This window comes from Marinobacterium ramblicola, assembly GCF_019084545.1.
In the GTDB taxonomy this organism is placed as follows: Bacteria; Pseudomonadota; Gammaproteobacteria; order Pseudomonadales; family Balneatricaceae; genus Marinobacterium_D; species Marinobacterium_D ramblicola.
Window position 1 is genome coordinate 201,056 of record NZ_JAHREP010000001.1, and the last position, 56,673, is coordinate 257,728.

Consider the following 56,673-nt stretch of genomic DNA (forward strand, 5'->3'; position numbering starts at 1 on the left):
GATGTAGCTCAGTTGGCAGAGCTCCGGATTGTGATTCCGGCGGTCGTGGGTTCAAGCCCCATCATCCACCCCATTCCCTACCTTGTTTTCTTCCTTGATTGATCAGTGCCTTGGCGCTGTTTTGTCGTGTCTGCAGCTTGTTATTGCGCTTAAGCGGAATGGGGCTTTGGCTTGACTAATCCCCTTGATTGCCGGACAATTTTGCGCTTTACGATTTTAGGCTCTGTGGGTCGGATCTCTGGTTCCATTGTGATTTGATCGGCGTATTCGTAACGTCGATCAAAGGGGAATCGCAGGCGCGATCGCAGGTCGCTATAAACGCTGCAATGTATTTGTGAGGAATTTCATGCAAGTTTCTGTCGAAACGACTTCCGGCCTTGAGCGTCAGATGACCATTACGGTCCCCGCCGAACGAATTGACCAGGACGTGGATAAACAGGTGATGCAGCAGGCCCGGACTCGCCGCATGGATGGTTTCCGCCCGGGTAAAGTACCGCCGAAAGTTATCAAGCGCATGTACGGTGATGCGATCCGTTACGATGTGCTGAACCGTGTGGTTCAGGAGAGCTTCTACAAGGCTGTCCAGCAGGAAGAGCTCAAGCCGGCTGGCGGCCCGAGTATCGACCTGAAGAACGACAAGGAAGGTGAAGATCTGCAGTTTGTAGCGACATTTGAAGTTTACCCGCAGATCGAGCTGGCGGATTTCTCCTCTGTCGAGATCAGCAAGCAGAGCGCTGAGATCAAGGACGCGGATCTGGATCAGATGATCGAGACCCTGCGCAAGCAGCAGTCTAGCTGGGCGGTCGTTGAGCGCGCCGCTGAAGATGGCGATCGCGTCAAGATCGACTTCGAAGGCTTTATCGATGGTGAGGCATTCGAAGGCGGCAAGGCAGAAGGTCATGACCTGGTGCTGGGCTCCAACTCCATGATTCCGGGCTTCGAGTCGGGTCTTGTGGGCGTCAAAGCCGGTGACGAAGTCGAGCTGGATGTAACCTTCCCGGAACAGTACCACGCCGAAAACCTGAAGGGTAAACCCGCCAAGTTCAAGGTGAAGGTGCAGAACGTTTCAGCTTCCGAGCTGCCGGAGCTGAATGCCGAGTTCTTTGCCAAGTTCGGTATTGAAGAGACCGAGCTGGATGGCTTCCGTGCCGAAGTGCGTAAAAACATGGAGCGCGAGCTCAAGCATTCGCTGAAAACCAAGCTGAAGGAGCAGGTGTTCAACAAGCTGGTTGAGCTGAACGCCATCGATGTTCCGGCTGCGCTGGTCGACGACGAGATCGACAACCTGCGTCGCCAGGCGGTACAGCAGTTCGGCGGCCCGAACTCACAGATCGACCCGAACACCCTGCCGAAAGAGATGTTCCAGGAGCAGGCCAAGCGTCGAGTGACCGTAGGCTTGCTGGTGCAGGAAGTGATCAAAGCCAACGAGATCAAGGTTGACGACGCACGCGTGCAGGAAACCATCGCAGAAATGGCTGAAACCTACCAGGAGCCGCAGCAGGTTATCGAGTGGTACAACGGTAACGAGCAGATCCTGAATCAGATCAAAAGCATGGTTCTCGAAGATCAAGTAGTTGATCAGCTGGTCGCATCTGCTAAAGTCTCCGAGACAGAAGTCAGCTACGAAGAGGCGATCAAACCGGCACAGCAGGCAGCAGAGACTGCCGAAGCTGAAGCCGGCGAGTAAGCCATCGCGAAAAAAGCGCTCAAACGTCCACCCCGGTGGGGCGCCGAAATCTCGAAAACGACAGTTGGCTGCGGCTAACTGTCGTTTTTGCTTTCAAAGGCTCTAAGGAGAAGTGTATATGACGGACATCTTGAATGGGCGTTCCAGTGGTATCACCAACAGCGGCCTGGTGCCGATGGTGGTTGAGCAGAGTTCACGCGGCGAGCGTGCCTACGATATTTACTCCCGCCTGCTGAAGGAGCGGGTTATCTTCATGGTCGGCCAAGTCGAAGATCACATGGCCAATCTGATCGTAGCGCAGCTGCTATTCCTGGAAGCTGAGAATCCGGACAAGGATATTCACCTTTACATCAATTCGCCCGGCGGGTCGGTAACGGCGGGTCTGGCTATCTACGATACCATGCAGTTCATCAAGCCGGATGTCAGCACCATGTGTATCGGCCAGGCGGCCTCCATGGGCGCGTTGCTGCTGGCAGGTGGCGCGGCGGGTAAGCGTTATGCGCTGCCGAACTCGCGCATGATGATACACCAGCCTCTGGGTGGTTATCAGGGACAGGCGACGGACATTGAGATCCACACCCGTGAAATTCTGACCATCCGTAATAAACTGAATAATATATTGGCTCAGCATACCGGTCAGGATGTTGAGACTATCGCCCGTGATACCGACCGTGATAACTTCATGGACCCGGCCGCGGCTGTGGAGTATGGGCTGATCGACGCAGTGCTCGATCGCCGCACAATGGCAGAGTAAGGATCGCTCTGCTTGCCCTCTGCTCAGCTTGAAATCTGGGTAGGGGGCCGAATATTGCAAATGGAGATCAAAGGTTTTTGAGGTATCAGAATGTCGGATGAGATCAGCGGTAAAGGCGGAAATGGCAGCAAGCTATTCTGCTCTTTCTGTGGCAAAAGCCAGGATGAAGTGAGAAAGCTGATCGCGGGCCCGTCTGTTTTTATCTGCGATGAGTGTGTCGATCTCTGTAATGATATTATCAGTGAAGAGATTCAGGATAACGAAGAACAGGCGCCCAGCGAGCAGTTGCCGACGCCGGCCGAGATCAAGCATACGCTTGATGAGTACGTGATTGGCCAGGAGCGGGCCAAAAAAGTGCTCGCGGTTGCCGTATACAACCACTACAAGCGTCTGCGCTTCCAGGGCAAGGGCAAGGGTGATGTCGAGCTGGGCAAGAGCAACATCCTGCTGATCGGGCCTACCGGTAGCGGTAAGACGTTGCTGGCGCAGACACTGGCGCGCCTGTTGAATGTGCCTTTTACTATTGCCGATGCCACCACGCTGACCGAAGCGGGTTATGTCGGTGAGGATGTTGAAAATATCATCCAGAAGCTGCTGCAGAAGTGCGACTACGACGTGGAGAAGGCGCAGCTGGGTATCGTCTATATCGATGAGATCGATAAGGTGTCCCGCAAGTCCGATAACCCGTCGATTACACGTGACGTGTCAGGCGAGGGGGTTCAGCAGGCCCTGCTCAAACTGATCGAGGGTACGGTCGCATCGGTACCGCCTCAGGGTGGCCGTAAGCATCCGCAGCAGGAGTTCCTGCAGGTCGATACCTCCAACATCCTGTTCATCTGCGGCGGCGCGTTTTCCGGGCTTGAGAAGATCATCCGCGATCGCAGTGAGCGCAGCTCGATCGGTTTCAATGCTACCGTGAAGAGCAAGGATGAGAGCCGTCTGTCCGAGGTGCTGCACGATGTCGAGGCTGAGGATCTGGTCAAATACGGCCTGATTCCCGAATTCGTCGGCCGTCTGCCGATGGTCGCGACACTGTCCGAGCTTGATGAAGAGGCGTTGATCCAGATCCTGACCGAACCGAAAAACAGCTTGGTGCGTCAGTATCAGGCGCTGTTCGATATGGAGGGGGTCGAGGTCGACTTTCGGGCGGATGCGCTCAAGGCTGTGGCGCGTCATGCGCTCGAGCGTCGCACCGGCGCCCGTGGTCTGCGCTCCATTCTGGAGGCGACACTGCTGGAGACCATGTACCAGCTTCCGTCGATGGATGGCGTCGGCAAGGTCGTGATCGACGAGGGTGTTATCGAGGGTACCTCAGAGCCGATCCTGATCTACGAGCAGCAGGAGCATTCCAAGGCGGCGACGCAGGACTGATCTCCTGGACCAAGAACCAAAAAAGCGACCCGCGGGTCGCTTTTTTCATGTCTCGACGATACTTATTCGTACATCGCTTGCATGGACTCTTTGGCCCAGTGCAGGCTGTTGCGATACGCGCTTTCGAATAGGGTCACGTTGAAATCGGCCGGCAGTTCTTCCCAATCTCCGTTTTCGTAGGCGGTCGCCTGTTCGAGTATCCGCCCCATGTCACCCTCATGATTGGCGATAGCTGACTTGATATCGTCGCCAAGCGGCACCTGCTCGAGCATCGTTTGCTGATCGATATCGAGCATCACATGCAAGCCTGACATCATGCCGGTCATGAAATAGGAAGCGGCGTTGGGGCGTTTTTCCCCTTCAGCAATCAATTCGCACATGCGGCCGCGAATGAGCAGGGCGCGCGACAGCTCTTCGGGCTTGTTGTCCTGATTGGTCATCGCGATCAGCGTGGCCCACTTGCGTACCTGGTCCATTCCGAGGAGAACCACTGCTTCGGCGATCGATTCGACCTTGCGAACCAGCGAATAGGCTGCGGAGTTAACGATGCGCAGCAGCTTGTAGGTCAATACCGGGTCGCGAATGATCAGCTCTTCCAGCACCTCCGGCTTGGTATTCGGCTTCTGCAGCTCCTGAATCAACTGCATCAGGGTAACCTGGTTGGCGCTGACGCGGCGGCCCTTGATCACTTTCGGTCGACTAAGGAAGGAGCCCTCGAACAGCTTGAAGCCGGCCTCGATACAGTGTTCGAGCTGCTCAATGGACTGGATGTTGGAGGCAAGCAGGGTGACCTTGTGGGGCAGCAGCTCGCGAACCCTGGCCTTGAGCTCATCCTCCTGCATCAGGCTCACATCCAATTTCACAATATTGGCCATCTTCAGCAGAGGCGCCAGATCCGGTGTATAGTTGCCGATCTCGAGCGTGACTCGATAACCATCCTTGAGTATCTGCCGCAGTGCACTGGCACACTCGGAATGGCGGCCCGTGGGGGCGCTGATCATCAACACCACCTGCTTGGTCGGCAGCTTGGGCATGGTACTGCTGTTGATCATCTCCAGCGGCACGGGGAGGAAGGCCGGGACGCGTTTGACTTCGCCCTGGTCGCTGATACTGGTGTAAGTGCTGAGGATCACCTCCGAGCTCGAGCTGGCATCGGGATCCATCGCCATCATATCACCCAGATTGGTATCCCGATGGTAGTTCAGCTCGTAGGCGATCACGCGCTGTTGGCTATCGAAAATCGGGTGGCGGGCGATCAGTGCCTGACCCGGGTCGAGTTCGTGAGACATGGGTGATTGGTCCTTCCCTTGGTATAGGCGATGAATTTTAGCGCGCGATTGCCCCTATGGCACCCGTTGAACGGCTGATTGCGATGATTATGCAGAGTATACTATGCGGCCGATCTAAAAAATTTAGTCAATATGACACGTATTAACTGGTTTCCCGGCCACATGCATAAGGCTCGCAAAGAGATTGCCGAGTTGATGGATGAGGTCGATGTGGTGATCGAGGTGCTGGATGCCCGGCTCCCTCGCTCAAGCGAAAATCCTCTGGTCGATAAGCTTCGGCGCGGTAAGCCTGTGATCAAACTGCTGAACAAGCAGGATCTGGCCGATCCCGCGCGCACGCGCGAATGGCTGGCCTACTTCAACGCCCAGGACGGCATCACAGCGATAGCGATGGATACGGCGCAGAAAAAACTGGTGCAGAAGATTCCCGTGCTCTGCAAGGAGGCGGTACCGGCGCGGGTTCGAGCCGACCGTCCGGTGCGCGCGATGATCATGGGGATCCCTAATGTGGGTAAATCCACGCTGATCAACGCATTGCTTGGTCGGAGGATCGCCAAGGTGGGCAACGAGCCGGCGGTGACCAAGGGGCAGAAGCGCTATAGCGTGCATAACGGTATGGCGCTATCCGATACCCCGGGAATCTTGTGGCCGAAGATCGAAGACCATGACTCGGCTTATCGTCTGGCGGCCAGTGGTGCGATCAAGGATACGGCCATTGAGTACGAGGCGGTTGCGACCTATGCGGCAGCCTTTCTGCTCGCCGAATACCCGGCACTGCTCTCTGAGCGGTACCGGTTGCAGGCGTTGCCGGAGGGGCCGGAGGCGTTGCTGGACCAGATTGGGCGTAAAAGGGGCTGCCTGAAACCGGGCGGAGTGGTGGATCTTTACAAGGCAGCGGATATTCTGCTCACGGAGTTAAGGGCAGGCAAGCTCGGCGCGATCACGTTTGAAACCGTGGCCGAGTGGGAGCAGAAGCGTATTGAGGCTGAACAGGCGGCGGCTGAAGCAGCGGCCGAGGAGAGCAGAGAAAGTGAGTCGTAATAAGAAGCAGCGTCGTAGCGGCAGTTTCATGGCCGTGCTTGAGCAGAAGCCGAGAAAGCAGGAGCGTCTGGCTGATCCCGACAGTAAGGAGAGTCGTAAGCAGCGCGCACTGCGTAATAGCAAGAAGCACAAGTCTGTTTACGAGAAGGCGCAGGCGACCCAGTCGCGTATGGAGCGAGATGCGGAAGCCGGCCGAAAGGGAACTCGACACGGCGGACCGTTGGCGGAAAAGATTCGTCGACTGAACAGCGAAAAGCAGGAGTCGGAAGACTCCTGAGTTTGACCGTCCCTCCGGTGTCGCCTAATTTTAGCGACAGAGCGGGAGGATCGGTCATGAGCCATTCACCAGTTCACCGCGCAGGGAGCGCGCCGGTGAAAGTTGAAGTCAAGAAGGATGAGATCTACGCTTGGTGCGCCTGTGGACGCTCCTTGAATCAACCTTTCTGCGATGGCAGTCATGTGGGTACAGGGTTGGATCCTCTGGTGTTCGAAGCGGAAGAGGATGCCGAGCTATACCTCTGTACCTGTAAGCAGACCCGGACACCGCCAGTCTGCGACAAGAGCCATTGTAAAGAGGGTGAGGGCGAAGCGTGAGTCCGCATGACCCGACGGCTAAACGGATGCCGATGCCCAAGGGGCTGCTGCTGGATCTGGATGGCGTCCTCTATGTGGACGATAAGCTTATCCAGGGGGCGGTTACCACCATCGACTGGCTGAACGCCCAACGCCTGCCTTTTCGTTACATCACCAATACATCGACCAAAACCCGCGACCAGCTGTTGGCCAAGCTGGAAAGGCTGGGCCTCCCCGTGCGTGAAGAGCAGGTATTCAGCGCGGTACAGGCAAGCGAGGCCTGGCTTGAAGCGCAATCGATCAGTCGAATAGCGGCTCTGGTCTGTGACAGCGTGCGGCTATCGTTGCAGGAGCGGTTCGAGTTTGATGAATCGACGCCGGAGGCGGTACTGATCGGGGATATAGGTCAGGCTTGGGACTATGACCGGCTAAACCAGGCGTTCCATTGGTTATTGGCAGGTGCAAAGCTGGTCTGTGTGCACCGCAATCGGTACTGGCGTACCGGCGACGGCTTGTCGCTGGATATAGGGGCGTTTGTGGCGGCGCTCGAATATGCTGCCGATGTGCAAGCTGTCGTTATAGGCAAACCCTCGGTCAGCTTCTTTCGGGCGGCCTGCGATAGCATGGGGCTGTCCCCTGAGCAGGTGTTGGTGGTCGGGGATGATGTGGAAACAGATGTAGGGGGTGGTCAGTCCTGTGGCTGTCAGGGTGTATTGGTCGAAACCGGGAAATATCACCCCGATCTGGTGGCGCGTAGTGCCGTGGTCCCTGACTGCCTGCTGCGATCGATAGCCGACCTCCCGGCACTGCTGGGTGGCTGTGCCGGGAACGGCGGCTGATCGACTCAGCCGGTTTTCTTGGTACAGATCCCCAGCATGCTGTAGAGCGGACAGAAGCTGAACAGACCGGTCGCCAGCGGGATAATACCAATCCAGCCCCATACCGGCAGCGCGCCCAGCAGGGTGGCTGCAATCAGTGCCAAACCAACCAGGATTCGAAGAATCCGGTCAATACCGCCAACATTCGCTTTCATTTGAGCTCTCCTCTTCGGTTATCCCTTTGAACTCACTGTAGATCAAGCTTGGCTGCAGTTCAGTGACTTAGTTACACAGAAGGTTACATAGCTCGTTATATAAGCCAGATTATTACAACAGGCTGAGCCGGTTTAACTGTTCGGGCTCGAGCAGCTCGATCGATGCGCGTGACAGCCGAAGCCAGCCTCTGCGCTCGAACTCCTTCAGCGTGCGACTGACCACTTCGCGTGCGGTGCCGAGCTCGCGGGCGATCTGCTGGTGGGTGGTCTTCAGCGGACCAGGGCCCTGATTGAGCAGGTAGGCGGCCAGGCGGCAGTCGAGCCTGCCGAAAGCTATCGCTTCGATCAACATCAACAGCTCCGTGAGCCGTTGACCGTAGCCGGCAAAGACAAACTCGCGCAGTGCGGCACTATCATCCATCGCTCGTCGAAAGGCGGCTGAGGGAATCACGACCGCCTTGACGGTCGATTCGGTGAACGCTTCCGCTTGATAGTGCTTGCTACCTAACAGACATGCCGTGGTCAAAATGCAGGACTGACCGGCTTCAACGCGATAGAGCAGGATTTCGCGGCCGCTGTCCGAGAGCTTCTGCACCCGCACCGAACCCTCCAGTACAAGCAGAAACTGGCGGCAACTGTCACCGGTTTGGAATACCGGCTTTTCCGCCGGCAGTTCCACTACACGAGCCTGATCGCAGGCCTGCTGCCAGCCGCTAGTCTTGATCGTTTGCAGAGCGGGAAAGTGGTCCAGCCAATTGCTGCTCATCCTTCGCGATATCCTTTTGACTCTAACGATGAGATGAAGTGTATCCGGATTGACCAGCGGTGGTAATGGGGGAGACGGGTAGGAGGAGGGGATAAAAAACCCGCGGCGCTCATCACTGGGGAGAGATGAGCTGCCGCGGGTAATCAATGGTGCAGCAGTTTTGAACTAATCAGTAATCAGTGCCTTGTGGGCTCGATTAGAACTGGTTCATGGTGTTGTCTTTACCGGACGCCTTGAGTGCAGCGTCACCGGAGAAGTACTCTTTGTGGTCGTCGCCCATATCAGAGCCGGCCATGTTCTGGTGCTTGACGCAGGCGATACCCTGACGGATCTCCTTGCGCTGCACGCCGGCCACGTAGCCCAGCATGCCGGCTTCGCCGAAGTACTCTTTTGCCAGGTTGTCGGTAGACAGGGCGGCAGTGTGGTAAGTCGGCAGCGTGATCAGGTGATGGAAGATACCTGCTTCACGGGATGCGTCACGCTGGAAGCTCTGGATACGGCGGTCAGCTTCAACAGCCAGCTCGGTTTCGTCGTACTCAACGCTCATCAGGTTGGCGCGATCGTAGGCCGACAGGTCCTTGCCCTCTTCGGTCCAGGCATCGAATACCTGCTGACGGAAGTTCAGGGTCCAGTTGAAGGAGGGGCTGTTGTTGTATACCAGTTTGGCATTCGGAATCACTTCACGGATGCGGTTAACCATGCCACCGATCTGGCCCACGTGCGGCTTCTCGGTTTCGATCCACAGCAGGTCGGCGCCGTTCTGCAAAGAGGTGATGCAGTCCAGTACGCAGCGATCTTCGCCAGAGCCTTTCTTGAACTGGAACAGGCCGGATGCCAGGCGCTTGGGCTTGAGCAGCTTGCCGTTGGCTTTGACCACCACGTCGCCGTTGGCGATGTCGTCTGCGCTCTCAACGTAGTCGCCGTCGAGGAAAGCGTTGTACTTGTCACCCAGGTCGCCCGGCTCGTTGGTCACGGCGATCTGCTTGGTCAAACCGGCGCCCAGGGAGTCGGTACGTGCCACGATAACACCGTCGTCGACACCCAGTTCAAGGAAGGCGTAGCGAACGGCGCGGATCTTGGCCAGGAAGTCGGCGTGAGGAACGGTAACCTTGCCGTCCTGGTGACCGCACTGCTTCTCGTCGGATACCTGGTTTTCGATCTGGATCGCACAGGCACCGGCTTCGATCATCCGCTTGGCCAGCAGGTAAGTGGCCTCTTCGTTACCGAAACCGGCGTCGATGTCGGCGATGATCGGCACAACGTGAGTCTGGAAGTTGTCGATCTTGTCCTGAACGGCAGCTTCTTTCGCGCTGTCACCGGCTTCGCGAGCCGCGTCCAGTTCGCGGAACAGGCCGCCCAGTTCGCGGGCGTCGGCCTGGCGCAGGAAGGTGTACAGCTCTTCGATCAGCGCCGGTACAGATGTCTTTTCGTGCATGGACTGGTCGGGCAGCGGACCGAACTCGGAGCGCAGTGCGGCGATCATCCAGCCAGACAGGTACAGGTAGCGCTTGTTGGTGGTGCCGAAGTGCTTCTTGATTGCGATCAGCTTCTGCTGACCGATAAAGCCGTGCCAGCAGCCCAGGGACTGGGTGTACTGAGAGGAGTCCGCGTCGTATTCAGCCATATCCTGGCGCATGATCTTGGCAGTGTAGCGTGCGATGTCCAGACCGGTCTTGAAGCGGTTCTGTACTTTCATACGTGCAGCGTATTCCGGGTTGATAGCTTCCCAGGGAGCACCATTGACCGCCTTCAGGCTGGCAACTGCATCGATCGCTTTTTTGTATTCTGACATGGCTTTTCCTCTACAGATTGACTGTTGGGTTAATCAAAAGCTTCGCGTTTTATGCTGCATCCTGTTGGGGTTGGTGCAGCGCTATGGGACGAATGATGTGTTGTCGTGGAGGGGGTGTCAAAGCGACTTTGTGCATAGCAGCAAAGTATGTATTAGGACTACAAGGCGGTTTTTGCGGGGGGTGTAGTATTACTACCTTGAGTATTTCGTGCTGCAGCGCAAAAAATCCCGTCGCAGCAGGGCTTGGAGTATCTATTCCCTTGGTATGAAATACTTTGGTCGTAGGGGTAAAAAGCGCTATTTACATAAACTAATTGTTATATAAAAAGTAATTCATATGCGATTAAAGTCTATTAAATATTGACTACAAAAAGTGTGAAATTGTTGATTTTTACTGAACTGGAGATCTCGCGTTTAACTAAAGTCTAAGATTTTGCAGGGAATGGGTGTTGTTGGGTGTGAGGCTATGGAGCGGCTTTTGGATGAACCCGCTCTTGGAGGGCGGGTTCGGCGCATCATGAGTTCGGCTATCAGCCTTCTGTCAGGTAGCAGCAGCCGTTTTGCAGCAGCGTCTTGAGCAGCGAAAGGGCCGTCGAGCTCTGGGTCGGTACCTGTGCCGCGTCGAGTCCGCGCTCCCGGCAGATATGGCGGGCAAGTGCGGCGGCCTCGCCTTCGGCCTCATGCTGCTGCCCATCGGCAAACAGCAGTACGCTATCGGCATCGCGATCGATGTAAGCGAAGCGTGAGCCTTCGGCACGCCTGATCGAGCAGCCCTCGGCCAGCGCTTCGGCGATGTCGGACTCCTCCAGCTGTTCACCCTCTTCGACTAGCTCGGGATATTTCGGCTCGGTCATATACTGGCCGAACCAGGATGCAAGCTGCTCACGGTTGCCGAGGTAGCTGGCCAGGATGTCGGCCACTCTGCTCAGGGCGGCGGCGGAGATCTGGCCAGGATTATCCTGCAGCGTCAGATCAGCGTCGGCGTAACGCTGTTCGCGGCCAAGCTGCTCACCGATAAAATCGCTGAAGCTACGCAGAATCTCATTATGCGCGGGGGCGCGAAAGCCGATCGAATAGGTGACGCAGCCATCACCGATCGCGACGCCGTTATGTGCCACCTGGGGCGGTAAGTAGAGCATGTCTCCGGGGTTCAGCTCGAAGCTCTGCTCAGCCTCCCACTGGGGCAGGATCATCACCGGCGCATCCTCGCGTCTGGGTGAGTGTTCGTCGCAGATGCCGCCGATTTCCCAGCGCCGGGTACCCTCGGCCTGCAGCAGAAAGACATCGTAGTTGTCGTAGTGCGGTCCGACGCCGCCACCATCTACCGCGTAGCTGATCATCAGGTCATCGACCCGCCAGTTCGGGATGAAGTTGAATTTATCCACCAACTCAGTGGCTTCCGGTAGCCAATGGTCGACCGCCTGTACCAGCAGCGTCCAGCATCGCTGGGGCAGGTTGGCAAAGTGGGACTCATCGAAGGGGCCTTTATCCAGCGTCCAGGTGTCGCCCTGGGCATCGAAGCGGATAAGGCGGGATTCTACATCCTGTTCGCACGCAAGCCCGGCCAGTTCGTCGGCACTGAGTAGCGGTTCGAAATCGGGGATGGCGTTGCGGATCAGCAGGGGTTTTTTCTGCCAATAATCTCGCAGAAACTGTTCCGGCGTCATCTCGCCCAGCGGTACCTGTTTTTTCACTTGGCCAGTAGCTCCATCAATTCATTGGTTGCAGCTTCGAGCTGATCCATTACCTTGCGGGTATCCCGTGCCGAGAGGGCGGCGGTGCGGTTGTTGCCCACCATCTTCACGCATCTCGAGATCTGTTCGGCGCAGCGTTGGATGCCCTGCAGATTGTATTCGTACTGCTCCATGCTGTCGGCAGCGCCCGCTAATGCGTGCTGCAGCTGTGCGGCTTGAGCAGCGAGTTCGTGCAGTGTCTGGCTCATGGCTGTCTCCCCGGTCGGTTGTAGTGGCTACTTTAGCAGTGCCGCGGGAGCGATGTAATGCCGGGGCTCAATCCTTGGTCAGGCGTGCTACTGTCTCCTCAACCGAGTTCAGTATGCCCCTGAGCATCCCCAGTTCCGTCTTTTCCGGTCGAGAGCGGTTGAAGTAGCGCTTGAGTTTGTCCAGTACGCGCCCTTCATGCTGGGGGATAATAAAGTTGGTTAAGCGCAGCACACGTTCCAGATGCTCGTAGAACAGCACCATCTCCTGTTGCCGGGGGTAGGGGGCCGGCTCCACCGTGGCGGCTTCTGCTTTGTTGGCTGCTCGGCGCAGCTCATAGCAGACCAGTTGAATCGCCTGGGCTACGTTCAGTACCGGGTAGTCCGGATTGGCATCGATATACAGGTGGCGGTTGCAGAGCAGCATCTCGGTGTTGTTCAGGCCCATGGTTTCGCGGCCAAAGAGTATGGCGATCTGGCCGCTGTGCGCTTCCTGGACGGCGACTCCCGCCGTGGTTTCGAGATCGAGCAGGGGCAGATCGTAGCTGCGCTCTCGGGCGCTGGTCCCGATCACCAGTTGGCAATCAGCGATCGCTTCCTCGACGCTGCCGACTACCACGGCGTCGGCCAGCAGGTCCTTGGCACCGGCGGCGCGGGATTCCGCCTCCGGGTCGGGGAAGGCGCGGGGATCTACCAGATAGAGCTGGGATAGCCCCATGTTCTTCATGGCGCGGGCAGCGGCGCCGATATTGCCGGGATGAAAGGTCTGGACCAGTACGATACGGATATTGCTTAGCATGGCCGGGTTGCCGCTTGTTGGTGAATTGAACTGATCCCGCTGCTACCTATCCATGCGCTTGCGGGATGTTGTGCTGCTGGTAATAAAAGAGCCGGCATTTTGCCGGCTCTTTTGCGGGGCAGCGGTCGATCAGATCCGCTTGGCCTGCTCGACCGCATTACCGATATAGGTTGCCGGGCTCAGCGCCTTGAGTTCGGCTTTCGCCTGCTCCGGGATCTCCAGGGTGTCGATGAACTCCATCAGTGTCTCTTTGGTCATCGCCTTGCCGCGGGTCAGCGCCTTGAGTTTCTCGTACGGCTCTTCGATGGCGTAGCGACGCATCACGGTCTGGATCGGCTCGGCCAGTACTTCCCAGGCGTTATCCAGATCGGCATTCAGGCGCTCGGCGTTCATCTCCAGCTTGCTGATCCCCTTCAGACTGGCCTGATAGGCGATCAGACTGTAGCCGAAACCGACGCCCATGTTGCGCAGCACGGTAGAGTCGGTCAGGTCGCGCTGCCAGCGGGAGATCGGCAGTTTGACCGCCAGGTGCTGCATGATCGCGTTGGCGATGCCAAGGTTACCTTCCGAGTTTTCGAAGTCGATCGGGTTGACCTTGTGCGGCATGGTAGAGGAGCCCACTTCGCCGGCGATGGTCCGCTGCTTGAAGTAGCCCAGAGAGATGTAACCCCAAACGTCGCGGTCGAAGTCGATCAGGATGGTGTTGAAGCGGCATACGCAGTCGAACAGTTCGGCGATGTAGTCGTGCGGCTCGATCTGGGTGGTGTAGGGGTTCCAGTTCAGCCCCAGCTTCTCGATGAAGGACTGGGCATTGGCTTCCCAGTCGATCTCCGGATAGGCGGACAGGTGGGCGTTGTAGTTGCCCACGGCGCCGTTGATTTTGCCGAGGTATTCGATGGTGTCGAGCTGCTTGAGCTGGCGCCGCAGACGGTAGGCGACGTTGGCCATCTCCTTGCCCAGGGTGGTCGGGGAGGCGGTCTGGCCATGGGTGCGTGACAGCATCGGCTGCTCGGCGTGCTTGCGTGCCAGCGCGGCGATCTCGTCGGCGACCTGCTGCATCTGCGGGCGAAGAACGGCAACTCCGTTTTTCAGCATCAGCGCGTGGGAGAGGTTGTTGATATCCTCGGAGGTGCAGGCGAAATGCACGAATTCACTGACTGCGGCCAGTTCCGGCAGCTCGGCAATACGCTCCTTGATGAAGTACTCGACCGCCTTGACGTCGTGATTGGTGGTGCGCTCGATCTCTTTGATGCGTGCGGCATCCTGCTCACCGAACTGGTCCACGATGGCGTTCAGACGGGCGTCGGCTTCCGCGCTCAGCGCCGGTACTTCGGCGATCTGCGGGTGGGCGGCAAGCTGCTGCAGCCAGCGGACCTCGACCTCGACGCGAAAACGGATCAGGCCGTATTCGCTGAATACATTGCGCAGGTCGGCAGTCTTGCTACCGTAACGTCCATCGACCGGGGAAATAGCGGTGAGGGCAGAAAGCTCCATGTCACACAGTCTCACTAGTTGGCGGTTGTTCGAATAAGGGCGAAAAGGGCGCACATTATAGCGGAAATCGGCGCTAATGTTTAACCGAGATCCGCCAGGTTTGGTGTTAACCGTTGCTGTTGATCTTCTTCAGCGAGGGGCGTACCCGTGACTTGAAGAAGAACAGGTGCCAGCGCTTGCCGCCGACCTGGCGCCACAGGATCACGGCACGAATCCCGGCCAGCAACAGCGCGCGTATTCTGGCCGCATTCTCGCTGTTCTGCAGATGGCGGGGATCGCCGCCGACCTGGATCCGGGTGGAGAAGGTGCTCAGCGTGTCCTGGTAGAGTGCCGCTATGCCCGCGATGACGTTGGCGTGGGTATAGATCGAAGGATCGGAAGCGGTTTCCGTTTCTGCCTGGGATTCGCCGTTACCGGAAAAGTAGCGGGCTTTCACGGCGAGCTGGTCAAGACGCTTGCCGATCTCCTCCAGCATATCGGGCCTGGCACTGAGCTTGCGCTCGAGCTGAATCATCGACAGTGCGTAGCGCATGACATCCTGGTTGAGCCCGCCGGCCCGTTTGTCGACCAGCTCCTGCATCTGTTTCAGCCCGAGACTCAGGTTGAACGGCAGGTCCCTGACCCCGCCGTAGACATCCTCAGTGACCTTGGGGTCGGAGACAAACAGACTGGCAATCGAAGCTTCATAACTGTTTTGTGCCACCATGCCGCGTCGGGCGATCTGTTCAACCAGGCTGGCGGCCTGAAACACGCCGGCCAGCGCGATTGCTTGTTCGTCGTGGGCTCGTGACATCAGCAGGCCTCCTCGGGATGGATACGAGACGTGGTTTCGATAACACCGCCGCCCAGACAGAGGTCATCGAGGTAGAGCACCGCCGACTGCCCCGGGGTGACAGCACGCTGCGGCTGGTCGAACCGGATCATATAGCCGGCATCGGAGCGCTCGATGACACAGGCCTGGTCGCTCTGGCGGTAGCGTACTTTGGCCTTGCAGCGTAGTGGCAGTGCAGGCTCTGCGCCATTGATCCAGAAAATCTCCGAGCAGGTCAGCCACTCTGCGAACAGCAGTGGATGGTTGGTGCCCTGAACCGCGATCAGCACGTTGCGCGCCAGGTCCTTGTCGGCAACGAACCAGGGCTCTTCTGGATAGTCGGCGAGACCGCCAATCCCTAAGCCCTGGCGTTGACCGATGGTGTAATACATCAAGCCCTGATGCTCGCCGATGATATCGCCATCGGGTGTTTCGATCCTGCCGGGCTGCGCGGGCAGATACTGCTTGAGGAAGTCGCTGAAGCGACGCTCGCCGATAAAGCAGATGCCGGTGCTGTCCTTCTTGTCATGGGTGACCAGATCGTGCTCTTCCGCCAGCGCGCGGACGGCGGGTTTCTCCAGTTCGCCGACCGGGAACAGCGTCAATGCCAGCTCGGCTTCGCCTACCTGGTGCAGGAAATAACTCTGATCCTTGTTGGCGTCCAGGCCTTTGAGCAGCACGGCGTGGCCATCCCGCGTGCCCCTGCGGACATAATGCCCGGTGGCGATCAGGTCGGCGCCCAGCATCCGGGCGTACTCCAGGAAGGCTTTGAACTTGATCTCCCGATTGCACAGGATGTCGGGGTTGGGTGTGCGCCCGGCTTTGTATTCGGCGAGGAAGTGCTCGAACACGTTATCCCAGTATTCCGCGGCAAAGTTGGCCGTATGCAGATGGATGCCCAGTTTGTCGCAGACTGCCTGGGCGTCGGCCAGATCCTCTTTCGCGGTGCAGTACTCGGTGCCGTCATCCTCCTCCCAGTTCTTCATGAACAGTCCTTCAACCTGATACCCCTGCTGCTGCAGCAACAGAGCAGATACCGAGGAGTCGACACCGCCGGACATGCCGACGATCACTTTTTTAGCTGAGTTTTCGCTCATTGGATCGAGTAGTTCCGTTCAGGGTTCATGAATCAGTGAAAGCGGATAACGGGTTCCGGCCAGATAGTCATCGATGCACTTGAGCACCAACTGGCTTCTGAGCCTGTCGGCACTGGCGGCGATTTCGTCCCGCGTCATCCATACCGCGCGTACTATACCCTCATCGAGTTGGCGATGGGGTTCCTGTTCAACCGCCCTGGCGATAAAACAGGCTCGGTGATAGGTGATGCCGTTGGCCGGTGCCTTGTAAACGTACAGGCCGAGCAGAAATTCGGGCTCGACATGCCAGCCGGTTTCCTCCAGCGTCTCACGACGGGCGGCATCCACGAAGCTTTCATCCTCTTCGAGATGCCCGGCGGGCTGGTTCAATACCAGGGAGTTTCCCGCTTCCTCTTCTACGATCAGGAAACGGCCACTGTCTTCCACAATGGTGGCGACGGTTGCATGAGGTGTCCAACGCATTGGTGAATTTTCAACTACTGTCTTGGTAGGTTGTTGGTGCAAACCTGTACCGGTCTGGCTATCTAAAGATTGGAGCTGATAGTACCATTTTGCAGGACTGTAAGCTGCCCCGGGAGTGATAAGAGAGATGCCACTGGATGATGTTGCTGTTCAGCACGAGGATTTTGATCTGGCCCAGCTGAGTCAGCGCCTTAGAGGAGAGGGCGCGGCGCAGGGTGCCATCGTAACCTTCACCGGACTGGTTCGCGAGTTGGTGGGCGACCGGTTGCTGGCGCTGGAACTCGAACATTACCCGGGGATGACCGAGAAGGCTCTGCAGAAAATCGTCGATCAGGCCCGTGAGCGCTGGGGGCTGGGACCCGTTCTGATCAGGCATCGTGTTGGGCGCCTGCTGCCGGGCGATAATATCGTGTTTGTCGGTGTGACCAGCGCCCATAGAAAGGCGGCCTTCGAGGCCGCTCAGTTCATCATGGACTATCTCAAGCGGGACGCCCCGTTCTGGAAGAAGGAGATTCTGGATAGCGGCGAGCACTGGGTGGAGCAGAAACAGAGCGATCTCAGCGCCGCGGCCGCCTGGCAGAAGTGCGGCTCGGATGACCGCGAGTCGAACGGGGAGGGTTGACCGGCAGGTTGACCTGCTCTGTGCGATATTCACCGGGGGCAAGTCCCTCTATCGTCCACTGGCCTATCGCCACGCGTATCAGACGCAGGGTGGGAAAGCCCACGGCGGCGGTCATTCTGCGCACCTGACGATTGCGCCCCTCACTGATTTTCAGTTCCAGCCAGCTGGTCGCCTGGTTTGCGCGTTGACGGATCGGGGGCGTGCGCGGCCAAATTTCGGGGGTGGCCAGGTGTTTGGCCTTGGCTGGCCGGGTGGGGCCATCCTTGAGTTGGATGCCGCGTCTAAGCTGCTCCAGTGCCTGCTCGGTTATCTCGCCTTCAACCTGGGCCCAGTAGGTCTTCTCCAGCTTGAATTTGGGGTCTGCCAGGCGGTGCTGCAGCGCACCGTCATCGGTCAGTATCAAGAGTCCTTCGGAGTCAAAATCCAAACGGCCAGCCGCGTAAACGCCAGGTACTGCTACGTAGTCTGACAGCGTTGGGCGGTCGTCGTTGTCGGTAAACTGGCTAAGTACGTTGAAAGGCTTGTTAAACAATAGGATACGAGACATTGTTAAACTGGGGTGTCGCCTCGAATAATGGCTTTCGATGAGTGAAAAAGAGGTCTGAGGCCGCATGAAAATGTGCGCCATCATGCTGCTGATGAGGCACGCATCGGTGTAACGCGCCTGACCACAGTGATCCCGCTGGGATAGGGCGGAAGCCGAATCCCAGAGTGATTCTGACCGCTGCGAGGGTGTCGGTTACGTGCTCAGTCCATAGTGCGGATATTGACCGCGTGTATCCCCTTGGGACCCTCTTTGGTTTCGAACTGTACCGTTTGCCCGGCTTTCAGGCTTTTGTAGCCCTCAGCCAATATCGCAGAAAAGTGTGCAAACAACTCCTCATCGAACTCTTCCGAGAGGATAAAGCCGTAACCCTTGGCGTTGTTAAACCACTTTACTTTCCCTGTTTGCATATCGTGCTCCCGTTGATTTCGCTCTTCGCGAACCTTCGCGCCCTGCGCGGCGCGAAAGGTACTCCTTTACATCATTGCAGGGACTGCTGATACTGGAGGAACCACTCCTGCACGGGCAGTATAACACTTGGTCGGCCTGACACTAGGGCTGGATATCAGAAATTAATATTGTTTATTGAATTGTAGAGAAATCAGCTGGTTATGTCGTTCTACAGTAACAGAACAGTCAGAATGATGGCGGATGACGCCGATGGAGAAGATCAACGGGACGGTCATGGCTCAGTGGCGGCGGAGCAGGTCAAACCGGCGCTCAAACGCCCTCCAATGTATCGGGTCGTTCTGATGAACGACGACTACACGCCGATGGATTTTGTGGTCGAGGTCTTGATGATATTTTTCAATATGAATCAGGAAAAGGCGACACAGGTGATGTTGTCGGTCCATACTCAGGGAAAGGGGGTGTGTGGTGTATTTACTCGAGATGTAGCGGAAACTAAAGCGGCGCAGGTGAATCAATATTCTCGTGAGAATAAGCACCCGCTGCTTTGTGAAGTAGAGTCGGTCTGACAGGAGGCTGCAGCCATGTTGAATCGCGAGCTTGAAGAAACCCTCAGCACAGCGTTTAAGTCTGCGCGGGACAAGCACCATGAGTTTATGACGGTCGAGCATCTGCTGCTGGCGCTGCTGGATAACCGTCAGGCTGCTGAAGTGTTGCACGCATGTGGGGCTGATTTCGATCGATTGAGGCAGCAACTGTCGGTGTTTATCGATGAAACCACCCCTCTGCTGCCGCAGAACGTACCCAATCTGGAAACTCAGCCCACGTTAGGTTTCCAGCGCGTTCTGCAGCGTGCCGTATTCCATGTACAGTCATCCGGCAAGTCGGAGGTCAGCGGTGCCAATGTCCTGGTCGCGATCTACAGCGAACAGGAGAGTCATGCGGCCTACGTGTTGCAGCAACAGGGCATTGAGCGTATCGATGTCGTCAACTACATCTCCCATGGTATCTCCAGGGTTGGAGAGCAGGAGGGGCATGAGTCCGACTCGGTCGCCGATGGTGAGGAGGGCGGCGAGTCCGGCAAGAGCCAGTTGAGCCAGTATGCCGTGAACCTCAATCAGCAGGCGGCCTTGGGTCAGATCGACCCTCTGGTCGGGCGTGATGCCGAGGTCGAGCGCGTTGTGCAGATACTGTCGCGTCGACGTAAGAACAATCCACTGTTGGTCGGTGAGGCCGGGGTCGGCAAAACGGCGATTGCAGAGGGGCTGGCCAAGCTGATCGTCGAGGACAAGGTGCCCGATATCATCTCCAAGAGCGTTGTCTATGCGCTGGATCTTGGGGCGCTGCTGGCCGGTACCAAGTATCGCGGCGATTTCGAGAAGCGTCTCAAGGGGCTGCTGGCGGAGATCAAGCGTCAACCCAATGCGATTCTGTTCATCGACGAAATCCACACCATCATCGGCGCAGGTGCCGCCTCGGGCGGTTCGATGGATGCATCCAACCTGCTGAAGCCGCTGCTGAGTTCGGGTGAGATCCGTTGTATCGGCTCCACCACCTTCCAGGAGTTCCGTGGGATCTTCGAGAAGGACCGTGCCCTGGCGCGTCGCTTCCAGAAGGTCGATATCCTGGAGCCGAGTGTCAGTGACACCTACCAGATACTGCGTGGTCTCAAGTCCCGCTTTGAGGAGCACCACAACATCGAGTATACCGATGAGGCGTTGCTGGCCGCGTCTGAGCTGGCCGATCGTTACATCAACGACAAGCATATGCCGGACAAGGCGATCGACGTGATCGACGAGGCGGGTGCCTATCAGCGCCTGCTGCCGGAGGATAAGCGCAAAAAGGTTATCGATGTCGGCGATGTGGAGACTGTGGTAGCGAAAATTGCGCGCATCCCGCCGAAGAGTGTCTCCGTGTCGGATAAGGAGCAACTGGCCAAGCTCGAACCCAACCTGAAAATGGTGGTTTTGGGGCAGGATGAGGCGATCGGCACACTGTCGGCCGCGATCAAACTGTCCAGGGCTGGGCTCAAGGCGCCGAACAAACCTGTCGGTTCCTTCCTGTTCTCCGGACCCACCGGGGTCGGTAAAACGGAGGTTACAACCCAGCTGGCCCGCGTGTTGGGTATTGAGCTGGTGCGTTTCGATATGTCCGAATATATGGAGCGTCATACGGTTTCCCGTTTGATCGGCGCACCTCCGGGCTACGTCGGTTTTGATCAGGGTGGCCTGTTGACCGAAGCGATTACCAAGTCGCCACACTGCGTGCTGCTGCTTGATGAGATCGAGAAGGCGCACCCCGAAGTATTCAACCTGCTGCTGCAGGTGATGGATAACGGTACGCTGACCGACAACAACGGACGCAAGGCGGATTTCCGTAACGTGATTCTGGTGATGACGACTAATGCCGGCGCCGAGCAGATGAGTCGTGCATCGATAGGTTTCACTCGTCAGGATCACAGTACCGACGGAATGGAGGCGATCAAGCGACTGTTTACGCCCGAGTTTCGCAACCGTCTGGATGCGATCATCCAGTTCAAGGCGCTGACCGTCGATATCGTCAAGGGTGTGGTCGACAAGTTCCTTACCGAGCTGCAGGCGCAGCTGGATGAGAAGCGTGTTGTGCTGCACGTGGACGACGATGCCCGCAATTGGCTCGCTGAGCATGGCTACGATGAACTAATGGGCGCGCGGCCGATGCAGCGACTGATCCAGGAGAAGATCAAGAAGCCTTTGGCTGAGATGATTCTGTTTGGAGAGCTTGCCGAGAACGGCGGGGATGTCGATATCCGTGTCGGCGATGATGGAGAGTTGGAGCTGGAGGTGGCCACGGTGGCAGCTTAATGGCTGCTCACCGTCTCGTGTGCCGCGCTCAAATCAATTAACGAGCGCGGTATACAATGCGACCTTTGCTCAGGTCGTAGGGAGTCAGTTCCACTTTGACCTTGTCGCCGGTCAGGATGCGGATGTAGTTCTTACGCATCTTGCCTGAAATGTGCGCTGTAACGACGTGGCCGTTTTCCAGTTCAACACGGAACATGGTGTTCGGCAGGGTGTCGATTACAGTGCCTTCCATTTCTAATGAATCTTCTTTGGCCATTCACTCTTTACCTCAGGGCTGTTTTTTGTACCCGGCAGGATACGCGCCGGTCGGAAAGCGCATTATTTTGCCTTATTCCTGCTTCTATATCAAAGAGATTTGCGGGTTTCTGCGAAGTAGGGAGCGGGCTCAGACACGGATCCACTGGTCCGCAATCAGCATATCCAGCGGGTGGTACGCGGTTTTGTAGTTCATTTTGCGGCAATCGCGCACCCAGTAACCCAAGTATAGATAATCGAGTTTCGCCTGGCGGGCTGATTCAATCTGCCAGAGGATGGCATAGGTGCCGAGGCTGCGCTTCTCCAGTACGGGGGCGTAGAAGGTGTAGAGGGCCGACAATCCCTGGTCGAGCTGATCGGTCACGGCGATAGCGACCAACTCATTCTGACGGTCGCGAAATTCGTAGAATGTGCTCGGCTGGCGCCCCTCAACAAGAAAGCTCATGAACTGGCTTGGGGACGGTGGGTACATATCGCCGTCGGCATGCCGCTCGGTGATGTAGCGGTCGTAGAGGCGGTAGTACTCGATGGTCAGTTGCGGCGCGACGCGCTTAACAGTCAGGTCGGAGTTGCGGCGCCAGATACGACGCTGGGTTTTGGACGGCGTAAATTCGCGAACCGGTATTCTCACCGAGACACAGGCGTTGCAGCTGTCGCAATGTGGTCGGTAGATATGCGAACCACTGCGCCGGAAGCCCAGGTCGCTGAGTTGGCTGTACAGGGCGCCATCGACCTCCGCCTGCGGATCTACAAACAGTGTTTTAGCCTTGCGCCCAGGCAGATAGCTGCAATCGTGGGGCGGAGTGGCATAAAAACGAAGGGTCTGTAGATCACTCATATTGATTAATCTTTCGTTTGAAAGCTGGGCGTTGCGTGCCATTTGTGCTCGGGATGCCGCTCAAGCAGTTTGGTCAGCAGGTCGACAAATTCTGCTCGAGGGATCTCCTGGGCACCCAGGCTGGCCAGGTGGTCGTTGTACACCTGACAGTCTATCAAATCATAGCCCCAGTTTTTCAGATGTTCGACCAGATGGGCGAACGCAATTTTCGAGGCATCTGTGCGTCGGCTGAACATCGACTCGCCGAAGAAAACGCTGCCGATAGCGAGACCGTACAATCCGCCAACCAGCTCGTCGTCCATCCAGACTTCGACACTGTGGCCATATCCCAGCTCGTGAAGTTCGATGTAGGCGCGCTGCATCGCGGGGCTGATCCAGGTGCCCTGGCTGTAGCTGCGTGGTGCCGCGCACGCTTCAATGACTTGTTGAAAGGCGGTGTCGAAGCTTACGCGATAGTTCGGTTTGCGCAGGGTCTTGCGCAGGCTCCGGGAGATGTGTAGCTGCGATGGCGGCAGCACGCAGCGGGGCTCCGGACTCCACCAGAGGATCGGTTCATCATCGTTGTACCAGGGGAAAATGCCCCGGCGGTAGGCGGCGAGTATGCGCGCCGGGCGTAGATCGCCTCCCGCTGCCAGTAACCCGTTGGGTTCATCCAGCGCGGTATCGACCGGGGGGAATTCAAGGCGTAGCGGATGAAGCCATGGGATCATGCGTACGCCTTGATCGGTTTTGCAGCCTTACTTGCCAAGCTTGTCAAGATAGCGCTCGGCATCCAGCGCGGCCATGCAGCCAAAGCCGGCTGAGGTTACCGCCTGGCGATAGATATGGTCGCAGACGTCACCGGCGGCGAAGACACCCTCGATGTTGGTCTGGGTGGCGTTGCCCTCCAGGCCTGAGCGGATCTTCAGGTAGCCGTTGTTCATCTCCAGCTGGCCTTCAAACAGCTCGGTATTGGGGCGGTGGCCGATGGCGATGAAGACACCCTGAAGCTCCAGCTCCCGAGTGCTGTCGTCTTGAGTGCTCTTGATGCGGATGCCGGTTACGCCGCTGTTGTCTCCCAGGACTTCATCGAGTTGATGGTTCCAGATGATATTGATGTTGCCGTTCTCGGCACGCTCAAACAACTCGTCCTGCAGGATCTTTTCACTGCGCAGGCTGTCACGACGATGGATCAGCGTGACTTCGGCGGCGATGTTGGACAGGTAGAGCGCCTCTTCCACGGCGGTGTTGCCGCCGCCGATGACGGCAACTTTCTGGCCGCGGTAGAAGAACCCGTCACAGGTGGCGCAGGCGCTGACACCCTTGCCCTTGAACGCCTCTTCGGAGTCCAGGCCCAGGTACTGTGCGGATGCGCCGGTGGAGATGATCAGGGCATCGCAGGTGTACTCGCCCATATCGCCTTTCAGACGGAAGGGGCGGTTCTGCAGGTCGGCTTCGTTGATGTGATCGAAGATCACTTGGGTGTTAAAGCGTTCGGCATGCGCCTGCATACGCTGCATCAGCTCGGGGCCCTGAACGCCCTCGGCATCGCCGGGCCAGTTGTCGACGTCGGTTGTCGTGGTCAATTGACCGCCGGCCTGCATGCCGGTGATCACAACCGGGTTGAGGTTGGCGCGTGCAGCGTACACGGCGGCGGTGTAACCGGCAGGGCCGGAGCCGAGAATAATAAGACGGTGGTGCTGTATTTCGCTCATGATGATCTGAGGGTCCGTTTCAAATGGAGGTCGAGTGATAGCATTAGTATCTTGGGGCACGTAGCGGGTTTTCAACGCGTGCGGATGTTCGGGAATGTAACTCCTGGGCCCGGCAATGTCCATTGAGCCGTATTGGCGTTACGGGCTCGGCGAGCAATGGGTAAATATGGTATTTTTCACCCTCAATTGCGTGGGTGATGCAGTAAGGAAAAAAGCTTGAGCGAAAAGCGTATCGATACTCCGACAGCACTGGGGGAAAAACTGGCCCGGGCGGGCAAGGAAGCGGGGCTGGTGTTGGCTATCGGCTGCAACCTGTTCGTACTTCTGGCGATATTCAGTTACGACGCGCGAGACCCGGGCTGGTCTCACCTGGGCTACCAGAGTCAGGTGTCCAACCTGGCCGGGATTACCGGTGCGTGGATCGCGGATATCGCCATCTCCATGCTGGGCATAGGCGCCTACCTGGTGCCGCTCCTACTGATCTGGCCTGCCATACGATTTTTGCGTCGGCGAAATGAGGGTGTGCTCGACGCTATCCCCTATATCATGCTGCGTACCACTGGTGCTGTGCTGATGCTGGTGGCGCTGTCCAGTCTCGCCTCTATGCATATATCCAACGAGGGGCTGGCATATCCCTTTACTGCCGGAGGGCTTGTTGGCCAGGCGCTTTCCGATCTTTCCGTGGTTTGGCTAAGTCTGGCCGGCGGCTCGGTGGTGCATTGGACGCTGATGCTGTTCGGCCTCACCCTGTATGCCGATATCTCCTGGCGGGCCGGACTTGAAGGGGCAGGTGGGCTGCTGCTGCAAGCCTGGGAGCGTGTTTCGGCACTCTTTGTGCGCAGGGGACGTGGCGCTCGAAATGAACGAGATGAAGCGTATGAAAAACCAATAGCAGCACCTAAAGCGCCCTTGTCTCGTGACTCGCGTCCCGCGAATAACAGGGAACCGGTGAGGGTAGAGCCAACGCGTGCAAGCAGAGAATCTGAGGCCACGATCCGCTCACGAACTCAACCGATGCCTGAAATGGCGGGACAGGACGGGCGTCTTGAGCCTTCGTTCTCATTTGGCGATCTGGACGATGAAGATACCGATAGTTCGGCGCAGGATATTCCGCCCTGGGTTGACTCCGATTATGCGACCGAATCCGAGCAGGTATCGCGAAGCGAGCGTCCCGGAAACGCTCAAGAGTCTGTTACACAGATGGGCAGCAGTCGAAGGGGCCTGAAAATCGTACCGCTGTCGGAGTCTCATAAACCGCTGGTCGACGACGAGCCGATGGAAGCGCGAACCGCCGAGTTGCCGCGCAAACCCAAGCATGTTTTGCCGTCGCTCGACCTTCTGGATCCGCCCGAACTGCAGACCGAACAGGGGTTCAGTGAGGATGAGCTGGAGGAGATGTCACGGCTGCTCGAGCAGAAACTGAAAGACTTCGGCGTCATCGCCGAGGTGGTCGAGGTGAACCCGGGTCCGGTCATCACGCGCTTTGAGCTGCAGCCGGCACCGGGGGTTAAAGCGAGCAAAATCTCCAATCTCGCGCGCGATCTGGCGCGCTCCATGGCCGTCTCTGCCGTGCGCGTGGTGGAGGTGATACCCGGCAAGTCCGTGGTCGGTATCGAGATCCCCAACGCCTCGCGGCAGACGGTTCGTCTCAGCGAGGTGCTCAACGCCAAACCCTATCTTGAGGCGGGCTCTCGTCTGACGCTGGCGCTCGGTAACGATATCGCCGGCAATCCCGTTGTTGCCAACCTGGCCAAAATGCCCCACCTGTTGGTGGCCGGTACCACCGGCTCAGGTAAGTCAGTTGGCGTTAATGCGATGCTGCTTAGTCTGTTGTTCAAGGCCACTCCGGATGAGGTTCGGCTGATGCTGGTGGACCCGAAGATGCTGGAGCTGTCGATCTATGACGGTATCCCACATCTTTTGACCCCGGTGATCACAGACATGAAAGAAGCGGCGGGGGGCTTGCGTTGGTGCGTCGCGGAGATGGAACGTCGCTATCGGCTGATGGCCAAAATGGGCGTACGTAACATTGCCGGTTTCAACGAGAAGCTGGTGCAGGCGCAGCAGCGTGGTGAGACGATACCGGATCCGCTGTGGAATCCGCAGGAGATGGGATTCGACCCCGATGAGCCGGCACCCGCACTCGAAACCCTGCCCTATATAGTGGTGGTGATCGACGAGTTCGCCGACATGATGATGATGGTCGGTAAAAAGGTAGAGGAGCTGATCGCACGTATCGCGCAGAAAGCGCGCGCCGCAGGTATCCACCTGATTCTGGCGACGCAGCGGCCGTCCGTGGATGTGATCACCGGCCTGATCAAGGCGAACATCCCGACCCGGATAGCGTTCCAGGTCTCGTCCAAGATCGACTCGCGTACGATTCTGGACCAGTCCGGCGCGGAGAACCTGTTGGGGTACGGCGATATGCTTTACCTGCCGGCGGGCACCAGCGTGCCCAACCGGGTGCATGGTGCTTTTGTCAGCGATGACGAAGTGCACAGAACCGTGGAGGCCTGGCGTGCCATGGGAGAACCGGTCTATATCGACGATATTTTGAGCGACCCGGGTGGCGAAGGCGGTGCAGGCGGCGGTAGCGGTAACCTGTTTGATGACGAGGCCGATCCGCTGTATGACGAGGCGGTGGCGTTCGTGACCGAGTCGCGCAAAGCATCGATCTCGTCGGTACAGCGCAAGCTCAAGATCGGATACAACCGGGCCGCACGCATGATTGAATCTATGGAGATGGCCGGTGTCATCACTGAGGCGGGTACCAATGGCCAGCGCGAGGTGCTGGCACCGCCACCACCGAGGGACTGATAACTATGTCACACTATTTTAAGGGCGCCGTTCTCGGCGCTCTGTTCAGTATCAGTACGGCACTGCATGCAGCGGCCGTGGACAGGCTTAGTGAGTTGCTGACCCGGCACCAGAGTTTCGGCGCCGAGTTCGAGCAATATACCCTGTCCGAAGAGGGCACACGTCAGGAGCATTCAAGCGGCGAATTCGTTCTGGCTAGACCCGATCGATTTGACTGGATCACCCACTCCCCATTCGAGCAGCGGATCGTCAGTGATGGCGAGTATATCTGGATCTACGACCCGGATCTGGAGCAGGTCACGCGCAAACCGGCTGATGAGCAGTCGGAAAGCGCACCGGCTTTGATCCTCAATGGCAAGGTCGATGCATTGAGCGAGCGTTTCGATATCCGCCAGATCGAGCAGATGGGCGATCGCGAGGTGTTCGAGCTGCTGCCGCTGACCGAGAAGCGCAGCTTTGAGCGTATCCGCTTGCTGTTCAAGGATGAGGTGCTCAGTGAACTGCTGCTTGAAGACAGCCTTGGGCAGCGTACATCCATACTGTTGAATGCGATTGAGCTGGATTTGGAGCCCGATCCGGAGCGCTTCGAGTTCACGCCACCTGAAGGGGTGGATCTGATTCTTGATCCGGGGGTCTGATGCAGGACCTGTTCGCCGAGCACACAAGTGGTTATGAGCCGCTGGCGGCACGGATGCGGCCGCGTACGCTGGATGAGTATGCCGGGCAGACCCATCTGTTTGGCCGCGGTAAGCCTTTACGCCAGGCGCTGGAGCAGGGTCTGGTGCACTCCATGGTACTCTGGGGGCCGCCGGGCGTGGGTAAAACCACTCTGGCGCGACTGATCGCGCATCAGGTGGATGCGCACTTCGTGACCATCTCGGCGGTGCTGGCCGGGGTCAAGGATATCCGCCAGGCGGTCGATCAGGCGTCGCTGATCAAGGCACAAAGCGGACGGAAAACCATTCTGTTCGTCGACGAGGTACATCGCTTCAACAAGTCGCAACAGGACGCCTTCCTGCCCTATGTCGAGGATGGTACCGTTATATTTATCGGCGCCACCACTGAGAACCCCTCGTTCGAACTCAATAACGCATTGCTTTCCCGCGCTCGCGTCTATCTGCTGCGTGCACTGGAGCCGGATGACCTGCGCGGCATTATCGACAAGGCGCTTGTGGATCCTGAGCGCGGCTTGGGCGCCAGGTCACTGCAGTTTGATGAGGGCGTAATCGATCAGCTGATCAGCGCGGCCGATGGCGATGGCAGACGGGCGTTGAACCTGCTGGAGATTGCGGCTGATCTGGCCCAGACCCAGGGCCAGGTTGAAAGAGTCTCGGCGGATGTGTTGGCCGAGGTGCTGCAGGCCGGCGGTCGGCGCTACGACAAGGGCGGCGATCTGTTTTATGATCAGATTTCGGCGTTTCATAAGTCGGTACGCGGCTCCTCGGCTGACGGGGCGCTGTACTGGTACTGCAGAATGCTCGATGGCGGCTGCGATCCACTGTATATCGCCCGCCGGCTGGTAGCGATCGCCTCGGAGGATATAGGCAACGCGGATCCCCGCGCCATGCAGGTGGTGCTCTCCGCCTGGGACGCGTTCGAGCGTGTCGGTCCGGCAGAGGGGGAGAGGGCGATTGCTCAGGCAGCCGTATATTGTGCGCTCGCACCGAAGAGCAATGCGCTTTATCGTGCATTTAATCAGTGTCGTGCGGATGTCAGGGCCGACCCCAGTTATGAGGTGCCCGAGCACCTGCGCAACGCGCCTACATCGCTTATGAAGGATATGGGGTATGGTGCGGAATACCGCTATGCGCATGATGAACCCGGCGCCTACGCTGCTGGCGAGGTGTATCTGCCTGAAGCGATCGCCGAGCGCTGTTATTACCAACCGGAAGCGCGAGGTCTTGAGATCAAGCTGGGCGAAAAGCTGGAGCGTCTGCGGGCGCTGGATCAGCAGAGCAAGCGCAAGCGCTACCGTGAAACAAGCAGATAAGGACGGCGGATGATTCACTGGATACTGGTGGCACTGGGGGGGGCAGTGGGCGCGATGGGACGCTACTGGGTCAGTGGCGTGCTGAACAATGCCGAGCACAAGGTTCCACTTGGCACTCTGACGGTCAACGTATTGGGCTCGTTCCTGATGGGCGTTTGTTTCGTGCTGGTGCTTGAGCGAGCCAAGTTATCGCCCGAGATGCGACCACTGTTGATGACGGGCTTTATGGGCGCCTTCACCACCTTTTCAACCTTCTCTCTTGAGGCGGTCGCGCTGATTCAGGAGGGGCATATAATGTCTGCCCTGATTTATATATCATTGAGCCTGATTTTGTGTCTGGTCGCGCTATATGCGGGGCTTATGCTGACTCGCCTTATTTAAGATGGCGGGCTTGGCGGTTATTCGATTCTTTGAACATTAAGGTACCTTTTCTCCATGCTTGATCCGAAACTGGTCCGAGCCAACCCGGAAGCGGTGGCTGAAGCGCTGAAAAAGAAGGGTTATGATTTTCCCGTTGCGCATTTTGTTGAATTGGACAATAAGCGTAAATCGATTCAGGTCGACACTGAAACGCTGCAAAACGAGCGCAACACCCGCTCGAAAAGTATCGGAAAAGCCAAAGCATCGGGAGAGGATATCCAGCCGCTGCTGGACGAAGTACAGTCTCTGGGTGACCGTCTGGACTCGGCCAAGGCTGAGTTGCACGAGGTGCAGGCGCAGCTGGACGCTATCCTGATGGGTGTTCCCAATATGCCGGATGCCTCTGTGCCGGAGGGTGAGACCGAGGATGACAATGTCGAGGTCCGTCGCTGGGGTACGGTACCTGAATTCGCCTTCGAGCCACTTGATCATGTCGAATTGGGCGAGCGCAATCATGAACTCGACTTCGAGACGGCGGCGAAGCTGACCGGATCGCGCTTTTCTGTGATGAAGGGCGGTATTGCACGTCTGCATCGCGCGTTGACCCAGTTCATGCTCGATACCCATATCACCGAGAACGGCTATAGCGAAGTCTATGTGCCCTACATGGTCAATGCGGATTCCCTGGTGGGTACCGGTCAGCTGCCCAAGTTCGAGGAGGACCTGTTCAAACTGCCGTTCGGCGATCGTCACTATTACCTGATTCCGACCGCTGAAGTGCCGGTAACCAACATCGTGCGTGACGAGATTGTCGAAGCTACTGATCTGCCGATGCAGTTTGTGGCGCACACCCCCTGTTTCCGTTCCGAGGCGGGCTCGACCGGTCGCGACACCCGCGGCATGATCCGTCAGCATCAGTTCGAGAAGGTTGAGCTGGTGCACATTGTCGAGCCCTCAAAGTCCTGGGAAGCGCTGGAGGCGCTGACCGGCCATGCCGAGGCGATCCTGCAGAAACTGAATCTGCCCTACCGTGTGATTGCGCTTTGCGGTGGCGACCTGGGCTTCAGCGCCGCAAAAACCTACGATCTCGAGGTATGGCTACCGGGACAGGGCAAGTATCGCGAGATCTCCTCCTGCTCCAACATGCTCGACTTCCAGGCGCGTCGCATGATGGCACGCTGGCGTAATCCGGAAACCGGAAAGCCGGAGCTGCTGCACACGCTGAATGGATCGGGGCTGGCGGTAGGCCGTACCCTGGTGGCGGTTCTCGAGAACTATCAGAACGAGGATGGCAGCGTCACCATACCCGAAGCGCTTCTGCCCTATATGGGCGGCTTGACCCGCCTGGGTTAAACCGGCTGTTGAATCGATGAAGCCCCGTGAGTTCGGGGCTTCTCTTTTTCAAACGATGGTACTGGTTACGACTGCGTTTGACCTGTCACAAGGTTTCATTTTGGTTCGGCAGTATACTGCGCGCAAACCATGAGTAAGGGTTGGGGAATGAACCAGCGGTATGATGTATTGATTGTCGGCGGCGGGATGGTCGGATCGACAATAGCCTGCGCACTGGCGGACAGCGACCTTTCGGTTGCCGTCATCGAACAGCAGTATCCACCCGCTTTCTCGAACGAACAACCGCACGATCTCAGGGTATCGGCGCTGAGTCTGGCCTCGGAGAAGATCCTGCGCAATGTGGGTGCCTGGGACGGCATCCTGTCCCGTCGCAGTTGCCCCTACCGGCGCATGCGGGTCTGGGAAGCCAGCGACGAGCGAGCGGCAACCGAGTTCGATTCGTCGCGGATCGATCAACCCTACCTTGGCAATATCGTCGAAAATCGCGTAGTACAACTGGCGCTTCTTGAGCGCCTCGGTCAGATCGACAACGTGGACCTGATCTGCCCTGCGCAGATCACCTCGATCGACTACTCCCCTGGTGCGAGCCTGATTCAGCTGGATGATGGCAGGGAATTGGTGGGCAGACTTCTGGTTGCCGCCGATGGTGGCCAGTCACGTGTCCGCGATGCGGTCGGGATCGGCACTCACAAGTGGGATTATGACCAGTATGCCCTGGTAGCATCCGTTGAAACGGCGTATGAGCAGCAGGATATCACCTGGCAGCAGTTTACGCCGACCGGCCCGCTGGCGTTCCTGCCGTTGTCAGGAAAGCATGCCTCTCTGGTCTGGTACAACACGCCAAACAACGTGCGCAGACTGATGGAACTGTCGGAACGACGCTTCATGGAGGAGCTGATTGCGACCTTTCCTGAGCGTCTGGGGCAGATCGACCAGCTGCTTGAACGTGGCTTCTTCCCGTTAAGACGACAGCATGCACAGCGCTATGTCGGCGAAGGCGTGGCGCTGGCGGGCGACGCGGCTCATATGATCCATCCGCTGGCGGGGCAGGGAGTGAATATCGGCCTGTTGGATGCGGCTGCGTTGGTCGAGGTGGTGTTGCATGCCCAGAGCGCTGGTGAGGCCTGGGACTCGTTGCAGGTGCTGGAGCGCTATGAAAGTCAGCGCAGGCGCCATAACCTGCTGATGATGCAGACCATGGATGCGTTCTACCGGGTATTCAGCAACGATTCGGTGCCGTTAAAGCTGGTACGCAATATTGGCTTGGGGCTGGCCGGAAAGCTGCCGTTTGCGAAGGACAAGGTGATGCAGTTTGCGATGGGGCTGGAAGGGGATCTGCCTGCGCTCGCGCGCTGAGGGTCATCCGTACATCGCCGCTCCTGCGCATCCATACGCCTGCGGCATACCCTTCGTCCTGTACATAAAAATGGCTGCCCGAGGGCAGCCATTTCAATGTAATCTAAGCGTCGATCAGGAGGCCGCAGCAGCGGTGGTTGCTGCAGTGGTCTTGCGCGGAGTGGACTTGGCAGCCGCTTTCGGCTTGACCGCTTCCGGCATGTAGTTGCTCAGATCGAACGCAGACAGATCGAACTTGGGCAGATCGAACTTGGACAGGTCACCGAAGTAATTCGGCACTTCGATCTCAGAGACGCTTTTCTCGATCAGAGCGGTCAGCTGCTCCTTGGCTTCGGTCAGAGCGGCAACCTCTTTCTCGGCGGTGCCGGTGATCTTGCTTTCGAGCTCTTTGACGTATTTAACCTGAAGTTCGAACGCCTCTTTCGGCTCCTTGACTTCGGTCAGGGCTTTAACCTGAGCCAGGCCGCTGGTTACGAAATCGGAGAAGTACTCAGACTGCAGGGAGATCAGGGTCTCAACAGTCTTCTTATTGATTTCAGCCATCTCTACAACCGGCGCCATCTTGTCTTTCATCTCTTTCAGCATATCGTCGTACATGTTTGCATCCTCAGATAAATTTTATTCGGGTGGCGTTGTGCAGTGCATCAATCTAGCCACACCTTAGTCGTGGTATACCCCGAAGTCAAGCATTAATGGTGCAATGCACAATGAATGTTTGATCTCGAACCTTTTGAGTTTCTGGGGTATCCGTCCCCGACCCGTAACAGCGGCCTTGCATTGCAAAAAAAGATGGCCGACTAGCGGCCATCGAACGGATTGACTACTGGGTAAAGCAGGGAACCCGATCGGATCCGATTTACTTCGCCTTGATATCCATCGGCTTCATGAACTTCTGCAGTTCAGCGAAGTAAGGAGAGGTGCTCAGGTCGCTGGCGGCCTTCTCGATGATGCTGGTCAGTTCAACTTTAGCTTCAGTCAGTGCAGCCATCTCTTTCTCAGCCACGTCGGTCAGCTTGGCTTCAACCTCTTTCAGGTACTTAACCTGAGCTTCGAATGCAGCCTTCGGCTCCTTGGTGGTGCTCAGGGCTTTCATCTGAGACAGGCTGGAGTTGACGAAATCAGAAACGTACTGAGACTGCAGAGCGATCAGCTTCTCAGTGGTCTTCTTGTTGATCTCGGCCATATCCATAACCGGTTTCATCTGGTCTTTGATCTCTTCGTACATGGCATGTACCTCTAAATTTGTGGTGGACTCGTTTATGTTGCGTTGCAGCATTTGTGCTCACTTTATGATCAGGGGCGGCGAGTGTCAATCGCTTTTTTGTGCACTGCACAACAATTATTTTGATCGCCTTAAAGTGTTTGATTGATTTGATTTATCAGGATGGGGTGATCAATATTGTGCGGTGCAGCATTTGGTGAGGGCTGCGATCCCATCTGCTGTGCTGGAAAGGGGGGAGCGAAAGGATACAATGAGGGCAGAAGCGGTGTGAACCACTGCGCCAAGATCAGCAATCGGAGTGAAGCCATCATTATGCAATCCGTATCGAGTCATCAAAGCTTTCGCTTCCTGCGTACTCAGCAGATCCACTCGCTGAATGTTGAAGTACAGGAGTTTGAACATATCGCCACTGGTGCCAAGCACTACCATATAGCAGCGGAACGTGACGAAAATGTGTTTCTGGTTGCGTTTCGTACGGTACCGCAAGATTCCACCGGAGTAGCGCATATTCTGGAACACACGGCTCTTTGTGGCAGCGAGCGCTACCCGGTGCGCGACCCTTTTTTCATGATGACGCGCCGCTCGCTCAACACTTTCATGAATGCATTCACCAGCTCCGACTGGACTGCCTACCCCTTTGCCAGCCAGAACCGCAAGGATTTCTTTAACCTGCTTGATGTCTATATGGATGCGACGTTTTTTTCGCGTCTCGATCCGCTCGACTTCGCACAGGAGGGGCATCGCGTGGAGTTCGCCGAGGCCGGAAACACCGATTCCGACCTGGTCTATAAAGGGGTGGTGTTCAACGAGATGAAGGGGGCGATGAGCTCTCCTGTCTCGACGCTGTGGCAGACGCTGACCCGCTATCTGTTTCCGACCACCACCTATCACCACAACAGCGGCGGTGAGCCGAGCTGTATTCCGGATCTGACCTACGAGCAGTTGAAAGAGTTTTACCGCAGTCACTATCACCCCAGCAACGCGGTGTTCATGACCTTTGGTAATATCGACGCGCAGGAGCTGCAACGTCGCTTCGAAGAGCTGGCACTGCACAAGTTTCAGCGCAGCGAAGATGAGATCCATGTCGAGGATGAAAAGCGCTACTTTGCCCCGATCAGTGTTGAGGAAGCATACGCACTGGATCAGGAGGATCTCAGCGGCCAGACCCATCATGTGCTTGGCTGGCTGCTGCCAAAGTCGATAGAGCTCGACGAGCTGATGCAGGCACATCTGCTGTCACGTGTGCTGCTCGATAACTCCAGTTCACCCTTGCGTGGCGCGCTGGAGTCCAGCGACCTGGGCAGCGCGCCGTCGCCATTGTGCGGATTGGAGGACTCCAATCGCGAGATGAGCTTCATGTGTGGTCTGGAGGGGAGCGACCCGGAGCATGCTGCTGCCTTCGAGCAGTTGGTGCTGGATACGCTGGAACAGGTTGCCCGGGAGGGTGTGCCCCAGGAGATGGTCGAGGCGCAGCTGCACCAGTTAGAGTTGAGTCAACGGGAAATTACCGGCGACAGCTACCCGTTCGGTCTTCAGCTGATCCTCGGAGCGCTCTCCGCCGGTATCCATCGCGGCGACCCTCTGGCCGCATTGAATGTAGATTCGGCACTGGAGAAGCTGCGCGAGGCGATCAAGGATCGAGACTACATTCCATCGCTGATCCGTCGCTGGCTGCTTGATAACCCGCACCGGGTGCGGCTGACCCTGCGACCTGACAACGAGCTGGCGACACGCCGCGATGCCGCCGAAGCGGCAAAGCTGGCGGCGATCAAAGCGGCGATGAGCGAGGATGAGAAGGCTGGGGTCATCGAACTTGCCGCGAAGCTGGAAGCGCGCCAAATGCAGGTCGACGATGAGTCGATTCTGCCGCGGGTAACGCTTGAGGATGTGCCGACCGTGCTTCATCTGCCGAAGGGCGAATCGATGAACCTGCCGAAACTGGACGGCACCTGGTACTCCGCCGGCACCAACGGTCTTGTTTACCAGCAGGTGATTCTGGACCTGCCAAAGCTGAGTGACAGCGAGCAGGAGCTGATGCCGCTTTACACCCACTGCCTGACGGAGCTCGGCTGCGGCGAACGCGATTACCGCCAGAATCAGGCCTACCAGAGCCAGATCACCGGTGGTTTCTCCGCATACACCTCGGTACGTGGGCGACCGGATAATGAGCAGGATGTCAGCGGTTATCTGGTGATCTCGGGCAAGGCGCTGGCGGTGAACCGCGATGCGCTGGCCGACCTGATGCTGGAAACGTTGGGTGGGGCTCGTTTCGATGAAACCAAGCGTTTGCGCGAGATCGTGGCGCAGATGCGCAGTCGCCGCGAGCAGTCGATCACCGGACAGGGCCACAGCATGGCGATGCTGGCGGCCTGTGCGGGGTTTGCACCCTCCGCGCAGCTGGCACATAACGCGCGCGGTCTGGAGGGTGTGCGACGTATCAAGGCGATGGACAGGTCCCTCGATCAGGACGGCGCACTGGATCAGCTGTCACAACGATTGAGTGCGCTGCACCAGAAACTGCAGGGTGCGCCGCGCCGTTTCCTGATGGTAGGGGAGGAGGAGTATCGTGACGCGCTGACCAAGGCTGTCGCCCAGCGCTGGGCCGATCGGGACGTGGCGGAAAGGTTCGAGCCTTTTGGCCTGCCGGAAACGCGCAAAGGCGTGAATCAGGCCTGGCTGACCAGCACCCAGGTCAGTTTCTGCGCCAAGGCGTTTCCCACCGTCACCGTCGATCACGCGGATGCGGCACCGTTGACGGTGCTGGGTGAGTTCCTGCGCAACAACTACCTGCATCGCGCCATTCGCGAGCAGGGCGGAGCCTACGGTGCGGGCGCATCTCAGGACAGTGGCGATGCGGTATTCCGCTTCTTCTCCTATCGCGATCCGCGTATCGGCGGTACCCTGGATGATTTCGATGCTTCCGCCCGCTGGATCAGCGAAACGGATATCGCCCCACTGAAGCTCGAGGAGGCGATCCTTGGCGTGGTCAGTTCCATCGACAAGCCGGGATCTCCGGCTGGGGAGGCGAAGCAGACCTACCACGCCAGCCTGTTCGGCCGTACTCCGGCCCAGCGGCAGAAGTTCCGCCAGGAGGTATTGGGCGTATGTGTCGAAGATCTCAAACGTGTCGCGCAGCGCTATCTGAAGCCGGAAAATGCCAGTGTCGCGGTCGTGACCAGCAGCAAGGGCGCTGCGGAGCTGCCGGAGAGTTTTGAGCGTATCGAAATCTGATACGGAGCCACGCTGGACATCCCCTTACGACGCCGCCCCACCGATGTGGGGCGGCGTCGTTATTGGAGTAATGATTGAACAACTCACTGGTAACTGCAGCGCTGTTCGTGGTGCTGGCTGAGTCGATGTTGGTCGGCAGTGGCCTGATTATCCGTCAGGTCAGCGATCAACTGCCGACGCTGATGATCGTGTTCATGCGCAACCTGATGGGGCTGCTGATCATGATGCCGATGATGCTCAGGGCCGTTGGGCAGTTGGCGACAGCCAATATCCATCTGCACCTGATGCGCGCTATCGTCGGTATCAGTGCCATGGCCTGCCTTTACTACTCCTGGTCGGCGCTGCCGCTGGGGCAGGCGGCACTGCTAAAACAGACCGCACCTTTCTTCGTGCCGATGATTGCGTACTGGTGGTTGGCCGAGCAGGTGCCCAGGCGGGTGAAGGTGGCACTGGCGGTGGGTTTTTGCGGCGTAGCGCTCATCCTCAATCCGCAGCAGGGCGTGATCGAGTTTGGGATGCTGGTGGCGTTGCTTGGGGCCGCATTGAGCGCACTGGCCAAGGTGACGGTACGCAGGATGCACCTGACCGAACCGCCGAAGAGGATCGTGTTTTATTTCGCCCTTTTTGGTGCCCTGTTTTCGGCACTGCCGGCCGCGCTCAACTGGGTTACGCCCAGCGCAGTTGAACTGCTTTGGCTGCTCGGTCTGGGTGCCACCTCCACGGTGGCGCAACTGTCGATGAGCCGCGCCTATACCATGGTGCCGGCGGCACAGCTCGGCCCCTTTACCTACAGCTCGGTGGTGTTGGCTGCCCTGATCGGCTGGTGGCTCTGGGATGAGAGTATCGCGTTGATGACCGTCGCCGGCATGGTGCTCGTCTTTGCCGGGGGGATGCTAACCTTAAACCGGTCGAACCGGAAAATGGCCTCCGGTCCGAAAAGAAAAGCTGAAGAGGAAACAGAGAGAGTAGTGTAATGCGCAGGCTGATCTCATCTTGCTTCATCGCCGCGGCGATCTATTCCCTGCCGGTGACGGCGGCGGAGCTTGTGCTCGAGGGGGAAAGTGCCGGCATGCCGTTCCGTGTCGAGGCGCTGGCGCAGGGCGGGGGCGTGCCTTGGGGGATGGCGTTTCTGGATCAGCAGCGGCTGTTGTTTACCCGCCGCGAGGGGGGCGCCGCGATCCTGAATATCGATAACGAAACCCTGACCGAGTTGACCGGGACACCCAGGGTGATGGCGGAAGGCCAGGGTGGATTTCTCGACGTTGCCGTGCCTCCGGGCTATTCCGCGGGTGGCTGGCTGTATTTTACCTGGGTGAAGAATCAGTCGGGGCAGGGGGTAACCGTGCTCTCTCGTGCGCGCTTGCAGGACACTCACCTGGTCGATTGGCAGGAGCTGCTGGTGACCCGGTCCGCCACCGATACCGGTCGTCATTTTGGCAGCCGTATCGCGTTTGATGGCAGCGGACATCTGTATTTCAGCGTGGGAGATAGGGGCCATCGCCCCAACGGGCAGGATCTGCAGACACATGCCGGCAGCGTATTGAGGTTGAATCTGGATGGATCTATCCCGCCCGATAACCCCTTTGTCGGGCGTGATGGCGTGCTGCCGGAGATCTGGAGCTATGGACACCGTAATCCCCAGGGGCTGGCGTGGGATGCCGGGCACGGCCGTTTATGGGAGATCGAGCACGGTCCGCGTGGCGGTGATGAGATCAACCTGATCAAAGCCGGTGGCAACTATGGTTGGCCGGTGCTCTCCTACGGCAAAGAGTATTGGGGGCCGTTCGATGTGGGTGAAGGCTCGGAGCGGGAGGGAATGGAGTCTCCGGTGAAGGTGTATATTCCCTCCATCGCGCCGGGGAGCCTGCTCTACTACAGCGGCGATGCCTTTCCCGCCTGGCGCGGCAATCTGATTGCCGGTGCCCTGAAGCTGACGCATCTCAACCGGGTTGAGCTGAATGACAAGGGGGAAGCGGTGGCAGAGGAGCGGCTGCTCCTCCCCCTTGGAGAACGGGTTCGGGCATTGGTTCAGAGCCCTGAGGGCTGGCTTTACTTCTCCACCGACAGCGGCCGTATTCTGCGGCTGAGGCCCTGAACCGGTTAGCGAGCGCGTTGCTGTATCACCAGTGCAATGCCGCCTAGGATCGCCGCGGACGCCAGCAGCAATCTGAGGCTCAACAGCTCATCGAGCAGCACGACACCGGCAATAGCCGCGATCACCGGGGCGCTCAGTTGCACCGTTGCGGCATTGGTTGCGCTCAGGTGTGGCAGCGCTGTGTACCAGATCCAATAGCCCAGTGCCGATGCCAGTGCACCGGAAGCCACGGCCCAGAGTACGCCAGGAAGGTCGGCGTTGAGCATGCCGCCACCCCAGCCTAACGCCGCCAGTAACAGCGCGAAGGGGATCGAGCGGATAAAGTTACCGGCAGTCGCCAGTGATGGATCGCCAGCGCCCTTGCCTCGCAGTGAATAAACACCCCAGGCGATACCGGCGCCGGCCATCAATATGGACGCGAACAGCGGCGGCGCCGTCAGACCTGGCAGCACCAGGCCGGCCAGTCCTCCCAGAGCCAAAAACAGTCCAAGCCATTTAAGTGCGGTGAAACGCTCTCCGGTATAGAGGCCGTAACCTATCATGGTGGCTTGCACCGATCCGAACAGAATCAGGGCACCGGTACCGGCTGCCAGGTCGATATAGGCGAAGGAGAACAGTGCGGCATAGGCAAATAGCGCGAGGGCCGAGGGCCAGCTGCCGGAATGGTTACGCTGTTGGCCGCGCAGCGCCAGCATCAGCCAGAGCATCAATGCACCGGACAGCAGGCGCACGGTGGTGAAGCTGGCCGCATCGATCTCTGTCTCGCGCAGTGCCACGCGACACAGCAGAGAGTTGCTGGCGAATGCGATCATGGCGACCAGGGTTAACAGCACAAGTCGCCCTAACGACATCCCTGTATCTCCCTGTCGTTAGTTGCCAAAGACTTTCTGCAGAAGCTCGGTACTGCGAGCTACCGGTTGTTCGCGGATCTTTTTCTCCTCTTCGGCCAGCATCAAAAACAGTCCGTCGAGCGCCTTTTCCGTGACATGATCTGTGAGATCAAGACTCATGCCGCCCAGCATGGGTACTTTTGAGCCGGCGGAATCGACCAGCAGCTGATAAGCGCTGGTAACGCCATACTGTGCCATCGACTCCTCGATACGTGGTTTGAACTTCTCCCCCAGCTGGTCATAGGTTTTCGTCTTGAAATACTCGGTTGCCGCGCTGTCACCGCCGGCGTATATCCGTCGCGCATCCTCGATCGTCATCCCCTTGACCGCATCGACGAAGATCGGCGTTGCTTCGGTTACCGCCGCTTCTGCCGCGCGGTTCATGCTCAGTTCGAAGGCGTCCACCTGGCTGCCCAGGCCCGCCTTGCGCAGCAAGCCGCTGGCGGTCTCTATATAGCCGGGCATCGGGATGCGTACGGCCGGGTTACCGAGGTATCCGTCCTGTGCGGAAAGGGTTTCGACAGCGCGCTGAGTACCCACCTCCAGCGCTTCGCGAAGTCCCGCCGTGAGGGTGTCGTTGTCGAGATCCGTTGTGGTGGAGCTGCTACTCTGAGATTGGGTGCTCTGCTTGAGCAGCTCCTGCCCTTGATTGAGCAGGTCCTTCAGGCCCGCCTGGGTGGAGGGCGTTACAAGGATGGTACAGAGGGCCATAGCGGCTATTGAAAGCTGGCGGGGCATGCGTCACTCCATTGTCGAATAGCGGGTCAGTGGAGAGAGTATAGTGAATTCATGCCATTAAAGGGGTGGAGTTTTGGTACGGGAGATGAATCGAAGTGGGACGGAGTGGGTATGAATACCTACCGCATCCGGCACAGCACCTGGTATGGCTTCAACGGGGAGGTAAGTTTGCTATCCCACAGGTTGAGAGTGCGGCCTCGAGAGGATCATGACCAGCGAATACAGAGCTCCCGACTGTCGATAACACCGCTGCCCAGGGAGGTGCGCTGGTATCGCGACGTCGAGGATAATTCAGTGGCGTCCGTCGAGTTCGATATGCCATGCACGGAACTTGAGATTCTGAGTGAAGTGGAGGTGCAGCAGTTCGATCAGGCCCCGCTGGACTTTCTCGTCGAGCGCTATGCGGTGGACTATCCGTTTAACTACCGGGAGGGCGATATCGAGGTGTTGAAGCCCTTTATGAGCAAGAAACCGGCTTCGCCCGCGCTGTCCGACTGGGTGAACACGCTGTGGCAATCGGGACAGGCGATTCAGTCCTATGCGCTGCTTGACCAGATCTGTCGGTCAATCAGGGAGCGGTTCAACTATCAGGTCCGCGAGGAGCCTGGGGTGCAGAGCGCCGATCAGACCCTCTCGCTTGGCAGCGGCTCCTGTCGCGACTTTGCCAACCTGTTCATGGCTGCCGTGCGCCACTTGGGATTCGCGGCTCGATTCGTCAGTGGTTATCTGTATGTGCCGCCCGGCCCGGAGTCATTCGGTACCACTCATGCGTGGGTGGAGGTCTATATCCCTGGCGCCGGCTGGAAAGGGTTTGACCCAACCGGGGGCGAGGTCGTCGGCATCAACCATATACCGGTGGCGGTGGCGCGCAATCCTGAGTCGGTAACCCCAGTGGAGGGCGCCTTTGTCGGCCCGGAGGGTGCACAGTTAAAGGTCGGCGTATGGATTACACTGCTGGATACGTCCGCGTAGATCAGCGCCAGTTGATCCAGTAGCTGTACTCGATCCGACTGGAGTTGCGCAACGTCTGTTGAAACAGCTCGCTGGGCAGGGACTCGCACTGAACGCCGGTAAACTCAGCCTCGCTCCAACCGGTCATGCCGTCGATATACTCCCGCCGATAGCCCCAACGTCCGCAGGAGAGGACAGAGTCGTAGCCCTGGGAGCGTTGGCAGACGACGCAGGTTTCAAAATCCACCTCGATATCCTGGCCCTCGACGCCAAAACGGGCCGACACGAAAGGGGTGTCATATATTGCAACGGTGGACGCCCGGACCGGTCGCCCGGTCCAGGGTTTGTCGTGGTCGTCCTCCGGCGCAAGGTGGGTGCCATAGCCATGCTCCAGCCCGGGGTTGTCATAGAAGGGACTGGTGAAACCATCGGGAACATCGATCTGCACCGCCTCTTCACCATCGAACAGCCGTGCGGACGTTTTTCGCACCTGAAGTATTCGGTAGCGGTCGCAGCTGGCGCTGTTCTGCCCCCTGATATCACCGGAGGCGTTGGTCAGGAAATGGATCTCAAGTCCCACGCCGGTGGCGTTATCGCTCGCGATATAACGCGCATCCTGGCGAAAGCTGTGATACCACTCCTGTGAAAACGCCAGTATACCGACACTCTGTTGGCGATAGAGCACCGGGCAGATTTTGCCAACATTGAGCTCCTCCGCCTCGGTGATGGTGGTGGGCAGATAGAGAGAACAGGCCGACAGCAAACCGGCTGATAGGAGAATCCTTTTCATCGCCGTTCCTCGTTAGGCGAACAGGATCGGCAAGCAGCAGTTCCCTCAGTATAGCCAGAGAGCCGCATCAGTCATAAAGGCGTGGAGATGGGATATACGACCTGGTGAAATGAAGTGTTCACATTGTGCTGAGGAGAGCATTGTTATTGGGTTCTCCTCGATTCAGATCAATGATTAAATGTGCACGAATGGATACGTTTTATAGAAAGACGTTAAACGCTAATGTCCAAGGTGGCTGAGTTAGCTAGGCATTGCCTGATAGATAATGGTAGTTGGCGTTACAACAGCCTTTACGCTCAATAAATTACGTAGGTCGAGATGGCCCCATCTGCCGTTTTTTACTCTTCTGCTTGTGCTCCGCTGATCGACCGGATATCAGCCCATCTGGAGTCGGTGGGCACAACATTCGAGTGGCAAGCGTTTGCCTCGTTGTTCGATACGCCGGTCGCATCGACAGCGCTGGTCGCGGAAGCGGATCTCGGTGAGCGCGAATACCCTCTGCTTGGCGCTCGCCGGGTAGTCGTTATTGCTGCTGAATGGAGTATCAAGAAAACCGCTGACTGGATGGCTGTTGGAGCCTTCAGTTGCATAGCGGATGACGAAGCGGAGCGTATCGCATCCGAGTTGTTGGTGCTGCAGTCATCGGTTGTGGCAGATACAACCCCGCAGGGTGATGACATTCTTCAGGCGGTAATCGATGCGATACCGGCACCGATATTTTTTAAGGATGACCGGCATATCTACCGTGGATGCAATGCGGCGTTCAGTGAGTTCATCGGCCTTCCGACCGATGAGGTGATCGGCAGCTCGGTTTATGATGTTGCCCCGAAGGAATTGGCCGAGCGCTACTACCGGGCCGACTGCGAGCTACAGGAGCGCGGTGGTACCCAACGCTACGAGGCGCCAGTGCGGTATGCTGACGGCAGTCATCGGGATATTGAGTTTTACAAGGCGGTATTCTTCCGGTCTGACGGCCGCAAGGGCGGTCAGGTAGGCGTGATGCTTGATGTAACCGAGCGCAACCGCCTGGTACGCAGGCTTGAGCGGAGCAGCCGCACCGATCACCTGACGGGTACGGGTAACCGTCGGGAGTTCGAGGCTGTTGCCTTCAGGGAGTTGCGCCGCCATAAAAGAGAAAACCGCTCTCTATGCCTGATGTGTCTGGACATCGATCATTTCAAGCAGATCAACGACAGCTACGGACACGCAGTGGGTGATCAGGCTCTACAGTTTATGGTTAACTGCTGCCGATCTCAGCTTAGAGAGTATGATCGCCTGTTTCGTGTGGGGGGAGAGGAGTTTTATATTTTGCTTCCCAACACCGACGTGGAGGACGCCTATTCGGCGGCGCAACGGCTGTGCGATTTCCTGCGCGGCCGCTCCTTTGTTACCCATGGCGCAGAGATCAGGATGACGGTCTCGATCGGCGTCGTGGCGCTGACTGGATATGCTACGCTCGATCAGGCGCTAGAGCTTGCCGATCAGGCGCTTTATCGTGCCAAGCGGGAGGGGCGGAACCGTGTGTATCTCGCTACCGAAACGGTCGAACCTGTGGGGACGGGCGGTTGTTCCAAGTAACGTTTTTGCCTGACCAGGGGGCTAATAGCGCTCAAATCATGTAGTGATTTGTCTGCGCACACAAACCTTGTCGACAGTATGAAAAGGGGAGGTTTCATGCGTCACACCGTGAAAGGTGCATTCATTTTGGCGTTTGGATTGGTAACTGGAGGTTGCGCGACGCCAACCACGCAATCTGTTTCTCTAAACCCGAATATCACCAGTGATGAGATCCGTTATCAGCAGGAGCTGAAGCTTCGGACACTGATTGAGTACCAGAAACGCATTGATCGCATCGGGGTACCGTTGCTACGTGCAGCTCTGCCTTTCTGCGAAGATAATCGAATCGGTACCCTGGGTCTTAAGGTAGACAATATTTCCGCTTGGCCGCCCGAGCAACGCCGGCTGGCAAAGGATCTGTTGCAATTGGATGAGGCGTTAAAGGTTACGGATGTCACACCGGGATCGGTTGCTGACAAGGAGGGGATAAAGGCAGGCGACATGCTGTTGGCCGTTAATAATCAGGCCACTATCGGTGGTCCAGGGGCAGTGGAGGACTACAGACAACTGATGCAACAGGCAGGCAATGGCACTGTCGCGTTCAAGCTGCTGCGTGGAGATGAGCGCTTGTCGGTCAAGGTAACGCCAGAACCCGTGTGCAACTACCCGCTAAAGGTAAAAATGAGCAATGTCATTAACGCCTATGCCGATGGCAGCAATGTAGTCATCACCTCAGGTCTTATTCGATTCGCTGCAAGCGATGCCGAAATTGCGATGGTTTTGGCACATGAGATCGCCCATAACGGCATGAAACATATTGAATCTAAAACCTCGAATGCGTCAGTGGCCAGTGTGCTCGATATCGTGGTTGCGGCTGCTTACGGGATCAATACACACGGGCTGTTTGCAAACATGGGATCACAGGCGTTTTCCAAGGAGTTCGAGCAGGAAGCGGACTATGTTGGCCTGTATATCATGGCCAGATCGCATATGCCGACAGACGGTGTGGGCGAGTTCTGGAGGAGGATGGCAGCCGAGGCGCCGGACACAAATAATGACTCGATTTTCCGAACCCACCCGATCAGTGCCCAGCGTACCCTTGCGATTCAGCAGACAACCCGGGAGATTAACGACAAGATAAACAAGGGTGAACCGTTGATGCCCAATCAATGAAGGGAAGGAAAATAAGGCTCCGTCGGGAGCCTTATTCAATGGGATTACTGAGGATTGCTAAAGCCCATCTGCTTGGGCAAACGTTCGGGGGCGAACTCTTTATCGACTGCGGACCTGATTCCTTCCTTGAAGGCATGCAGATTGTTGCTCTCGATCTCTCGAGGACTCTCTTCATACTCGTGTCCAAAGTTAATGTAGGCGGCGCCATCGAACAATATGCTTCCGTCGTTGGTATCGATCACCCAGACGTCAGCAGAGGAACGCATTATTTCGCTGTCAGTAAGCCCGAATACTTCTATATTGAACGGGTATTGCCCCAATAGAACAAGACGATCCACACCCTGATCCGCTAACGCTTTCTGGTAGCTTGCACCCAGAGTCAGCGTCGGGAAGTTCTCGCCATCTTTTATAGCCTTGAGTACAGCCCTGATGTGGGTGTAGGTGTCCTCTTGGAGGTTGGCATATTGCTCATCATTCAAGAGATCGCGTGCCAGAACGGCTTGGTTGATCCCCATCTGCCGAAAGCGCGTTTGAAACCGCTCTGAAAGTTCGGATTCAATATCCCATAAACCCGCGAACGATACAGAGTTTGAGCGGTACTCGTTCCAGAGCACTTTGTACACGAGTTCGTTGTAGTTGATCTTTTTATCGGGGTAGAAATACGCGACGGCAGCTCTTTTCTGACTAAGGTTCGAAACCTCGTCGGAAGACATCGGCTTGATCTGGCCTGCGCAGCCAGCCATAAGTGCGCAGAACAGGATCACAAAGGTAACTTTGATCTTCGAGAACATCTTGAGGGTTCCTTCCTTGGTTAGTTGCTGGGGTAGCGCACATCGATCAATGTGTTGGACTGATCGAACACGTAGATAGCAGCAGCATCCTTAAATTCATAACTTCCGTCCTGACCCGTCGAGAAGGATGTGGTTTGTACCGCTGTGCCGCCTACCGGTACCGGTACGATCAGGCCGGATAACTCGGGCTTGTCACGGTAAGCCCAGTACTCCAACCCTAAAGCGTCGGACCTACTGATGTCGGCGGGGAGTCCAAGTACATCGGCCACCTCCTGTTTAGTCGTTTCGCCAACGAAGAAGGAGGTGGTGCGAACATCCTGTTTATTACCGATGGTCGGTGCGCAGGCGGTAAGCAACAGTGAGCCGATAAGAAGGATAGCGCGGGCATCCATATTGCCATTCCTTTTCCAAAGATTGATTTTTAATGACTTTTTATACGGTGTTGCAATACTAACACAGCGACCATTTCAGAAAAGTCGGGGTTGATACCTAAGCCTCCGTGTCTGTTGGCGTAACGGCTAGCGAAGACCCAGACGCTGCATCAGTCGATAGAAATTGCTGCGGTTGAGTCCCAGGCTGCGTGCGGTAGCTGCCATATTGCCCTGATGCTCGGCCAGACGCTGGTTAATCAGATCCTGCTGGAACTGATCTGTGGCCTCCTTCATCGGCAGTCCGGTGACTGTGACTGTGAACGTGGGCGGTGCTGAAGGCTCGCTGTCCGGACCTTTGGGTAAGGAGTCCTCCAGGTCCAGGTGCCCACGCTGCAGCATGACGGTATCGCCGTGGGTTTGTGCACGCGCCTTCAGGGCAGCACGGCTGAGCAGGTGCTCCAGTTCGCGCACGTTGCCGGGCCAGTTGTACGCCATCAGCGCCTGCTGTGCCTCGGGAGAGAGACGCAGGGCGCGAATCCCCAGACGGCGCTGGCTGGCCTCCAGCAGATAGCCGGCCAGCAGCAGCACGTCGCGACCGCGTTCGCGCAGCGGCGGCACCTCCACCGGATAGACCGAGAGACGGTGGTATAGATCGGAGCGGAAGCGCCCGTCGGCGACCTCCTTCTGCAGGTCACGGTTGGTGGCGGCAACAATGCGCACGTCCACCTGTCGGTAGCGGTCGCTGCCGACACGCTGGATCTCGCCGCTTTGCAGTGCTCGCAGCAGCTTGGCCTGGATCGACAGCGGCAGTTCGCCGATCTCGTCGAGAAACAGGGTGCCGCCGTGGGCGATCTCGAACTTGCCGGCGCGGTCGACGACAGCGCCGGAGAAGGCGCCCTTCACATGGCCGAACAGCTCGCTCTCGGCCACGTTCTCCGGCAGTGCGGCGCAATTGACATAGACCTGCGGCTCTTCGCTGCGGTCCGACAGACTGTGTACCTGACGCGCCACCAGCTCCTTGCCGACACCGGTCTCCCCCTGTACCAGCACGGTCAGATTGGAGCGGGCGACGATGGCGATCTCCTCCTTCAGCCGTCTGATCGGCGGGCTGTCACCGATGATCTCGAACGATTTTCCCTCCTCCTGCAGCGCCCTGGCGACCTGATGCTCGCGTTCGGCCCTGGCGGCTAGCGAAGCCATGCGGGCGGCGGCCTTGACCGTCGCTTCGGCCAGGCCGATGAAGGTGCGCAGCTCTACCGGGTCGATGCGGTCGAAAGTGTCCGGCTCCAGCGCATCCAGTGTCAGTACGCCCCAGGGGCGCTCGTCAATGTAGAGCGAGGCGCCCATGCAGTCGTGCACATGTAACTGGTGATCGTGGGTTTCGACCAAACCGTCGTAAGGGTCGGGCAGGGGGCTGTCGGCGGCAAAGCGCACCGGTGCGCGGGAGCGCAGCAGCTTTTCCAACCGAGGGTGCTCGTCGATCTTGAAGCGGCGGCCCATGGTATCGGCGCTGAGCCCCTCGATCGCCAGCGGCTTGAGCTGCTCCCCCTCGAGCTGAAGCAGGGCGGCGGCATCGCAGGGGAAGATACGCAGCATCGCCTCGAGCAGGCGCCGGTAGCGTTGGCTGACCGGCAGGTCCCGTGACAGGTCGGCGACGATGGCGATCAAGCTTTCACTGAAATGAGGTGTAGTCATTTTGATATCCAGATGTCAATTCGACAACTTTATCATGGATGTCGAATTAACAACATAAAAAATTAAATACATATAAAACAATTAGATACGCTTTGGCACGGCGTTTGCGATAGATCAGAGTGACTTTAAACCGCCTGCAGAGGAAAGCTGTATGCACCTGATCATAACGAACAAGAGGGGGAGGCCGGTATGAGTGAAATATTCACCAAAGGCATGGCCCGCAACATCTACTACGGCGGAGGTTTTTTCTTCCTGCTACTGCTGGTTGGGCTGACGCTCGACACCCTGCGCGAACTGCCGCAGCGAGATCATCGCGAAAACATCACCGAATCCGTCGCCCGTGGCAAGGCGGTGTGGGAAGAGAACAACTGCATCGGCTGCCACAGCCTGATGGGTGAGGGTGCCTACTTCGCGCCCGAACTGGCCAACGTCTACGACCGTTACGGCAACGGAAACGAAGCGGCGTTCGCCCAGTTCATGCAGTCCTGGATGGCGATGCAGCCGCTGCCGACCGAGGGGCGCCGCAAGATGCCGCAGTTCCACCTCAGCAAGGAACAGGTCGACGACCTGTCTGCCTTCCTGATCTGGACCTCACGTATCAACGACAACGACTGGCCGCCCAACAGGGAAGGCTGAGCCGGAGGATGCCTGGATGAAATTCGAATCCCAACGGGTTGCCAAACCCTACTTCATATTTGCGCTGATGCTGTTCGTCGGCCAGATACTGTTCGGTCTGATACTGGGCCTGCAGTATATCGTCGGTGACTTCCTCTTCCCCTACATCCCGTTCAACGTGGCGCGGATGGTACACACCAACCTGTTGATCGTCTGGTTGCTGTTCGGCTTCATGGGTGCCTCCTACTACCTGGTGCCCGAGGAGTCCGATACCGAGTTGCACAGCCCATGGCTGGCGAAAGCCACCTTCTGGGTGTTTGCCGCCGCCGGCGTCGCGACCATACTCGGCTACCTGCTGGTGCCCTATGGGGAACTGGCCGAACTGACCATGAACCATCTGCTGCCGACCATGGGGCGTGAGTTCCTGGAGCAGCCGACCATCACCAAGATCGGTATCGTCATCGTCTGCCTGGCGTTCATTTACAACATCGGCATGACCGTGCTGAAAGGTCGTAAGACCGTGATCAACATGGTGCTGATCACTGGCCTGGTGGGCCTGGCCGTGTTCTTCCTGTTCTCCTTCTACAACCCGGCCAACCTGGTACTGGATAAGTTCTTCTGGTGGTGGGTCGTTCACCTCTGGGTGGAAGGCGTATGGGAGCTGATCCTCGGCGCGATCCTGGCATTCGTGCTGATCAAGGTCACCGGCGTCGACCGCGAAGTGATCGAAAAGTGGCTCTACGTGATCATCGCGCTGGCGCTGATCTCCGGCCTGATCGGCATGGGGCACCACTACTTCTGGATCGGCCCCGGCCCGTACTGGCTCTGGCTCGGCTCCATCTTCTCGGCGCTGGAACCGGTTCCGTTCTTCATGATGGTGCTGTTCGCCTTCCGTGTCGTCAGCCAGCGTCGCCACCAGCACGGTAACCGCGTCGCCACCCTGTGGGCGCTGGGTACTGCGGTGATGGCGTTCCTCGGTGCCGGTGTTTGGGGCTTCATCCACACCTTGGCCCCGGTCAACTACTACACCCACGGCAGCCAGATCACCGCGGCGCACGGCCACCTGGCGTTCTTCGGTGCCTACGCGATGATCGTGATGTGCATCATCTCCTACGCCATGCCAATCATGCGCGGCAGGCCGCAGGGCAACCCGGCGGTGGCACAGAAGCTGGAAACCTTCGCCTTCTGGACCATGTGTATCAGCATGCTCGGCATCACCCTGGCGCTGACCGTGGCCGGTGCCTGGCAGGTGGCGCTGCAGCGTCTGCCGGAGAGCGGGGCGCTCAGCTTCATGAACACCCAGGCCAAGCTGATCCCGGTGTTCTGGGTGCGCGAGGCGTTCGGTCTGGTATTCGCCACCGGCTTGGTGGCCTACCTGGCCAGCTTCTTCGTCGGCCAGAAAGCGGCGGTGAACACCTATGTGGTGGAAACCCATGCGACCGAGGCCGCAGGCGAATTCAAGGCCCAGGGCGCTTGCTGCGGCAGCTGCAAGTAACACTCCAAGACCGGGCGGGAGGCGACTCCCGCCCGCCGAAATCAAGTCGAGGTGAGGCATGGAAGAGTTTGTAGGCGCAATCTGGCATCGAATGGTGACCCGCCAATCGGCCACTGATTTTGCCGACGCCCGCGTGGAGCTGGCCGATCTTCTGCCTCAACTCGCCCCCTTTTACCGTGGGCTGGGCGGAGAACCGGGCAAGTTGCTCGAAGCCGCCGAGCCTCGTCCGTTCCGGGCACCGCGCAAGCTGATTCAGCGCATCGCCGGTACGCACCGGTGCCATACCGTGGGTTGGCAGGATGAGCGAAGCCTGCGCCTGCCGCCGACCATCGCGCTGTTTCCGGAGCGGGAGCTGAATGAATCGCTCTACCTCTGGCTGGTGGCGATGGCGGCCAAACTGCCGAGCATCCGTCACTGGTTCCGCGACAACCAGCAGACCTGCCGGGCGCTGCTCGACAGCCGGCCGGGGCTGGCGCGGCGTTACCGCGAGATGGTCGAGGTGGCTCTGGTGCTGCGCCCCGGCCCCGATCAACTGCAGGAGGAGGCCTGGACACGCGAGCAGACCCTGCGCCGGGCACTGCTGCAGCCGGGCTCGGTGGAGAGCCTGCCGCGCGCTCCCGGCGATGCCTGGCCGGTACCGTTCTGGCTCTACCCCGAACCCCTGCATGGACTGTCGGTGGAAGCAGCCGACACCGACGATAGCGAGACCCGGGAGCAGGCCGCGCCGCCGGAAACGGTCGACTCCGCCCGCCGCACGGCACGTCGTCTGGATGACAGCAAGGAGACCGACGGTTTCCTGATCTTCCAGCTCGAGAGCCTGTTCAGCCGCGTCGAGCAGGTGGAGCTGGACCGCTGCCAGGAGGAGGATCTGGACGACGACCTCGGCGCCGGCGAGGATCTGGATATCATCACCCTGTCGCGTCAGCGCCGGGCAAGCTCAGCGAGGGTGCGCTTCGACCTGGACCTGCCGGCCGCGAAGAACGACGACCTGGCGGTGGGAGAGGGGATACGCCTGCCCGAGTGGGACTACCGGCGCCAGAGCATGAAAACCGACTACTGCCTGCTGCAACCGATGCTGGCCGACGATGCCGAACCGGCAGCCCTGCCGGAGCATCTGGCACCGGCGGCCCGTTCGCTGCGCAACCGCTTCGCCTGCCTGAAACCGGAGCGCAACTGGCTGCGGCGGCAGATGCAGGGCGACGAGCTGGACCTGGACGCCTGGCTGGACAAGCTCACCGACGAGCAGCGCAGCCAGGAACCTGGTGCCTGCTATCGTCAGCGCCGCCCCAATCAGCGCGATCTCTCCTGCCTGCTGCTGGCGGATCTGTCGATGTCCACCGAGTGCGGCATCAACGAGGACCAGCGCGTGATCGACGTGATCCGCGACAGCGTGACGCTGTTCGCCGAAGCGCTGAGCAGCGCACGGGATCGCTTCGCGCTCTACGGCTTCTCGTCGATCAAGAACAAGCAGGTGCGCTACCAGCTGTTGAAGAACTTCAACGAGCCCTATGGCGATGCCGTGCGCGGACGCCTGCAACGGATCAAGCCTGGCTTCTACACCCGTATGGGCGCGGCGATCCGCCAGTCTGCGGCGATTCTGGAGCAGGAGAAGACGGCCCAGCGTCTGCTGCTGATCATCTCCGACGGCAAGCCCAACGATATCGACCACTACGAGGGGCGCTACGGCATCGAGGACACCCGCCATGCGATCCAGCAGGCGCGTGCCAAGGGCGTGCAGCCGTTCTGCATCACCATCGACGAGGAGGGCAGCGACTATCTGCCCTATCTGTTCGGGGACAAGGGCTACGCTCTGGTCAGCGATATCGACCGCCTGCCGATGCTGCTGCCGCGTCTCTACCTGAACCTGACCGGGGCCAACTGAGCCTCTGAACGCTCCATCCGAGGAGACCGACATGAACGCCAATATCCGTTATTTGCCGCAAGCCAACGAAGTCGACCTGTTCCACCATGCCGCCGCGGTCAAGCTGCCGGTGCTGCTGAAGGGGCCGACCGGCTGCGGCAAGACCCGCTTCGTCCAGTACATGGCCGAACAGCTGAACCGGCCGCTGATCACCATCGCCTGTCACGACGACCTCACCGCCGCCGATCTGGTCGGCCGCCACCTGATCGGCACCGACGGCACCTACTGGCAGGACGGCCCGTTGACCCGCGCCGTGCGTGAGGGCGCGATCTGCTACCTGGACGAAGTGGTGGAAGCGCGCAAGGACACCACCGTGGTGCTGCATCCGCTCTCGGATCACCGTCGCGAACTGCCGATCGACCGCACCGGTGAGCTGCTGCAGGCCCACCCCAACTTCATGCTGGTGATCTCCTACAACCCCGGCTACCAGAATCTGATGAAGGGGCTCAAGCCCAGCACCCGGCAGCGCTTCGTCGGCCTTAGCTTCGACTACCCGACCCCGGAGCGCGAAGTGGTGATCCTCTGTCAGGAAGCCGGGATCGACAAGCAGACCGCCAGCCAGCTGGTTGCGCTCGGCAACGACCTGCGTCGACTCAAGGATCAGGACCTGGAGGAGGTGGCCTCGACCCGCCTGCTGATCTACACAGCACTGATGATCTGCTCCGGTATCGGCGTACGCGAGGCGTGCCGGGCCTGCCTGGCCGAACCCCTGACCGATGACAGCGAAACACTCGCCGCCATCGATCGCCTGATCAGCAGCTACTTCTGAGCCGACCATGAGCACCGCAAGCCTGACACCCGAGTTAGACAGTACCGCATACCGGCACCGCTCCGTGCCGGGCAGCATCGCCGTCTGGGTGCTGATCTATGCCGAACTGAGCGAGTTCGCGCTGTTCTTCCTGGTCTACCTGGTCACCCGCGCGCACAACACCGAACTGTTCGCGGCGGGGCCGGCGCAGTTGAACATCCTCGCCGGCACGCTGAACACCCTGGTGCTGGTCTCCAGCAGCTTCTGCGTCGCCCGCGCCATGAAGGCGATCCAGCGCAACGACCGCCGCGCCTGCATCCGCTGGCTCGGGCTGACCATCGCCTGCGGCGCCGCCTACTGCGGCATCAAGGGCTGGGAATACCTGTGGAACGAGGCCCACGGCCTCCATGCCCGCAGCAACCTGTTCTTCACCCTCTACTACTACCTCACCTTCAACCACCTGCTGCACGTACTGGTGGGGATGGCGACCCTCTCCTGGCTCTGCCTGCGCACCTGGCTTGGGTCATACGATGCCGAGGACCACGAAGGGCTGGAGAACGGCGCCTGCTACTGGCACATGATCGACCTGGCCTGGATCATCCTCTTCCCGCTGGTCTACGTGATGGGGTAAGCACGATGAAGCTCAAAACTATGAACATCGACACTACGAACATAAGCGACCTGAACAGCTGGCGCCTGCTGATCCTGATCACCCTCGGCAGCGCCCTGATCGCCGAAACCGGCGGTGCCACCCCGGCGCTGATCCTGCTGATCTGTGTCGCGGTGGTGCTGAAAGGACAGCTTGTGATCGATGTCCTGATGGACCTGCGCGGTAGCCACCGCGCCATCCGCACGCCGATGCTGGCCTACTTCTACGTGATGATGCCGCTGCTGGCGATGGGGCTGTTGTTCCCGGAGTGGTTGGAGCGGTTGACCACCCTCTAGCCCTAACCGGGCAGAGCCTGACTTGTCTCCCGGTACACCGGGGTACTGCAGATAATTCAACGATATATGAGGTAATCCATGCGTTCGCTGTTCCTCAGAATGCGGCTGATCCATTGGCTGGGGGCTATCGCCCTGCTGGTCAACATACTGTTCTTTACCGAGTCGCTGGTATCGGAGCTGATTCAGTGGGCCGTGGTGCTGTCCCTGATCGTCCACGATATCGACGAAAAGTACTGGGGCGTCGACGCGCTGAAAAAAGTGGCGGGCTACATGAGCGCGTTCGAGAAAAAGGACCTCTCCGCCACCTGTGATATCAACAGCGCCTACAACAGCGAGATCCACCATGTGCTGTCGGTGATCAACCGCTTCCGCGAGAAGGTGCGCGGCGCACTGCTGGACATCAAACAGCAGGCGCAGGTATCGGACGAGATCTCGCAACTGCTGAGCCGCAAGACATCCGCCATCGCCGAGCGCATCCGGGAACAGGACCGGCGGGTCAGCGTCATCGACGAGCGAATCGAAGTGTTGGACAACACTTCCCAGGCGCTGCAGGAGAAGGCGGAAGCGACCCGCGTCCAGGTTCAACTGACCCAGCAGGGGCTGCGCCGCTCCAACGACAGCCTGGACACCATGTCCCGAGACCTGAACGACTACATCGCGAACAACGACACCCTGCAGACACGCTTCAACGAACTGTCGGAGAAGACCGAAGCGATCGAAGAGGTGGTGTCGGCGATCGACCAACTGGCCGAGCAGACCAACCTGCTGGCGCTCAACGCCGCCATCGAAGCCGCCCGTGCAGGCAACTACGGCCGTGGTTTCGCCGTGGTCGCCGACGAAGTGCGCAAGCTCGCACGATCGACCAAGCAGAGCCTGGACGACATCGACCGCATTATCGCCGGCATCACCCACTCGGTACGCGAAGCGGGGGAGCAGATGGCACGCCAATCCGGCGCGATCGAATCGCTGGTCAGCCTCACCACCACCAGCCGCGATGAACTGCTAAGCGCCTGCGACAACATGGAAGATATCCTGACCCTGATCAGCAACGATAGCAGCGACGCCACCGTGGACATCGGCTACATCCACCGTGCGGTCAGCGACCTGAAACAGGAGGTCGGTTCCCTGCTGACCCTGTCCCACTCCAACGCCAACGACTGCAGCGAACTGCAGCGTCAGGGCGAACGCCTCAACGGCGTCACGGTACAGATCGTCGATCAACTCGGCACCTTCAAAACAAACTGACTCAATAACCCTACATACGGTGTTGTGCCCGCCGCCAAAGCCGGGCACACTCCAGGAAAGAGACTTGACTAGCCAGTTATCGATTTGCAGGCAGTGAGTGTCAGATCGAGTCTGAATTAGTACGAATTAAGAATTCGTTGATTCTGGAAACAACTCAGCGCGAAACAACCTCGCTACCTTCACGCACAAAAGAGCATCCCGTTTTACGTACTCGGTTATTAAAGATTGCGTCATCAATGCCTATATAGACGTTTGGATAGATCGCGCCCTTAACGGTTACGACGGCACTGCTTTCCGCCTGTTTACGCGCGTTCAACCGCGCCAGGATCGCCTTGATCCGCTCGGCTTTCTGCTCGTAAGAGTGCAGGGTTGCCTTGATCTTACGGCTCATATCACTGTTGATTGATGCTTTTTGCGCCGGGTTTTCAGATGCCTTGAGTACTTTTTCCAGTTTTTCACAGTTCTCCAGGCAGTTCTTGTGTTCGGTCCGAAGTTGTTCCTCCAGCTTGCGTTTGCAATTGATTCTGCCGGCTCTAACTACTGTCGGGACATTTGCATCGCTGCCCAGAGCGTTGACGGCAACTTCTTTTCTGGCAGTAGTCTTGCCGCCGATGATACAGCCCTTACTGCCGGGTTGAGTCAGGTTGATACTGCCTTTTGCGGACAGACGACTTTGCAGCACAAATTCACGAATGATGATATCGCCGGCAGCATGGAGATGAGCCAGGTTGGCATATTTGGCTCTGATATCGCCGCCCGCGAGGACACGCGCCTTGAGAATCAGCTCTTTGTTCTGATCGCGCCCCAGATCCTCTCCCGCTACACCGCCGACAATGGTCAGATTCCGACCGGCAATGACGGTCGCTTTTTCAACCATGCCACGAATAAAGACATCACCAGTCGCGTGCAGTGAAAAGCCGCTGCTGACATCGCCTTTCACTTCAACAGAGCCGTCAAAATCGATGTTGCCGCTTTCAATGTTGATCGCATCGAGTCTTAATGTTGGATCTACAGAGACACCCTTATCGATCAGTATTGGGTGTCCTTTCACGGCTGCAATTAGTTGATCGGGGTTATCCGGGTCGATAATCGCGCCGTCTATATCAGGATTAAACTCCAGCACGCGTCCCGGCTCGGTCGGGAGCTCCGCGCCCATCACGTTCAGCCCGGGTACACCAGCGGTAGGTGGCGTTCGCCGCATCAGGATTTCCCCCTGTTCAACGACGATAAAATCCTGCACCTGATGAAAATCGACTTGAGCCTCTTCGGAGTAGTCTTCAATCAGGTTTTTACACCCTTCAACGAGCCCTTCGAACCGACTGTCGACTCCAGGCTCCGGTTCAACGCCACGGGCGACGCAAAGACGCTCTGCCTGACCGGCTTCGATGACCTGATCCAGTGCCGATTGGTCGATACAGCTCTCTTGAATTGCGCGCTCCTGCAGCTCTTCAAGCAACCATTCACGGGTGATTTTCTTGCCGCCATAAGCGGGGATTGCGGTGAGATAAACCGCCATCTTGTCGGGCTGCACCGCCCATTCCAGCTCGGCGTCGCGCTGGTGAGCAATGGTTGCGCTGCCCTCCTTACCCTGAATGGCTAGAGTAATCAGCTCCTGCATGTCGGAGTCCGACGTATAAAACTCTCCGTAGCCCTGTTCTTTCAACAGTGACTGGAGTGTGGGTAGGTCGAGTTTTTGAGCAGTCGGCGAGGGGGGCAGCGTTGCCAGTACAGACTGGGTGTCTGGATCGAAAGTGAGCCTGACTGCCGAAACCGTGGATTGGTTTGCAGCAGCGGCATCTGTAGGAAGATCTGCCGCAGAAGTAGACATATAGGTCTTTATAATTTTATTAGTGGCAAAAATATGTTGATCAAAAAATAATCAAAAATTCCTTTGTCTCTTTTATCATACAAAAGTCTAATGGGCAAACCGATGCTGTGGGAGGCGGCTATAAAGTCGGGACTTGACGCCTCAACACTCTCCACCTCAACGCTCGAGATCCGGCTCATGGCAGTGGCGAAGGATATGGGCGCGGGCGGCATCGCGTAGCGTTAATGCGCGGGTCCAGCGCTCGCCCTCCTTGTCGGGATAGAGGGGTATGCCAATCACCACGCAAATCTCACCCCGGTAACCGTACCAGCGCTGGCCGCGCAGGATCGAGCGGGTGCCGCTGATGGCGACCGGTATGACCGGTATGCCTGCATCGACGGCGCT

General features: G+C 58.1%; 55 protein-coding genes and 2 pseudogenes (1 of these 57 running past the window's edge). 30 read left to right on the forward strand and 27 right to left on the reverse strand.

Annotation, left to right across the window (positions count from 1 at the left end; genetic code table 11):
* Positions 1-346: 346 nt before the first annotated feature.
* The 3 genes from tig to clpX all read left to right on the forward strand — a co-directional run bounded on the left by tig (position 347) and on the right by clpX (position 3,812).
* On the forward strand, positions 347-1,687 hold the full coding sequence (gene tig / locus KQ940_RS00760) for a trigger factor (protein ID WP_217410771.1): 1,341 nt from the start codon (positions 347-349) through the stop codon (positions 1,685-1,687).
* A 118-nt stretch (positions 1,688-1,805) separates the two neighbouring features.
* Complete coding sequence (gene clpP, locus KQ940_RS00765; protein WP_217410772.1) at positions 1,806-2,441, forward strand: ATP-dependent Clp endopeptidase proteolytic subunit ClpP; 636 nt, start codon at positions 1,806-1,808, stop codon at positions 2,439-2,441.
* Positions 2,442-2,531: 90 nt separating this feature from the next.
* Positions 2,532-3,812: an ATP-dependent Clp protease ATP-binding subunit ClpX gene (gene clpX / locus KQ940_RS00770; protein ID WP_217410773.1), complete on the forward strand. Its 1,281-nt coding sequence runs from the start codon at positions 2,532-2,534 to the stop codon at positions 3,810-3,812.
* A 62-nt stretch (positions 3,813-3,874) separates the two neighbouring features.
* Here clpX and KQ940_RS00775 read toward each other — a convergent pair whose 3' ends face one another.
* Positions 3,875-5,101 carry an EAL and HDOD domain-containing protein gene (locus tag KQ940_RS00775; protein WP_217410775.1) on the reverse strand — a complete coding sequence of 409 codons (1,227 nt, stop codon included), beginning with the start codon at positions 5,099-5,101 and terminating at the stop codon, positions 3,875-3,877.
* Between the two features lie 132 nt (positions 5,102-5,233).
* On the opposite strand from KQ940_RS00775, the gene ylqF reads away from it, so the two are divergent.
* The 4 genes from ylqF (at position 5,234) to KQ940_RS00795 (ending at position 7,554) form a co-directional block, all read left to right on the forward strand.
* Positions 5,234-6,142 (forward strand): ribosome biogenesis GTPase YlqF, encoded by a 909-nt coding sequence (gene ylqF / locus KQ940_RS00780; protein ID WP_217410777.1) that lies wholly within the window; start codon positions 5,234-5,236, stop codon positions 6,140-6,142.
* A complete protein-coding gene (locus tag KQ940_RS00785) occupies positions 6,132-6,419 on the forward strand; it encodes a hypothetical protein (protein WP_217410779.1) in 288 nt (95 codons plus the stop codon). The genes ylqF and KQ940_RS00785 overlap by 11 nt, the downstream gene beginning before the upstream one ends.
* 95 nt (positions 6,420-6,514) lie before the next feature.
* Positions 6,515-6,736, forward strand: a complete 222-nt coding sequence (locus KQ940_RS00790; protein WP_343222594.1) for a CDGSH iron-sulfur domain-containing protein — start codon at positions 6,515-6,517, stop codon at positions 6,734-6,736.
* Positions 6,733-7,554, forward strand: coding sequence for a TIGR01458 family HAD-type hydrolase (locus tag KQ940_RS00795; RefSeq protein WP_343222595.1), 822 nt, complete (start codon positions 6,733-6,735; stop codon positions 7,552-7,554). The genes KQ940_RS00790 and KQ940_RS00795 overlap by 4 nt, the downstream gene beginning before the upstream one ends.
* 5 nt (positions 7,555-7,559) lie before the next feature.
* On the opposite strand, the gene KQ940_RS00800 is transcribed toward KQ940_RS00795, so the two are convergent.
* The 10 genes from KQ940_RS00800 to KQ940_RS00845 form a co-directional block, all read right to left on the reverse strand.
* Entirely contained in the window at positions 7,560-7,748 is a 189-nt protein-coding gene (locus KQ940_RS00800) for a YgaP family membrane protein (protein ID WP_217410783.1), read from the reverse strand.
* A 112-nt stretch (positions 7,749-7,860) separates the two neighbouring features.
* The gene (locus KQ940_RS00805) at positions 7,861-8,514 is read right to left on the reverse strand and encodes a Crp/Fnr family transcriptional regulator (RefSeq protein WP_217410784.1); all 654 of its coding nucleotides are present in this window, start codon (positions 8,512-8,514) and stop codon (positions 7,861-7,863) included.
* 196 nt (positions 8,515-8,710) lie between these two features.
* Positions 8,711-10,306, reverse strand: a complete 1,596-nt coding sequence (locus KQ940_RS00810) for an isocitrate lyase (RefSeq protein ID WP_217410785.1) — start codon at positions 10,304-10,306, stop codon at positions 8,711-8,713.
* A gap of 530 nt (positions 10,307-10,836) precedes the next feature.
* Positions 10,837-12,000, reverse strand: a complete 1,164-nt coding sequence (locus KQ940_RS00815) for a JmjC domain-containing protein (RefSeq protein ID WP_343222596.1) — start codon at positions 11,998-12,000, stop codon at positions 10,837-10,839.
* The gene (locus KQ940_RS00820; RefSeq protein ID WP_217410786.1) at positions 11,997-12,248 is read right to left on the reverse strand and encodes a hypothetical protein; all 252 of its coding nucleotides are present in this window, start codon (positions 12,246-12,248) and stop codon (positions 11,997-11,999) included. Before KQ940_RS00820 ends, KQ940_RS00815 begins: the two co-directional genes overlap by 4 nt.
* A gap of 67 nt (positions 12,249-12,315) precedes the next feature.
* Positions 12,316-13,044: an RNA methyltransferase gene (locus tag KQ940_RS00825; protein WP_217410787.1), complete on the reverse strand. Its 729-nt coding sequence runs from the start codon at positions 13,042-13,044 to the stop codon at positions 12,316-12,318.
* Positions 13,045-13,173: 129 nt separating this feature from the next.
* Complete coding sequence (purB, locus tag KQ940_RS00830; RefSeq protein WP_217410788.1) at positions 13,174-14,538, reverse strand: adenylosuccinate lyase; 1,365 nt, start codon at positions 14,536-14,538, stop codon at positions 13,174-13,176.
* Between the two features lie 106 nt (positions 14,539-14,644).
* Complete coding sequence (gene hflD, locus KQ940_RS00835) at positions 14,645-15,331, reverse strand: high frequency lysogenization protein HflD (protein ID WP_217410789.1); 687 nt, start codon at positions 15,329-15,331, stop codon at positions 14,645-14,647.
* Positions 15,331-16,446, reverse strand: a complete 1,116-nt coding sequence (mnmA, locus tag KQ940_RS00840; protein ID WP_217410790.1) for a tRNA 2-thiouridine(34) synthase MnmA — start codon at positions 16,444-16,446, stop codon at positions 15,331-15,333. Before mnmA ends, hflD begins: the two co-directional genes overlap by 1 nt.
* Positions 16,447-16,464: 18 nt before the next feature.
* Entirely contained in the window at positions 16,465-16,908 is a 444-nt protein-coding gene (locus tag KQ940_RS00845; protein ID WP_217410792.1) for an NUDIX hydrolase, read from the reverse strand.
* 127 nt (positions 16,909-17,035) lie between these two features.
* On the opposite strand from KQ940_RS00845, the gene moaE reads away from it, so the two are divergent.
* On the forward strand, positions 17,036-17,530 hold the full coding sequence (gene moaE, locus KQ940_RS00850; protein ID WP_217410794.1) for a molybdopterin synthase catalytic subunit MoaE: 495 nt from the start codon (positions 17,036-17,038) through the stop codon (positions 17,528-17,530).
* Here moaE and KQ940_RS00855 read toward each other — a convergent pair.
* Entirely contained in the window at positions 17,466-18,077 is a 612-nt protein-coding gene (locus tag KQ940_RS00855) for a pseudouridine synthase (protein WP_217410796.1), read from the reverse strand. The genes moaE and KQ940_RS00855 overlap by 65 nt on opposite strands.
* Positions 18,078-18,277: 200 nt before the next feature.
* The gene (locus KQ940_RS00860; protein WP_217410798.1) at positions 18,278-18,484 is read right to left on the reverse strand and encodes a cold-shock protein; all 207 of its coding nucleotides are present in this window, start codon (positions 18,482-18,484) and stop codon (positions 18,278-18,280) included.
* A 234-nt stretch (positions 18,485-18,718) separates the two neighbouring features.
* Between KQ940_RS00860 and clpS the strand changes: the two genes are divergently transcribed.
* On the forward strand, positions 18,719-19,051 hold the full coding sequence (gene clpS, locus KQ940_RS00865; protein ID WP_217410926.1) for an ATP-dependent Clp protease adapter ClpS: 333 nt from the start codon (positions 18,719-18,721) through the stop codon (positions 19,049-19,051).
* Positions 19,052-19,066: 15 nt separating this feature from the next.
* Positions 19,067-21,325, forward strand: coding sequence for an ATP-dependent Clp protease ATP-binding subunit ClpA (clpA, locus tag KQ940_RS00870; protein ID WP_217410799.1), 2,259 nt, complete (start codon positions 19,067-19,069; stop codon positions 21,323-21,325).
* Between the two features lie 37 nt (positions 21,326-21,362).
* Here clpA and infA read toward each other — a convergent pair whose 3' ends face one another.
* From infA to trxB, 4 genes are all read right to left on the reverse strand, one after another.
* Positions 21,363-21,581 (reverse strand): translation initiation factor IF-1, encoded by a 219-nt coding sequence (gene infA, locus KQ940_RS00875; protein WP_182810265.1) that lies wholly within the window; start codon positions 21,579-21,581, stop codon positions 21,363-21,365.
* A 129-nt stretch (positions 21,582-21,710) separates the two neighbouring features.
* On the reverse strand, positions 21,711-22,418 hold the full coding sequence (locus KQ940_RS00880) for an arginyltransferase (RefSeq protein WP_217410800.1): 708 nt from the start codon (positions 22,416-22,418) through the stop codon (positions 21,711-21,713).
* A 5-nt stretch (positions 22,419-22,423) separates the two neighbouring features.
* Positions 22,424-23,128 (reverse strand): leucyl/phenylalanyl-tRNA--protein transferase, encoded by a 705-nt coding sequence (aat, locus tag KQ940_RS00885; RefSeq protein WP_217410801.1) that lies wholly within the window; start codon positions 23,126-23,128, stop codon positions 22,424-22,426.
* 27 nt (positions 23,129-23,155) lie between these two features.
* Positions 23,156-24,112: a thioredoxin-disulfide reductase gene (gene trxB, locus KQ940_RS00890; protein ID WP_217410802.1), complete on the reverse strand. Its 957-nt coding sequence runs from the start codon at positions 24,110-24,112 to the stop codon at positions 23,156-23,158.
* Between the two features lie 291 nt (positions 24,113-24,403).
* Between trxB and KQ940_RS23145 the strand changes: the two are divergent.
* The 7 genes and pseudogenes from KQ940_RS23145 to KQ940_RS00920 form a co-directional block, all read left to right on the forward strand.
* Positions 24,404-24,835, forward strand: a pseudogene (locus KQ940_RS23145) (DNA translocase FtsK 4TM domain-containing protein); the annotation flags it as partial.
* A 513-nt stretch (positions 24,836-25,348) separates the two neighbouring features.
* Positions 25,349-26,929, forward strand: a pseudogene (locus KQ940_RS23150) (DNA translocase FtsK); the annotation flags it as partial.
* Between the two features lie 5 nt (positions 26,930-26,934).
* Positions 26,935-27,567: an outer membrane lipoprotein periplasmic chaperone LolA gene (lolA, locus tag KQ940_RS00900; protein ID WP_217410807.1), complete on the forward strand. Its 633-nt coding sequence runs from the start codon at positions 26,935-26,937 to the stop codon at positions 27,565-27,567.
* The gene (locus KQ940_RS00905; RefSeq protein WP_217410809.1) at positions 27,567-28,919 is read left to right on the forward strand and encodes a replication-associated recombination protein A; all 1,353 of its coding nucleotides are present in this window, start codon (positions 27,567-27,569) and stop codon (positions 28,917-28,919) included. Before lolA ends, KQ940_RS00905 begins: the two co-directional genes overlap by 1 nt.
* A 9-nt stretch (positions 28,920-28,928) precedes the next feature.
* Complete coding sequence (gene crcB, locus KQ940_RS00910) at positions 28,929-29,300, forward strand: fluoride efflux transporter CrcB (RefSeq protein WP_217410810.1); 372 nt, start codon at positions 28,929-28,931, stop codon at positions 29,298-29,300.
* Positions 29,301-29,354: 54 nt separating this feature from the next.
* On the forward strand, positions 29,355-30,632 hold the full coding sequence (serS, locus tag KQ940_RS00915) for a serine--tRNA ligase (protein ID WP_217410811.1): 1,278 nt from the start codon (positions 29,355-29,357) through the stop codon (positions 30,630-30,632).
* Between the two features lie 147 nt (positions 30,633-30,779).
* Positions 30,780-31,988: a UbiH/UbiF/VisC/COQ6 family ubiquinone biosynthesis hydroxylase gene (locus KQ940_RS00920; protein WP_217410812.1), complete on the forward strand. Its 1,209-nt coding sequence runs from the start codon at positions 30,780-30,782 to the stop codon at positions 31,986-31,988.
* Positions 31,989-32,102: 114 nt separating this feature from the next.
* On the opposite strand, the gene KQ940_RS00925 is transcribed toward KQ940_RS00920, so the two are convergent.
* Both KQ940_RS00925 and KQ940_RS00930 read right to left on the reverse strand, forming a co-directional pair.
* Positions 32,103-32,585: a phasin family protein gene (locus KQ940_RS00925; protein WP_217410813.1), complete on the reverse strand. Its 483-nt coding sequence runs from the start codon at positions 32,583-32,585 to the stop codon at positions 32,103-32,105.
* A 259-nt stretch (positions 32,586-32,844) separates the two neighbouring features.
* The gene (locus KQ940_RS00930) at positions 32,845-33,213 is read right to left on the reverse strand and encodes a phasin family protein (protein WP_217410815.1); all 369 of its coding nucleotides are present in this window, start codon (positions 33,211-33,213) and stop codon (positions 32,845-32,847) included.
* A gap of 309 nt (positions 33,214-33,522) precedes the next feature.
* Between KQ940_RS00930 and KQ940_RS00935 the strand changes: the two genes are divergently transcribed.
* The 3 genes from KQ940_RS00935 to KQ940_RS00945 all read left to right on the forward strand — a co-directional run bounded on the left by KQ940_RS00935 (position 33,523) and on the right by KQ940_RS00945 (position 38,536).
* Entirely contained in the window at positions 33,523-36,441 is a 2,919-nt protein-coding gene (locus tag KQ940_RS00935) for an insulinase family protein (RefSeq protein WP_217410817.1), read from the forward strand.
* 74 nt (positions 36,442-36,515) lie between these two features.
* Positions 36,516-37,415 carry a DMT family transporter gene (locus KQ940_RS00940; RefSeq protein ID WP_246589576.1) on the forward strand — a complete coding sequence of 300 codons (900 nt, stop codon included), beginning with the start codon at positions 36,516-36,518 and terminating at the stop codon, positions 37,413-37,415.
* Positions 37,415-38,536, forward strand: a complete 1,122-nt coding sequence (locus tag KQ940_RS00945) for a PQQ-dependent sugar dehydrogenase (protein ID WP_217410819.1) — start codon at positions 37,415-37,417, stop codon at positions 38,534-38,536. The genes KQ940_RS00940 and KQ940_RS00945 overlap by 1 nt, the downstream gene beginning before the upstream one ends.
* A 5-nt stretch (positions 38,537-38,541) precedes the next feature.
* On the opposite strand, the gene KQ940_RS00950 is transcribed toward KQ940_RS00945, so the two are convergent.
* Positions 38,542-39,387 (reverse strand): DMT family transporter, encoded by an 846-nt coding sequence (locus KQ940_RS00950; protein ID WP_217410821.1) that lies wholly within the window; start codon positions 39,385-39,387, stop codon positions 38,542-38,544.
* A gap of 18 nt (positions 39,388-39,405) precedes the next feature.
* Complete coding sequence (locus KQ940_RS00955; RefSeq protein WP_217410822.1) at positions 39,406-40,164, reverse strand: DUF4197 domain-containing protein; 759 nt, start codon at positions 40,162-40,164, stop codon at positions 39,406-39,408.
* A 111-nt stretch (positions 40,165-40,275) separates the two neighbouring features.
* Between KQ940_RS00955 and KQ940_RS00960 the strand changes: the two genes are divergently transcribed.
* Positions 40,276-41,136 (forward strand): transglutaminase family protein, encoded by an 861-nt coding sequence (locus KQ940_RS00960; protein WP_217410823.1) that lies wholly within the window; start codon positions 40,276-40,278, stop codon positions 41,134-41,136.
* Position 41,137: 1 nt separating this feature from the next.
* Here KQ940_RS00960 and KQ940_RS00965 read toward each other — a convergent pair whose 3' ends face one another.
* Positions 41,138-41,905, reverse strand: coding sequence for a hypothetical protein (locus KQ940_RS00965; protein ID WP_217410824.1), 768 nt, complete (start codon positions 41,903-41,905; stop codon positions 41,138-41,140).
* Positions 41,906-42,334: 429 nt separating this feature from the next.
* Here KQ940_RS00965 and KQ940_RS00970 point away from each other — a divergent pair, with 429 nt between their 5' ends.
* Positions 42,335-43,483 carry a GGDEF domain-containing protein gene (locus KQ940_RS00970; protein WP_217410825.1) on the forward strand — a complete coding sequence of 383 codons (1,149 nt, stop codon included), beginning with the start codon at positions 42,335-42,337 and terminating at the stop codon, positions 43,481-43,483.
* A gap of 96 nt (positions 43,484-43,579) precedes the next feature.
* Positions 43,580-44,635, forward strand: a complete 1,056-nt coding sequence (locus tag KQ940_RS00975; RefSeq protein WP_217410828.1) for a M48 family metallopeptidase — start codon at positions 43,580-43,582, stop codon at positions 44,633-44,635.
* Positions 44,636-44,679: 44 nt separating this feature from the next.
* On the opposite strand, the gene KQ940_RS00980 is transcribed toward KQ940_RS00975, so the two are convergent.
* The 3 genes from KQ940_RS00980 to norR all read right to left on the reverse strand — a co-directional run bounded on the left by KQ940_RS00980 (position 44,680) and on the right by norR (position 47,492).
* The gene (locus KQ940_RS00980; protein WP_217410830.1) at positions 44,680-45,426 is read right to left on the reverse strand and encodes a hypothetical protein; all 747 of its coding nucleotides are present in this window, start codon (positions 45,424-45,426) and stop codon (positions 44,680-44,682) included.
* Between the two features lie 20 nt (positions 45,427-45,446).
* Positions 45,447-45,818 (reverse strand): hypothetical protein, encoded by a 372-nt coding sequence (locus KQ940_RS00985; RefSeq protein WP_217410832.1) that lies wholly within the window; start codon positions 45,816-45,818, stop codon positions 45,447-45,449.
* A 126-nt stretch (positions 45,819-45,944) separates the two neighbouring features.
* Complete coding sequence (norR, locus tag KQ940_RS00990) at positions 45,945-47,492, reverse strand: nitric oxide reductase transcriptional regulator NorR (RefSeq protein WP_217410834.1); 1,548 nt, start codon at positions 47,490-47,492, stop codon at positions 45,945-45,947.
* Between the two features lie 189 nt (positions 47,493-47,681).
* On the opposite strand from norR, the gene KQ940_RS00995 reads away from it, so the two are divergent.
* The 7 genes from KQ940_RS00995 to KQ940_RS01025 all read left to right on the forward strand — a co-directional run bounded on the left by KQ940_RS00995 (position 47,682) and on the right by KQ940_RS01025 (position 54,461).
* Positions 47,682-48,128 carry a c-type cytochrome gene (locus KQ940_RS00995; protein WP_217410836.1) on the forward strand — a complete coding sequence of 149 codons (447 nt, stop codon included), beginning with the start codon at positions 47,682-47,684 and terminating at the stop codon, positions 48,126-48,128.
* A gap of 16 nt (positions 48,129-48,144) precedes the next feature.
* On the forward strand, positions 48,145-49,602 hold the full coding sequence (locus KQ940_RS01000; protein WP_217410837.1) for a cbb3-type cytochrome c oxidase subunit I: 1,458 nt from the start codon (positions 48,145-48,147) through the stop codon (positions 49,600-49,602).
* Between the two features lie 58 nt (positions 49,603-49,660).
* Positions 49,661-51,484 (forward strand): nitric oxide reductase activation protein NorD, encoded by a 1,824-nt coding sequence (locus KQ940_RS01005; protein ID WP_217410838.1) that lies wholly within the window; start codon positions 49,661-49,663, stop codon positions 51,482-51,484.
* A gap of 31 nt (positions 51,485-51,515) precedes the next feature.
* Positions 51,516-52,292: a CbbQ/NirQ/NorQ/GpvN family protein gene (locus tag KQ940_RS01010; protein ID WP_217410839.1), complete on the forward strand. Its 777-nt coding sequence runs from the start codon at positions 51,516-51,518 to the stop codon at positions 52,290-52,292.
* 7 nt (positions 52,293-52,299) lie between these two features.
* Complete coding sequence (locus tag KQ940_RS01015) at positions 52,300-52,902, forward strand: cytochrome c oxidase subunit 3 family protein (RefSeq protein WP_217410840.1); 603 nt, start codon at positions 52,300-52,302, stop codon at positions 52,900-52,902.
* 5 nt (positions 52,903-52,907) lie between these two features.
* Positions 52,908-53,216: a cytochrome C oxidase subunit IV family protein gene (locus KQ940_RS01020; protein WP_217410841.1), complete on the forward strand. Its 309-nt coding sequence runs from the start codon at positions 52,908-52,910 to the stop codon at positions 53,214-53,216.
* Between the two features lie 78 nt (positions 53,217-53,294).
* Positions 53,295-54,461: a methyl-accepting chemotaxis protein gene (locus tag KQ940_RS01025; protein WP_217410842.1), complete on the forward strand. Its 1,167-nt coding sequence runs from the start codon at positions 53,295-53,297 to the stop codon at positions 54,459-54,461.
* 154 nt (positions 54,462-54,615) lie between these two features.
* Here the strand turns inward: KQ940_RS01025 and KQ940_RS01030 are convergent, their stop codons facing one another.
* Together KQ940_RS01030 and KQ940_RS01035 are read right to left on the reverse strand one after the other, a co-directional pair.
* Positions 54,616-56,289, reverse strand: coding sequence for a flagellar assembly protein A (locus tag KQ940_RS01030; RefSeq protein ID WP_217410843.1), 1,674 nt, complete (start codon positions 56,287-56,289; stop codon positions 54,616-54,618).
* A gap of 156 nt (positions 56,290-56,445) precedes the next feature.
* Positions 56,446-56,673, reverse strand: the final stretch of a protein-coding gene (locus KQ940_RS01035) for an AMP-binding protein (RefSeq protein ID WP_217410844.1). It continues 2,583 nt past the right edge of the window; 228 of the gene's 2,811 nt are visible here — the last part of the coding sequence; its start codon lies off the right edge, out of view; it ends in the stop codon at positions 56,446-56,448.

Coding starts and splice junctions, on each gene's coding strand:
- tig (WP_217410771.1), top strand. CDS start 347: ATGCAAGTTTCTGTCGAAACGACTTCCGGCCTTGAGCGTCAGATGACC.
- clpP (WP_217410772.1), top strand. CDS start 1,806: ATGACGGACATCTTGAATGGGCGTTCCAGTGGTATCACCAACAGCGGC.
- clpX (WP_217410773.1), top strand. CDS start 2,532: ATGTCGGATGAGATCAGCGGTAAAGGCGGAAATGGCAGCAAGCTATTC.
- KQ940_RS00775 (WP_217410775.1), bottom strand. CDS start 5,101: ATGTCTCACGAACTCGACCCGGGTCAGGCACTGATCGCCCGCCACCCG.
- ylqF (WP_217410777.1), top strand. CDS start 5,234: ATGACACGTATTAACTGGTTTCCCGGCCACATGCATAAGGCTCGCAAA.
- KQ940_RS00800 (WP_217410783.1), bottom strand. CDS start 7,748: ATGAAAGCGAATGTTGGCGGTATTGACCGGATTCTTCGAATCCTGGTT.
- KQ940_RS00805 (WP_217410784.1), bottom strand. CDS start 8,514: ATGAGCAGCAATTGGCTGGACCACTTTCCCGCTCTGCAAACGATCAAG.
- KQ940_RS00810 (WP_217410785.1), bottom strand. CDS start 10,306: ATGTCAGAATACAAAAAAGCGATCGATGCAGTTGCCAGCCTGAAGGCG.
- KQ940_RS00820 (WP_217410786.1), bottom strand. CDS start 12,248: ATGAGCCAGACACTGCACGAACTCGCTGCTCAAGCCGCACAGCTGCAG.
- KQ940_RS00825 (WP_217410787.1), bottom strand. CDS start 13,044: ATGCTAAGCAATATCCGTATCGTACTGGTCCAGACCTTTCATCCCGGC.
- purB (WP_217410788.1), bottom strand. CDS start 14,538: ATGGAGCTTTCTGCCCTCACCGCTATTTCCCCGGTCGATGGACGTTAC.
- hflD (WP_217410789.1), bottom strand. CDS start 15,331: ATGTCACGAGCCCACGACGAACAAGCAATCGCGCTGGCCGGCGTGTTT.
- mnmA (WP_217410790.1), bottom strand. CDS start 16,446: ATGAGCGAAAACTCAGCTAAAAAAGTGATCGTCGGCATGTCCGGCGGT.
- KQ940_RS00845 (WP_217410792.1), bottom strand. CDS start 16,908: ATGCGTTGGACACCTCATGCAACCGTCGCCACCATTGTGGAAGACAGT.
- moaE (WP_217410794.1), top strand. CDS start 17,036: ATGCCACTGGATGATGTTGCTGTTCAGCACGAGGATTTTGATCTGGCC.
- KQ940_RS00855 (WP_217410796.1), bottom strand. CDS start 18,077: ATGTCTCGTATCCTATTGTTTAACAAGCCTTTCAACGTACTTAGCCAG.
- KQ940_RS00860 (WP_217410798.1), bottom strand. CDS start 18,484: ATGCAAACAGGGAAAGTAAAGTGGTTTAACAACGCCAAGGGTTACGGC.
- clpS (WP_217410926.1), top strand. CDS start 18,719: ATGGCGGATGACGCCGATGGAGAAGATCAACGGGACGGTCATGGCTCA.
- clpA (WP_217410799.1), top strand. CDS start 19,067: ATGTTGAATCGCGAGCTTGAAGAAACCCTCAGCACAGCGTTTAAGTCT.
- infA (WP_182810265.1), bottom strand. CDS start 21,581: ATGGCCAAAGAAGATTCATTAGAAATGGAAGGCACTGTAATCGACACC.
- KQ940_RS00880 (WP_217410800.1), bottom strand. CDS start 22,418: ATGAGTGATCTACAGACCCTTCGTTTTTATGCCACTCCGCCCCACGAT.
- aat (WP_217410801.1), bottom strand. CDS start 23,128: ATGATCCCATGGCTTCATCCGCTACGCCTTGAATTCCCCCCGGTCGAT.
- trxB (WP_217410802.1), bottom strand. CDS start 24,112: ATGAGCGAAATACAGCACCACCGTCTTATTATTCTCGGCTCCGGCCCT.
- lolA (WP_217410807.1), top strand. CDS start 26,935: ATGTCACACTATTTTAAGGGCGCCGTTCTCGGCGCTCTGTTCAGTATC.
- KQ940_RS00905 (WP_217410809.1), top strand. CDS start 27,567: ATGCAGGACCTGTTCGCCGAGCACACAAGTGGTTATGAGCCGCTGGCG.
- crcB (WP_217410810.1), top strand. CDS start 28,929: ATGATTCACTGGATACTGGTGGCACTGGGGGGGGCAGTGGGCGCGATG.
- serS (WP_217410811.1), top strand. CDS start 29,355: ATGCTTGATCCGAAACTGGTCCGAGCCAACCCGGAAGCGGTGGCTGAA.
- KQ940_RS00920 (WP_217410812.1), top strand. CDS start 30,780: ATGAACCAGCGGTATGATGTATTGATTGTCGGCGGCGGGATGGTCGGA.
- KQ940_RS00925 (WP_217410813.1), bottom strand. CDS start 32,585: ATGTACGACGATATGCTGAAAGAGATGAAAGACAAGATGGCGCCGGTT.
- KQ940_RS00930 (WP_217410815.1), bottom strand. CDS start 33,213: ATGTACGAAGAGATCAAAGACCAGATGAAACCGGTTATGGATATGGCC.
- KQ940_RS00935 (WP_217410817.1), top strand. CDS start 33,523: ATGCAATCCGTATCGAGTCATCAAAGCTTTCGCTTCCTGCGTACTCAG.
- KQ940_RS00945 (WP_217410819.1), top strand. CDS start 37,415: ATGCGCAGGCTGATCTCATCTTGCTTCATCGCCGCGGCGATCTATTCC.
- KQ940_RS00950 (WP_217410821.1), bottom strand. CDS start 39,387: ATGTCGTTAGGGCGACTTGTGCTGTTAACCCTGGTCGCCATGATCGCA.
- KQ940_RS00955 (WP_217410822.1), bottom strand. CDS start 40,164: ATGCCCCGCCAGCTTTCAATAGCCGCTATGGCCCTCTGTACCATCCTT.
- KQ940_RS00960 (WP_217410823.1), top strand. CDS start 40,276: ATGAATACCTACCGCATCCGGCACAGCACCTGGTATGGCTTCAACGGG.
- KQ940_RS00965 (WP_217410824.1), bottom strand. CDS start 41,905: ATGAAAAGGATTCTCCTATCAGCCGGTTTGCTGTCGGCCTGTTCTCTC.
- KQ940_RS00975 (WP_217410828.1), top strand. CDS start 43,580: ATGCGTCACACCGTGAAAGGTGCATTCATTTTGGCGTTTGGATTGGTA.
- KQ940_RS00980 (WP_217410830.1), bottom strand. CDS start 45,426: ATGTTCTCGAAGATCAAAGTTACCTTTGTGATCCTGTTCTGCGCACTT.
- KQ940_RS00985 (WP_217410832.1), bottom strand. CDS start 45,818: ATGGATGCCCGCGCTATCCTTCTTATCGGCTCACTGTTGCTTACCGCC.
- norR (WP_217410834.1), bottom strand. CDS start 47,492: ATGACTACACCTCATTTCAGTGAAAGCTTGATCGCCATCGTCGCCGAC.
- KQ940_RS00995 (WP_217410836.1), top strand. CDS start 47,682: ATGAGTGAAATATTCACCAAAGGCATGGCCCGCAACATCTACTACGGC.
- KQ940_RS01000 (WP_217410837.1), top strand. CDS start 48,145: ATGAAATTCGAATCCCAACGGGTTGCCAAACCCTACTTCATATTTGCG.
- KQ940_RS01005 (WP_217410838.1), top strand. CDS start 49,661: ATGGAAGAGTTTGTAGGCGCAATCTGGCATCGAATGGTGACCCGCCAA.
- KQ940_RS01010 (WP_217410839.1), top strand. CDS start 51,516: ATGAACGCCAATATCCGTTATTTGCCGCAAGCCAACGAAGTCGACCTG.
- KQ940_RS01015 (WP_217410840.1), top strand. CDS start 52,300: ATGAGCACCGCAAGCCTGACACCCGAGTTAGACAGTACCGCATACCGG.
- KQ940_RS01020 (WP_217410841.1), top strand. CDS start 52,908: ATGAAGCTCAAAACTATGAACATCGACACTACGAACATAAGCGACCTG.
- KQ940_RS01025 (WP_217410842.1), top strand. CDS start 53,295: ATGCGTTCGCTGTTCCTCAGAATGCGGCTGATCCATTGGCTGGGGGCT.
- KQ940_RS01030 (WP_217410843.1), bottom strand. CDS start 56,289: ATGTCTACTTCTGCGGCAGATCTTCCTACAGATGCCGCTGCTGCAAAC.